This is a genomic window from Calditrichia bacterium (assembly GCA_020634975.1).
GTDB lineage: Bacteria > Calditrichota > Calditrichia > RBG-13-44-9 > J075 > JACKAQ01.
In genome coordinates this window covers 1,118,015-1,175,685 of record JACKAQ010000001.1, presented here as the reverse complement: position 1 = coordinate 1,175,685, position 57,671 = coordinate 1,118,015, and the positions used below count along the sequence as shown (strand labels likewise).

Sequence of the window (57,671 nt, the reverse complement as noted above, 5' to 3'; positions counted from 1 at the left end):
CGATATTCAGGCGAAAAAAGGTGCAGAAGTGCGCTGCGTTTTTTCCGGCGTTGTGAGCACAATTACCTACATCAGCGGTTTTGGCAATACGATCATTGTTGATCACAACAACGGGTATTACACGGTTTACGCACATTTGGATGAGGTGCTGGTCAACAAATTTCAGGTGGTGGATGCCGGAACAATTCTCGGTACTGTGGGCGACACCGGCTCGCTGGAAGGCGCCAAACTACACTTTGAGATTTACGGAAACAACCAGCCGCAAAACCCCACGCTTTGGCTTAACAAATAAATAAACATTACGGATTTACAGCAATTCCCCAATAATTGAATGTTGCGGGTTTCCAACCGGGTAAATACATTGTATCCATTTTAGCTATGGTAAATCCTGCATTTTCAATAATTTGTGGCACCTGGCGATTGAGGTTGCATCCCCCGCTGAAAATTTTCCAAACCGGATTCAACCTGTTTTGCCAACGTCGGACGCTCGCATCCGGAGCGATGCCGTGCTCGCAAAACAGCAGTTTGCCGCCGGATTTCAGCACACGGCGGGCTTCTGCCAACGCTGTGTCAACCGCAGGAATGGTGCACAACGAGAAGGTGACAACGATGGTATCGACGCTACGATTCCCCAACGGCACATCTTCCGCACCGTTTTCGAGATAGTCCAATTTTGCCGGAAATTCCCGAACCGCATTTTCAGCAAGCGACCACATTTCGCGGGATGGCTCCAGCGCCCACAACCGTTTGATTTTGGCGGGATCGTAAAACGCCAGATTCCTGCCGGAGCCGAAACCGATTTCCAGCACATTACCTTCGGCAAGCGGTACAATTTTTTTGCGCTGTTTCATCACCGGACCGATGCCGCAAGTGTGATGAACAACTTTCGGTAAAATGTATTTTTCGTAAAGATTCATGATCTTTTTTGACTGTTTTTTGTGGTGACCAAGCTGGATTTTAACGACTTATCAAATGTTGCAGAAAAGGTTTTTATTCATTTTGTCACTCCCGCGAAGGCGGGAATCTCCTGCCCGAAAATAAAATCATCCTCAAAACCGGTCAATCACCGTGATGCCGGTGCCGCTGAACGAATCCATTTGGGTGAGTGCAATTGCTGCTTCGGTGAGCGAGATGGTTTTGCCGATCAACCGTTCCGGCTGCAATTTTCCGGCGGCGATCATCGCCAGCAACGTCGGGTATTTGTGCGCCTGCAACCCGTGGCTGCCCACAATTTCCAACTCGTTGGCAATCACTGTGTCCATCGGGATTTTTGGATGACGGTGATCGCCGGTCATCAATCCAACCTGCACATGTTTGCCGCGCTTTCGCAAATTGGCGATAGAATTGAAACAGGTTGTCGCGCTGCCCAGCGCATCGATGGACACATGCGTCCCGCCATCGCTGATTTCCCGAATTTGCCCGACCACATCCGGCGAAGTTGCTGCGTTCACTGTGGCAATCGCGCCGATGTTTTTCGCGAATTCCAATTTTTCATCGGAAATATCGACTGCGATGACATTCGCGCCGAGTGCGTTGGCAATCATGATCGCCGAAAGCCCGACGCCGCCGCAACCGTGCACTGCCACCCACTCTCCGCCGGAAACCCGACCCTGCGCAACGACTGCGCGAAACGATGTCACAAAACGGCAGCCGAGACTGGCGGCAGTCACGACATTCATCTCATCCGGCAAGCGAACGAGGTTGACATCGGCATAATCGATCGCCACAAATTCCGCAAACGACCCCCAATGGGTGAATCCCGGCTGAAACTGGTGATCGCAAATCTGGTGATTGCCGGAAACGCACTGCGGGCAACTGCCGCATCCACCCACAAAGGGAACGGTTACGCGATCGCCGATGCGCCAGCGCGTCACATTTTTTCCGGTTGCGACGATTTCGCCGGCCAATTCGTGTCCCGGCACATGCGGCAACCGGATGTCCGGATCGTGCCCCATCCAGCCGTGCCAATCGCTGCGGCACAGTCCGCTGGCTTTCACCGAAATAACCACGCCGCTCGGCGATGGCGCTGGATCGGGCAGATTTTGCAGTGAAACCGGCCCGCCAAATGTTTCGTAATATAACGCTTTCATGCGGATTCCTATTGTCAATATTGCCACGAAAAATAGCGGGATTCCCATCCGGAAGCAAGGTGCCTTTTGTCAAAATTGGCGTTGCCATGCGGGATTTTTTGCAAAACAGTTCTTTGCTGACTATATTGAAAGCGGCCAATTTAAACAGGATATAAAATGTCTAAGCTTGTGAATATAATGATTTTAGCCAAAATGATTTTATTGGTGCCAATGTTGACGTTTTCGCAAACGGTGGCGATCGATATCAATGATTTCGCCTGGCTGCGGGGCGACTGGCAGCGCGAATCGTCAAAAAGCATCACCAAAGAATCGTGGCGTCGGGTCAGTGAAACGGCGCTCGAAGGTAGCAGTTCGCGGGTGTCCAAAGCCAGCGGCGAAACGATTTTCGGCGAATCGCTGTTGCTGACGAAAATGGGCGGCGATATTTTTTACATCGCTAAAGTGGCGGAAAATGCGCTGCCGATCCCGTTCAAATTGGTCAATTTTTCGGAAACCGAAGCGGTTTTCGAAAATCCGGCACACGATTTTCCACAACGGATTCGCTATCGCCGCGATGGCGAAAACGCGTTCACGGCAATCGTCGAAAAAATCGAAACATCGGCGGAAATGCAGCAACGCATCGAATTTTCGTTCGAAAAAATCAATCCACAAACTTTTCCCGAAAAGGAGCAATCCATGAAAAAAGCAACCGGCATCGGCGGCATATTTTTTAAATGTGAATCACCCGAAAAAATGCGTGAGTGGTACGCCGAACATCTCGGATTGGTGACCAACGAATACGGCTCGATGTTTGAGTTCCGCACTGCTGAAAATCCCGACAAGATCGCTTATTTGCAGTGGAGCCCGTTTTCGCAAAACACCAAATATTTTGAGCCATCCCAAAAGCAATTTATGATCAATTACCGGGTGGAAAATATCGAAAAATTGGTGGAGGAACTGCGCGCCGCCGGTGTGGAAATTTGCGATGAAATTGAGACATTCGATTACGGCAAATTTGTGCACATTATGGATCCGGAAGGCAATAAACTAGAATTGTGGGAGCCGGTTGATGACGCGTTCACCGAACAGAATGAGAGCGAATCATCGGATTGATTTTTTTGTAATTACGACTGTAGAAATTCCACCATCTGGTGGCCGGAAATTTGCGCCAACCCTATTTGACCAGCGCTTTTTTGATCGACTTGATGAGCGCTGGTCCCTCATAAATAAATCCGGTGTACAGCTGCACCAACGATGCGCCGGCTTCCAGCTTTTCGAGCGCATCTGCGGCGGAGTGGATGCCGCCAACACCGATGATCGGGAACGCGCCGCCGGATTTCCGGTGCAGATAGCGAATTACTTCGGTGGAGCGTTCGCGCAGCGGTTTTCCGCTCAATCCGCCCGCACCGATTTCTGAAATTTTGCCTGCCGGCGTTTGCAGATTTTCTCTGGAAATAGTTGTGTTTGTTGCAATTACACCGTCAATTTTTACGGTTTTCACGATGTCGATGATGTCGTCCAACTGCGAATCGCTCAAATCCGGCGCAATTTTTAGCAGCACCGGTTTTGCCGGCGATTTTTGGTGATTCAACGATTGGATGCGCTGCAACAAAGCGGTTAGCGGCTCTTTATCCTGCAGCGCCCGCAAATTTGGCGTGTTCGGCGAACTGACGTTGACCACAAAATAATCCACACACGGATACAGGATTTCGAAACATTTTTCATAATCCGCAATGGCATCATCGTTGGGCGTAACTTTGTTTTTGCCGATGTTTCCGCCGATCAGCACATGCCGTTTGTTCATTCGCAACCGCAGGGCGATGGCAGACATGCCGTCGTTGTTGAACCCCATTCGATTGATGATGGCGTTATCCGCGCGCACCCGGAACAGGCGTGGCTGCGGATTTCCCGGTTGCGGTTGTGGCGTCACCGTTCCGATCTCCACAAACCCGAATCCCAAATCACCCAATTGGCGATACAGCTCCGCATTTTTGTCGAAACCGGCAGCCAACCCCACCGGATTTTTGAACGTGAGCCCGAACAATTTGCGTTCCAGCGACGGGTGCTCGAATCGATACACCCATTTCAAAATGGTGCTGACAAACGGCAGCCGCAGCAAAATAAACGTAACATTGTGCGCAATTTCCGGCGAGAGTAAAAAAAGCAGTGGTCTGATGAGCGATTTATACATGTTTTTCAAAGGATAAAGGATAACGGATAATTATTTAATGTCGGGGACGCGGCATTGACGCGCCCGAATTTAGCGACTTTCTTTCTGGATATCATTCAGCAAGGCTTGCTGGCTTTCCAGATTTTCTTTTAATTTTTGGCGAATTTTACGGCTGTTTGCCAGCGTGCTGTCAATATTTTGCGAAGCCAGCGAAAATTCCTGCGTTTGCATTTCACCATCCAACGATCGGGTGCGTTGATCGAGAACCTCACCGGTGGTTTGCAGCGCTGCTTCCATCTGCGTCAGCAGCGAATCCGCAGCCATGGTATCTTGTTGCATTTGCTCAATTTGTCGCTTCCATTTGATGAAGCCAAAATCGGCCTCCACAAATCCGGCGCGAGTGAGGATGCTGTTGAATCCTTCCGGAAAAATCAGCAGCAAAATCAGGCAGATGACCAAAATAACTTCCCGCAGCGAAGTGAAGATATCTTTAAGAACGGCGACGTTCTGTTTCAGCCAATCCAGCAAATTTCCCATTTTTTACACCTCTATTTTTTGTGTGGTGATTCAGTTTTCTCAACTTTTTCCAATGCGGAAATGGTGGCAGCAACCGTGCCATATGCCGGCGCCAGAAACCAGCCGATCAGCGGAATTGCCAGCAGCAGCATAAATCCGCTGCCAACGCCCAAAATTCTCCCGCGATGAAGTTTCGCGAAATGGACGCTTTGTTTCACGGAAAAACGTTTGCGTTCCAGCACGCAATCCATCAATCCGAAGCCGCCGTAATAGGCTTGGATCATCAAAATGAGCGCTGTCGAGACCACCGCGCCGATGACCGGAACGAATACCAGCGGCCAAACGATCGCAGTTAAAACGAGCGTAAACAACAAGTTGCGTAGATTTATTGTGATGCCGCGTCCCAAATCCTGCAGCGTTCGGGCAATGGAAAATCCTTCGGCGGATTGATGCCCGAGCAGCACTTCCGTTTTTTCGGAGAGATGCCCCAAAATCGGCGCCAAAAACGCCAGCGTGATGTGTTTATACGTCATAAACGCCAACAGCACCAGCAAAATCCACAGCAGAACCATTGCGATTGCGCGGGTTGCATCGCCGCGAAGCGATTCCGGCAGCGCATATTGAACGAGCGTGTTCGCCCAATTATCAAAATAAACGCCACCAAACCAGATAATCGCAATCACCACCGCGATGCTCAGGATGCCCGGAATAACCAGAAATCGCCACAATCGATGGCGGATGATCACCCGGTGAGCATTGCCGTACGACCGCAATCCGCGAAAAAATTCCGCAATCATGCCGGCCATCCGACGAAATGTTGTGTCATTTGATTCAGCATCACCAAAATTACGGAATTATTTTCAATAAAAAAGGCCGAATCGGTGATTTCAGGGCAGGTAAAGTGAATTGTTCAATATACTTCTGAAAAAAAAGTTCAGGAAAAAAATCCCGTTTTCCGATGATAGTACCATTGAATTGAAAGTAAAAGGGATTGAAATATGGATGCAACCATTCAAAAAAAGGACTCGCTGAACGTTGCTGATTTTATGACGCGCAATGTTTTCCAAATTGAAATGGACACAACGGTTTGGGAAATGAGCCAGATTTTTCAGGAACACAATTTTCATCATTTGGTGGTGATGGAAGAGGAAGCGTTGGTTGGCATCATTTCGGACCGCGATGTGTTGCGTTCGGTCAGTCCGTTTATCCAAACATTTTCCGAACAGCGCCGCGACCGCGACACATTAAACCGGAAAGCGCATCAAATAATGACGCGCCATCCGGTAACAATCGTTGAATCTGAATCGTTGTTTACCGCAGGTCAAACCATGCTCAACCGGCGGGTTTCCTGTTTGCCGGTTGTGGATGCGCACGGAAAACTCTGCGGCATCATCACTTCAAAAGATGTTATTCAAGCCTTTGTGCATCAACACAATCCATAATTAACGCGTACGAACAAACTCGATACGGCGATTCCGGGCGCGCCCGTCTTTGGTATTATTCGGTGCGATCGGGTTTGCGGGACCAAAGCCTTTGGCAACCAAACGTGCCGGATCAATGCCGCGGGAAATCAAATATCGCCGCACGGACTCCGCCCGTTTTTGCGATAAAGTGATGTTTGTATTGTAGTTACCTGTGTTGTCCGTATAGCCGTGAATTTCCACATCCATATCCGGATACGAAACGAGCGTTTGATACGCTTTTTCGAGAATGACTTCCGATTGCGGCGAAATATTTGCGCTGCCGGTTGCGAACAAAATGCCGTCCAGCACTACTTTATCGCCCACTTTTCCGACCTTCAGCAGATCGTCATCTTCGCCATCCAGCGGATTGGTTTTGCGTTTTACTTCCGTGAAATCGTCAACGCCGCCATTGTCTGTATCCACACTCAACGGATCAGTATTGTGCGAAAGTAACTCGTCGCCGTCTGTCAAACCGTCGCCGTCGGTATCGGGATTTAATGGATCGGTATTGCTATTGTTAACTTCCTCTTTATCGCTCAACCGGTCGTTATCGGTGTCCGGTTTGGTGGGATCGGTGCGGTATTTGGTAATTTCCGTTCCGTCTTCCAATCCGTCTTTGTCCGAATCTTTGTCATTTGGATTGCTGCGATACACCATCACTTCTTCGCGGTCGTTCACGCCGTCGCCATCGCTGTCTGTTTCCAGCGGATTGGTTTTGAACGTGAACACTTCTTCGGCGTCGCTCAGCCCGTCTTTATCGGTATCGCGATCACGCGGATCGGTGGAGTATACACGGACTTCCTGCATATCGTTCAGCCCGTCGTTGTCCGTATCGATGCGCAGCGGATGGGTGCGATATTGCATAAATTCTTCGCCGTCGTTCAGCCCGTCGGTATCGCTGTCCGCGATATTGGGATTTGTGCCGAGTTTTCGCTCTTCGCGATCGCTCAGCCCGTCTTTATCTTTGTCCATCGTTCCGGTTTGCAGTTTGATGGTCAATCCTGCACGGCCGTTGAAATAACCGTCATTTTTGTTGATATTCACCAAATTCAGGTCATCCGTGTTTGTGAAATTATAGCCACCGGCTACATCGATGGAAACGTAATCCGACAGCCCGATCTGAAAACCGCCCCCAACCGGTGCAACGAGTTTCCACTTTTGATTTTCCGCAGTTGCGGAAGCGCTCGGCGGTGCGTCCGTAACATCGTAATACAGTCCGCCAATGCCGCCATAAACATACGGACTGAAAACATTCCCGGAAACCAGCCGCACCAGCAGGCTGTAATCAGCGCTATAAATTGTGGTTTCGTACGGTTCGTTGGCGTCTTTCTTCAATTTCCCCAAAAAATTTCCGGTAACCTGACCTTCAATCCGGTCAAAAATGGCGTGGCGCAAAAACACGCTGCCATAAGGATTGATCCGGTCATCTCGTCCAAATTCTGTATCGCCCAGTAAAACACCCCCACCAAAACCCACGGAAAAACTTTCCGTTTTTAGTTGCGCAGAAATTACGGTTGAAATTACCAGCAATAAGATTCCGGCAATCATTAAATTAAAACGGGGCATAAAATCCTCCTAAGGGTTTAAATGGTGCTAAGTTTAGCATTTACAACAAGTAAATTATTTTCAAGCCCGTAATCAAATAATCTTTTGTCTTAAAAAAGTTGACATTCCTCAATTTTACCCAAAAACCCGCACGTATATTGTATATAAATTAAGCGAAACGCGATATTTTTTAAATTTTTTCGTCTGAAATTAACAGATCTCTACAGATTAAAGTAAGTATTATTTGTATTTAACGAGGCAATTGGCGAAACTTGCCGGGTAAATGTATTGTTGAGTTTTACATGCAGTGTAAACTTTTTGCACAAAATCCCGAATATTATGAACAGCCAAAAAGCACGGTGCCCTAAAAAAAGGACCGGGAACTCGAAAAAACGTTGTGTTGTTGAAGATGATAAAAAACGGATCTCAGAATAATGGCAGAGGTAGCACGGGCTTAGCTTAAGCATTTTGGAGCTGATTCCATCAATTTATCATGAAGACCGGGTTCAGACATTTTGTTGTGGTTATTGCACTGGGATTTGGTGTTGTTTTGACCAACGCTTGCCAAACCAGTCCGGTGCCCGTTGAGTCGCTGGTTGCAGAGCAAGACAGCCTGATGAGCATCATCGAGCAAAAAATCGAGAGTAAACAACAACAACAGGCAGAGCTGGAGAAATTCCGGAAACGCCAGTTGCCCCGCAATTTTTCCGAACAACTCAAAAAATATTTCCCGATAATCCGCAAATATACTGCCCGTTACAAACTGGATTGGCGACTCACCATTGCCCAGATTCTCAAAGAATCCTATTTTAAAGAGAACGCCATGAGCAACGTTGGTGCAATGGGTTTGATGCAAATTATGCCCCGAACCGCGCGGGAAATTACCAGCGAAATAGATATCGCCTACATCACTAAAGACCCGCATGAGAACATTACCGCGGGCATTTATTATATGTATAAGCAGCTCAAAAATTTTCCGCGGGCAGATCCCGACAACCGTATTATGTTGGCGCTTGCCGCATACAACGCCGGTATTGCCAGGGTTTACGATGCACAGGATATTGCCCGTGTGCGCCAGTTAGACCCGAATACATGGGCTGCGGTAAAAGAATGCCTACCGTTACTCACCGATGAACACTGGAAATTGCATCTGGAAGTTTGGGAGCTTGGGCATCCTACTTTTGGCTATTTTTACGGCTACGAAGAAACGATCGATTATGTGGACGACATCATGAAAAAATATGACGCTTTCCGCAAAATGTATCGCAATGACGTTGAACACCTCTCCATTGAAGAGCTTAGCGCATCCATGTAAAATGCTGCGTTTTTGCATTTCCCCCTCCAAAAATGAAATCCATAAAAATTTTGCATAACCCGCATGATTTTGTAAATTTGTGAGCTTTGCCGGAACCTGAGAGCGCATTTTGCGGTTTGCAATCCGGAATAAGTTTAGTGTTATCAAAAAAGGAAAAATGATTGATGAAAAAATGGTTACTGGTGGCAATTTTAGCTGTGGTTATGGTGTGCACAGCGCAGGCGCAAGAAAATTATACGCAATTCAAATCGCAAATTAATGGCTATTACCATAACATCGTTGATTCGGATGTGCAAAACTTCAGTTGCCTGATCACCTCTGCGGCATATATCGATTTTATCGATGATCATGCGGATAGCAGTTTCTACTATCCCCTGAAAATTACCTGGCTATCGGACGGAAGCAGCTATTATGCGTTGCAACCCTTTCCGGCTTTGCCAGATTCCATTCAGCGGAAAATGTTTGCGCAGGCGCAGGCGCTCAAAAATTTGTGGAGCTATATTTTCCCCGATCTCAACAAATTTGTGTTTTACGAACCGCTGCACGAAGTTCCAGACAATGCAACACTCACAACCTTTGGCGATACCATCGGTGTCGCGTTTCGCATCGAGGAAAAAGCGCGCGAAGTTAAATCTAAACAAACCTTTACCAAAGGTGGTATGCTGGGTAGAGTGATCTGGTTTTTCAACGAGCGCAAGGAAGTTTATTACCCCACTTATAAAGAAGTGAACAAAAAATGGCTTTGTCTGGGGTGGGACGGGCAGGTGTTAACCAACAATGAAGTATCCAGCGGATTGCGCACCAAAATTATTTATTTCCGGCAGAATGAGCGATTTTTACCGGAGCAAATTAATTTGTTTGTCCAAACCCGCACCGAAAGCGGTGACATCCAAACAATCCCACGCGTGCTTTTTTTGAAGGATTATGAATTTAACCAGAATGTGCAAGTGATTACCGCAAAGGGCGATTCTGCGGCGGCAGCGCAAGAGCAGCCATAAATTTAGTTTCGTGAGAACGGGTTCAGCCGTGGTTGGTGGTAAACCATCACCTGCGGCGCAGGAAAAAAGCGCGCCCGGTTCCGTTGCCAATGCAGTGGGCTATCGAATTCTCCCCATGACAGTCGTGCAAAAACCCAAAAAGCAGCAAGTTTCAGGCGCATCGCTATTTCCTCTGTTTATTTCCTCAATCTATTTAACAAAGATAATTGCAATTTCGCGGTAACGCAAAAATCGAACAAAAATGATGCAGAAATTACAAAAAATAGCCGTTTTGGGCATTGTTTGGCTGATCATTTTGATTGGCGGCTGTGAAAAACCTGCGCATGATCCACAGATTTTTCAGCGCTGGCAAAGCGTTTTACCCGCACCGGCTGTGCCGATTTCGATCGAATTGAGCATCCGGCAATCCGGCGACGGACAGCTTTCCGCAAACATTAGTATTCCCGAAGAAAATATCGACAATTTACCGGTGACGCAAATTCACCGGGACGGCGATCAGTTGTCGCTGGCAGTGCCGGAACTGGCGCTCTTTTTCAACGGACTTTTAGGCGAAGCCGATGCGTTTATCACCGGCGATGCCGTTCGCGGTCGCCAGCGGTTGCCGTTGGTGCTTAACAAACAATCGGGCGAAACCGGGATGACCGGCGACTGGCGCGGAACGCTGCGTTTTCCGGGAAAATTGTTGCATCTGACTGTCGAGTTGAGCCACAATTGGTCGGGTGAAATAACTGGAAAATTTTTCAGTCCGGAGTTGAATGCCCAAAATGTGCCGTTGGACGAAGTTAAAATGACTGATTCGGAAATTGAATTTTCATCCCGATTGCTGGATGGAGAATTTTCCGGTAAGTTCAATAAAAACAAAAACATGTTTGATGGCAATTGGCGTTGGCAGCGCGCCGAAATTTCAAATAAAATTGTTTTTGAACCGGTGCCGCCGCTCGATTCGCTGACGTGGCAATTGCCCGAATCGTTGAATGACGGTTGGGAAATTGCCGCGCCGGAATCGACCGCATTGAAAATTGCGCTCATCGATTCGCTGCTTTCTGCGCTGCGCCGCAACGAATTTCCTGATGTGAACAGCCTGCTCGTCGCACATCGCGGGAAGCTGGTTGTGGAAATTTACCCTGAAATTTCCCGGCGCGGGATGCTCCGCAATCTCGATAACGCAACACTCGGCATCACTGCGTTGCTGTGCGGCATCGCCATCGAAAAGGGATATTTATTCGGTGTCGACCAGCCGGTTTTTCCACTGCTGCGCGAATATGCGGCCATCGAAAATTCCGATCCCCAAAAATCGCAAATTACGATAAAACAGCTACTTACGATGACCAGTGGATTGGGCTGTAACGATTGGTCGCGTACGGCGCTGGCAACGGAAGATAAATTGCTACGCGGCCGGAATTGGGTAAAATTGATGCTGGATTTACCCACCGCATTTCCACCCGGCGAGGCGTGGTCTTTCTGCGCCGGAAATGGCGCTGTTTTGGGCGCAGTGCTGGAAAACGCAACCCGGACCAGGCTTGAGCATTTTGCCCTGCGGAATTTGTTCGAACCGCTCGGCATCGACGAATTGTCGTGGGGCGTTTCGCCGGAAGGGCGGGCGTATGGCGGCGGCATGCTGATGCTCACCACCCGCGCGATGGGCAAAATCGGGCAGTTGGTGCTGGAAAACGGTCGTCGCAACGAACTGCAAATTGTGCCGGAAAACTGGATTTCCCAAATGTGCGCACCGCAGGCGGAAGCATGGGGCGAAAATGCACCCGCTCCAAATTACGGTTACGGCTGGTGGCAAACAGAAATTGCCGGTGTTCGCACTGTTTTTGCGATGGGAAAAGGTGGGCAATACATTGTTACTGTACCGGATGCGGAACTGGTTGCCGTATTTACCAGTGGCGATGCAAAACCGGTGTTCGATCCCAAACCGTTGGAAATTCTGGAAAAATATTTGATTCCTGCGTGTCCGTAATCGGACAGGTGCTGTTTCCCGCCGAACATTTTTGATAAAAAAACTCCTCCAAAAATCATTTAAATTCAATAAAAACAACGATGGCACGTTTGTTGATTAAGTCGTGGTTGAACTAATGTGTAAATCGCGCATCTTTCAAAAACGGTTTTTCTGAGAGGTTGTATCATGTTGAAGAATTATCTCAAAATTGCATTTCGCAGTTTGCTGAAACAAAAAATATACACATTTATTAACGTGTTGGGATTGTCCATCGGGATTGCTTGCTGCATTTTCATTTTTTTATTTGTGCAGGAGGAGTGGTCGCACGATGCCTTTCACGCGAATGCGGACAATTTGTACCGGCTGGTGATCGCTCAAAAAGACGACAGCGGCGAAATCTATCGGAACACGCTTTTCCCGCACACGTTTCCCCAAACGATACATGAATCGGTGCCTGGGGTTGTTGCTGCCAGCGGTTTTGTCAAATCGCGAACGTGGATTTCGTATGGAGCCGATTTGTCATTTCAGCAGCATTTTGGGCAGGTTGAAAAAGATTTTCTGAACATGTTCAGTTTTCCGCTGATCGCCGGTGATCCCGCAACTGCATTGTCGCAACCGGATGCGGTTGTGATTTCAAAAGAGGTCGCGGATAAATTTTTCCCGGAAATTAACGGCGATTATCCGGGTTTGCTCGGCCATGTATTGCGTTTTCATGGCAGTGAGGCAAAAGATTACACCGTTACCGGCGTGATGGAAAATGTGACGTCGTTATCATCACTGCAATTTGATATGCTGACGCCGTTGGACAATGTGAAGCTGTATGGCAAAAATAACAACGATATGGGCGAAACCACGATTTATCTGCAATTGAAACCCGGCACAAATCTTGAAAATATGGAAACATCGCTATCCGCGTTGATTGATGCGAACCTCGGTGCCCGGATTGCGGAAACCAACGATGAACTGGAACCGGCACGCTACCGGGAATTTTTCTCGCTACATTTGCAACCGCTCACGGATGTTTATCTCGATCAATCGGTCAACAGCAATTACACGGAATTCAGCAAACCGATCTATTCCTACATTTTATCGGCGATTGCATTTCTGGTGCTGTTTATCGCCTGCATCAATTTTACGACGTTGTCGATCGGGCGTTCCACTACCCGCGCGATGGAAGTTGGCGTTCGCAAAGCGTTGGGCGCGTATCGCCAACAGTTGATGCTCCAGTTTTGGGGCGAAGCCCTGTTGCTCACTGCGCTGGCATTGGTTTTGGGAATCGGCGTTGCCGAATTGCTGCTGCCCGTTTTCAACGCAATGTCGCAGAAGTCTTTGTCTTTATTCAATTTAGAAAACCTGAATTCGATTGGAATATTGTTCGGTATTTTGATTGTCACCGGATTAATGGCCGGCAGCTATCCGGCAATTATTTTATCGCGATTTTCACCGGTTGCTGTATTCAAAGGGGATTTGAGCGTTGGCGGTCGCAACCGTTTCACCCGGGGAATGGTGCTGGTTCAATACGTGCTGTCGGTTAGCCTGATCATCATTACACTGGTGATTGTTCAGCAACTGGATTTTATGCGCCATAAAGATACCGGTTTCGCGACGGATGCCGTTGTGGTTGTCGATATGCCGCACGAAAATACGGATAATGTGTACGAACTCTACAAACAGCAAATTTTAAAAAATGATAACATCGTGACCGCAACCGGCAGCGATCGTGCGTTCACTTCCGGCAAATCCATGCGCGGAACAAAAAACGACAAGGGCGAGTGGGTGGTTGTCCGGCTTATCCGGGTGGATGAAGATTATCTCAAAACGCTGGATATCGATCTGCTGGCAGGGCGCAATATTTCTTCGGAAATGGCAACCGATGCCACACTGGCGGTGCTCGTAAACGAAGCATATGTGAAAAAACTTAACTGGACAAACGAACAGGCGCTCGGTCAGCAACTGCTCGATTTGGATGACAATCAGGAACCGCCGGTGATTGTGGGTGTGGTGCGCGATTTTCACATCGATTCGATGCATCGCGAAATTGAGCCGCTGGTGTTGCACAACAACCCGGATTATCACCGAATGTACCGGGTGCTGGCGCGCATACGCCCATCAGAGATGCCCCAAACTGTTGATTTTCTGAAAGATACGTGGGAAACGTTGGTGCCGGATCAGCCCTTCAAATACGCTTTTTTGGATGAAGAATTAGACAAACAATACAAAAGTGAAGAGCAATGGAGCCAGATTATCGGCTACGCTTCCTTTTTTGCGATTCTCATTTCCTGTTTGGGATTGCTCGGATTGGCTGCGCTGGCCGTTACCCGTCGCACCAAAGAAATCGGGATTCGCAAAGTGCTCGGCGCATCTGCACCGAATATAATTTCGCTGATTGCCCGCGAATTTTTGATTTTGGTAGCCATCGCCAATCTGATCGCATGGCCGCTGTCGTACGGTATTGCCAGCCAATGGTTGCAAAATTTTGCCTACCGGATCGATCTTTCGGTTTGGGTGTTTGTTGCCGCAGGCGTACTGGTGGTTTTGGTTGCGTTGTTCACGGTCAGTTCGCAGGCGATTCGCGCGGCGTTCACCAATCCGGTAAAATCGCTGCGATACGAATAATCCAATCGGGTGAAACCGAAACACACACATTTTAAATACTGGAAATCCGGCATGTTAAAAAATTATCTGAAAATTGCGTTGCGCAATTTGAGCAAACAGAAATTGTATTCGCTGATAAATGTGATCGGGCTGGCGGTGGGGTTGGCGTGCTGCCTGCTGATCATGTTGTTCATTCGCAACGAGCTGAATTTCGACAAATTCCACGAAAATGCAGACCGGATTTACCGTGTGATAATCCGCACCGAAGAAAGCGAAGGCATCGAAACTGTGGTGCTCAACCCGTTTCCGCTGGCTGAGGCGCTAAAAACCGATCACCCGGAAATCGGCGATATTTGCAGCATTTTGTATCCCGGCAATTTTCTGGTAACCCACGGTGAAAACAAGTTTTTCGAAGAACGGATAATGTTTGCTAAGCCCAATGTTTTCAAAGTGTTCACATTCCCCTTGTTACAGGGTGATCCGCAAACTGCGTTGCAGGAACCGAACACAATGGTTTTGACGCAACAGATGGCCACCAAATATTTCGGCGCTGAAAATCCTATCGGAAAAACGCTGCGGCTGGATAATGCGGTCGATTTTTTGATCACCGGCATCGTATCCGAAGCGCCGTTGCAATCGCATATTCAATACGATTTCATCGCTTCGCACCATTCCGATATCCAGTCGCTGCTGGGTTGGGACCCGACCTATCAGTGGGGCGCATATATCGGGAATTACAATTATGTGCTGATTCCCGAAGGCACAAATGTGACGCAGCTTTCCGCGAACATCGCCGGATTGATGGACAAATACACCGACGATTCCCAATTGCGCAAACGCGAAGTTTTGCTGCAGCCAATGCTGGATATTCATTTGAAATCGAATTTCGATGGCGAAATGGATGGCAGCACGCCGATGTATTTGTTGTGGCTGCTCGGCGGCATCGGGTTGTTGATTTTGGGCATCGCCTGCATCAATTTTATGAATCTGGCGACCGCTCGTTCCGCCGGACGCGCCAAAGAAGTGGGGATGCGCAAAACCCTCGGCGCGATGCGCGGACAGCTTATTACGCAATTTATCGGCGAAGCCCTGCTGTTGACAACCCTGGCGTTGATTATCGCGTTCGGGCTGACAGAATTATTTTTACCGCTGTTTGAGAAACTGGCCGGAAAAGAAATTCCGTTCGACTGGTTGGCAAATTGGGATGTGCTCGGCGGATTTTTGCTGCTCAGCCTGTTCACGGGGTTGGTTGCCGGTGCGTATCCGGCGTTTTATTTATCCGCATTTCAGCCGGTGCTGGTGCTGAAAGGGTTGAAAAAAATCCAGAATAAGGCTGGCGGAGCGTTGTTTTTGCGGAAAATTTTGGTGGTGCTGCAATTTTCGCTGACGATCGTGTTGATTATCGCAACGATGGTGATCAACGGGCAACTTCGCTACATGCAAAATGCCGAGCTCGGTTTCAAAAAATCTGCGAAAATTGTATTGCCCATCCAAACCGACGAAGCCCGGAAAGATTACCAATCGCTGAAAGCCGAAGTGATGCAATATTCCGGAATCACCGGCGTTACTGCCGCGTTCAAACCGCCGTTGGGCGGGTTTAATTTTGGCACCAGCGCATACCCCGAAGGGCGGGAATCGTCAAAACGATTTAACATCAGCCTCTATTTGATTGATGAAGATTATCTCGAACAGTTCGGTTTGCAACTGGTTGCCGGACGTGCGCTTGATGGAAATTTACCCATCGAAGAACGCGCAGAAATTCTAATCAACGAAACAACGCTTCACAAATGGGGAATTTTTGATCCGCAGGAAGCGCTTGGTAAAATGTTACCCATCGGGATGAACAGCATTACCGGCGAAGTGGTTGGCGTGGTGAAGGATTTTCACAATCAATCGCTTCAACAGCCGATTTCACCGATTCTTTTTGGCTATTGGCCAAACCATTTTTACCGGGTTACCGTTGCGGTTCAGCCGGATAAAATTGACGAATCGCTGGCGCACCTCAAAAAAGTGTGGGCGGAGTTTATGCCGGCATTTCCATTCGAATACAAATTTCTGGATGATGAAATTGCCAAATTTTATGAAAAAGAACAGCAAGCGCGGGAAATGATGGGCGTATTTTCCGGGCTGGCAATATTTATCGCATGCCTCGGTTTGTTTGGTTTAGCAGCGTTTACCGCAGAGCAGCGCACCAAAGAAATCGGGATTCGCAAGGTGCTTGGGGCTTCGGTTGGAAGTATTATTTCGTTATTGTCGCAGGATTTTCTTAAGCTGGTGATTGTGGCTTTTCTTTTCGCAACGCCGGTCGCATGGTTTACGATGAACAACTGGCTGCAGGATTTTGCATATCGGTTCAATTTGTCGCTGTGGATTTTTGTTGGTGCCGGGCTTTTGGTGTTGCTCATCGCACTGTTCACGGTCAGTTTCCAGTCTGTTCGGGCGGCAATTGCCAATCCGGTAAAATCGTTGCGATACGAATAATTTTTTGCTGATCCCCCGTATTTTGCGGAATCCCGGACAGCGGTGTTTTTTTTCGCACGGGATTCCGCAATTTTGTTGCAAAAATTACCTTTTTTTCGATCGATTTCCCGGGCACTCCCTCAAAATATTGATCGACAGACCCAAATCCTTCCCGACAGTTTTCCTTTATTAGAAATGCCGGAATGTTTATTCAGGTTTTACATTGCGGTTCAAAATCTTTATATTCATCTGATTCTGAGAGTTCTATATTTTTCGTAATCGCAAGAAACAATCGTTTGTTGCAGGTGTTAAACATATCGAAAAAATAGAATGAGGTTTTTGAACGATGTTTTATTTATTGTGCCGGAATCGCGTTGCTGATTTTGCGAAATGGAAAAAGGTTTTTGATTCCAATCAGGGTGAGCACCGTGGTGCAGGGCTTTATTTGGTCCATTTTTGGCGGGAATTGGATGACCCGAACAATATTTTTTACGTGTTTCAGGTTAGCAACATCAGCGCTGCGAAAGCATTTATCAACGCCCCGGAAGGGAAAAAAGCTGACAAAACCGCGGGTGTCATCGATAGTGAAGTTCATTTTCTTGAAAATAATATCAGCAATTTTTAAAAGATATTTTTCCCTCCCGGATAGCCTGTCGCTCGCAATCGTTGGGTTTTTTTGAGATCTGTGAATTGCCGTTCATCCGTTGAAAAAATAAATTTTATGAATCCCGGAAACGAATGTTACGTAAAGAAAAATCTTGATATTTTTATAAAAATAGTGCGGGCGAATGTCCGTCATCGTATCAACATCGAATGGAGGCGTTATGAATTTCAGACAAAATGCTGCATCGCTAATTGTTCTGGCGATGCTAATGCTGTTGGGTGCAACGGCCGTTGCACAGGATACAGCATTGAAAATTGATTACCAGAAATACAAGCTGGACAATGGTTTGGAGGTGATTTTACACGAAGATCGCTCCGACCCGATTACCGCTGTGGCAATCCTTTTCCACGTTGGCTCCAACCGCGAAGAAGTGGGACGCACCGGTTTTGCCCACCTGTTTGAACACATGTTATTTCAGGAATCGCAACACGTTGGGCAGGATCAGTTCTTCCGCAAAATTCAGGGTGCCGGTGGTACGCTGAACGGCGGAACATGGGAAGACGGCACCATTTATTACGAAGTAGTGCCCAAAAATGCGCTGGAAATGGTGCTCTGGCTGGAATCTGACCGGATGGGTTTTCTGCTGCCGACGGTAACGATGGAAGCATTTCAAAATCAGCAGAACGTTGTTCAAAACGAAAAACGCCAGCGGGTGGATAACGTGCCATATGGCCACACCAATTATGTGATCCACAAATTGATGTATCCCGAACAGCATCCGTATAACTGGCAGGTGATCGGTTCGTTCGAAGATTTGCAGAACGCAACCATTGAAGACATCCACAATTTTTACAAAAATGGTATGGGCTGAACAACGCTACGCTGGTTATCGCCGGAGATTTTGACGAAGCCCAAACCAAAGCATGGGTGCAAAAATATTTTGGTGAGCTGAAAGCCAGCCCGGCAGTTGCCGAACCAAAGGCAATGCCGGTATCGCTGACGGAAACCAAACGCGCGTTTCATGAAGATAATTTTGCACAATCGCCGGAAATGAACATGGTTTTCCCGACGGCGCCGCAATTCAAAAAAGATTCGTACGCGCTGGATTTATTGGGCGATCTGCTGTCTCAGGGCAAAAAAGCGCCGCTCTACAAAGTGCTGGTCGAAGAAAAACAGCTTGCGCCGGATGTTTCCGCACGGCAAAACAGCAGCGAAATTGCCGGTGATTTCCGCATCCGCGTTCGCGCGTTCCCCACTTCCGATCTGGATGATGTGGAAAAAGCCGTGAAAGAAGCGTTCACGCGTTTCGAAACGGAAAAATTCACCGAAGATGATCTCGCCCGTATCAAAGCCCGCACCGAAACCAATTTTTACAACGGCATCAACAGCGTGTTTACAAAAGCGTTTCAGTTGGCATATTATAACGAATACGCCGGTTCACCGGATTTCATTACCAACGATATCCAAAATACGCTGGATGTAACCTCCGCTGATATTTGGGCGGTTTACAACAAATATCTGAAAGATAAACCGTACGTGATCACCAGTTTTGTGCCGGCAGGAAAACCGGAACTTACTGCGGAAAATTCCGAGCGTTTTCCGGTTGTAGAGGAAAAAATTGAGGAAGAATCCGCCGATGCGACGACCGAAACTGCATCGATGGCATCCGATTTTGTGGTGGAAAAAATGCCCACCGCATTTGATCGCACCGTTGAACCTGCCAAAGGTCCCGCACCGGAAATTACCATTCCGGCAGTTTGGGAGCACAGCTACAAAAACGGGCTGAAAGTGTATGGCATCGAAAACAGCGAGTTGCCATTGGTAGAATTTTCGATGACGCTGAAAGGCGGCACATTGCTGGATGATTTGAACAAAATGGGTGTTGCCAACCTCGTTAGCGATGTGATGATGGAAGGCACCAAAAACAAAACCCCGCAGGAACTGGAAGAAGCCATCGAAAAACTGGGTGCGAGCATCCGCATCAGCACCGGTCGCGAATCGATTACGTTTACCGTCAATTCGCTGGCATCCAAATTTGACCAGGTTTTTGCGCTATTTCAGGAAATGTTGCTGGAACCGCGTTGGGATGAAAAAGAATTTGCCCGCATCAAACAGGAAACCATCGAAGGCATTCAGCGCAACAGCGTTAACCCATCGGCAGTTGCCGGACGGGTGTTCCGCCGGTTGGTTTACGGCAACGATAATGTGCTGGGTCGCCCGGTCACCGGCGATGTCGAAGATGTCGAAAACATTACCATCGCCGATCTGAAAGCCTATTACAGCAATTATTTCTCGCCGTCCGTTGCCAATGTTTGCATCGCCGGAGCGCTCGGCCAAAAAGATGCGGTTAAACATTTCGAAAAACTGGCTAAAAAATGGCAGAAAAAAGAAGTGAAATTCCCGGAATTCCCGGCACCGCAAATGACGGAAAAAACACAGCTGTATTTTGTGGATATTCCCAACGCAAAACAATCGCAGGTTTTTGCCGGACATTTGGGTTTGGCGGAAACCGATGCCGATTATCATGCGGCAAGCGTGATGAATTATCGTCTCGGCGGCAGCTTTAACGGCATATTAAACATGATTTTACGTGAAGAAAAAGGCTACACTTACGGTGCGCGTTCCTTCTTCACCGGATCAATAAATCCGGGATTTTTCCTGGCATCATCGGGTGTAAAATCCAACGTGACGCTGGAATCTGCCCAAATCGTGAAAGAAGAAATCGGGAAATATCTCGACGGCATTTCTGAAGAAGACCTGATGTTTACCAAAGATGCGTTGATCCAATCCAACACCCGCCGTTTGGAAACGCTGGATGCACAGCGCAGCATGCTGGAAGATATCGCCATGTATGGTAAACCGGTAGATTTTATCAAAAAAGAAGCACAGGTTACCCGAAACATGACCACCGAGCAGCATCAGATGTTGGCGAAAAAATACATTCACCCGGACAAAATGGTTTACCTGATTGTCGGCGATGCCGCAACACAGGCACCCCGGATGACGGAGCTTGGTATCGGTGAACCAGTTATGCTGGACACAAAAGGCAATACTATTGAATCTGAATAACCTAACCGATTGGGGTATTGCGCTCCGCAAAATCGAACAATTGCTGAACGAGTATTTGCTGAAAACAGAAGATTGGCGCCGGAATTTCCGGCGCCTTTTTTTTGCCCGTCAGTATTGCATCAACCGGAAATTCTTATTGATTTTGCCACAATCTAATAGTTATATAGCAGTTGCAGGTAATTCCAAGAATGATGGATTTTATTTTGGATTATCATTATATTCAAATTGATTCACGGAACATTTTCATATTGGACAGAGGGTGTGATTGTTTTATTCTCGCATGTTTAATTGTAAAATTTACATTCAGTTATCCAATTAATTTGCCGACTTTAGCCAAATGAAATAAACATCAGAAGTACCAACATTCACTGCAACTTAGCGAGGGCAATTAAATGAGCAACGATTATTTTGACAAACTTTCGGAGAAGATTATTGCCAACAATACTGTTGACAAAAATCTGTTTACGGAGCTGGATGTAAAACGGGGGCTGCGAAATGCGGACGGTTCCGGAGTTCTTGCCGGTTTGACAAAGCTTTCGAGTGTGGTCGGCTCAAAAAAGATTGATGGCAAACTACAGCCGGTTGAAGGCAGTTTGTCTTACAGGGGCATTAATATTGTAGATATCGTAAAAGGATTACAGGCAGAAAAACGCCACGGCTTTAGCGAAATTACCTACCTGATGTTGTTGGGCGAGCTACCTACACCGGATCAATTAAAAGAATTCGAAAGCCATCTGTATAGCGAAATGGCTTTATCCCGAAGGTTTATTTCCACCAACATTTTGCAATTCACCAGCGCCAGTGTCATGAATATGCTGCAGAAAGGCGTGCTCACGCTGTATGCGCTGGATGAAAATCCGGATGATACCTCTGTATCGAATATTTTGCGCCAGAGCATCAGCCTCACTGCAAAATTCCCGGCGCTGATTGCATATTCCTATGTGGCGATGCGCAACAAATTCCACAACGATCCGCTGTTCATCAACATGCCGAAAGAAGGCTATGATATTGCCCAAAACTTTTTGCACATGCTGCGCCCGGATGGCCATTTCACCGATCTGGAAGCAGAATTGCTGGACCTGGCTTTAATTCTCCACGCTGAACACGGCGGAGGAAACAACTCCTCGTTCACCAGTCACGTTGTTTCCTCAAGCCAGTCAGACAGCTATTCCACCATTGCTGCGGCAATCGGTTCGCTGAAAGGCCCGTTGCATGGCGCTGCCAACTCCCAGGTTATGTCTATGATGGACAACATTAAAGAAAACGTGAAAAACTGGGCAGATAAAGATGAAGTTTCGGCATATGTGACCAAAATTATCCGCAAAGAAGCCTACAATAAAACAGGGCTGATTTACGGAATGGGGCACGCCGTTTACACCAAATCCGATCCGCGCGCAATCGTATTAAAAGAAAAAGCCCGCGAATTGGCAAAAGTGAAAAACCGCGAAGACGAATTGCAAATGTATTTGCACATCGAAGAAGTAACGCCGCAGATTTTCGCAGACGTAAAAGGCTCAACCAAAGTCATTTCGCCAAACGTCGATTTCTTCTCCGGATTTGTGTATGACATGCTCGGTTTCGATCCTGCAATTTATACGCCGATGTTCGCAATGGCCCGGGTTGTTGGCTGGTCTGCTCACCGAATCGATGAACTCATCAATGGCGGACGCATCATTCGCCCGGGCTACCGGAGTGTTGCCGAAGCTAAAGACTACATCTCAATAACGAAGCGATAAACTGTTTAATAACAATGTTTTGGCGGTGGTGAAAAATGTTTCGCCACCGCCGTTTTTTCGGTTGTAATATCGGCAATTGGAGTGTATTTTTTGCATTGACGCGAAAAAGACAAAGCCATGGAAATTCAGAAAATACTTGTCCCGGTCGATTTTAGCGAATTTTCCCGGAAGTCCGTCGAAGCTGCCCGGAAAATAGCGCGCCGGTTCGGCGCGTCAGTCACACTGATCCATATCATTGTCACCCCGCATGGTACCATTGGCGACAACCGAAAAAAAAATGTGCTGGAAAAGCAAAATGCTTTTATTCGCCAGCAATTTCAGGTACAATACGGCGATAAGTTAGAAAAAGAAATACAGGACGTTTCCTTTATTCTGATAACCGGTGTTTCGCCTGTCGATTCCCTACAGGAATATTTGCAGGATCACCCGCACGATCTTGTGGTGATGGGCACTCACGGTCAAACCGGATTCCGGTTTTTTGTGCAGGGCAGCGTTGTCGAAAAAATGATACGTTTTTCTTCAGTGCCGATTTTAACCATCCCACATGCCTTGCATAACATTCGTTTCAAACGGATTTTAGCGCCGCTGGATTTTTCGGTACATTCCCAAAAAGCGCTGGAATACACGGTTTCATTCGCAAAACATCACAACGCAAAAATTGTTTTTATGCATGTCATCGAGCAGGAAAATTATCCTTCATTCAGTTCTGCCGAAGAAGAATCTATATTTGAAATCGAACCTTCACTTCAACAATCCATTGTTGAAAATCTTCGCGAATTTGTTGCAGACACCGTCGATGAAAGCTACATTGAAGACTTTGTTGTAACCGAAGGCGTGGTTCATAGAGAAATTGTAAATTACTGCAAATCTTTCGATGTGATGATTATTTCCACTCACGGATTAACCGGACTGGAATATATTCAGATTGGCGGAACTGCGGAAAAAGTGGTTCGTTGGGCAAGTTGCCCGGTTTTGGTTGTCAAACGCGACGAACATTGATGTCACGCGACGTAATTGTATAATTACCTGTAATTATTGATTTTCGCCCTCAAATTATTCGGTTTCGGCAGCGAAAAACCGTCCGGAACCCATGCGCAATGCATACAGTAAAAGGACTTCATAAACCCAATACAATTGGCAACAAATGGAAAACGCTAACGAGAACATTGGCTCACAATCGAGCGCACGTAACAAAATTGTAGACATTCTGACCCGGGTTGATACCCGCCAATCTTACACCGACAAACTGTTGGATCGCGAAATTAACAGCTACAGCGATGAAGATCGTGCGTTGATTACCGAAGTGGTGAACGGCGTGTTGCGCTGGCGATTCCGGCTGGACTGGAATTTGAACCAGCTGTATGTCGGCGAATACGACAACCTGATTCCCGATGTAAAAAACAACCTGCGGGCTTCGATTTACCAACTGATTTATCTGGATCGCATTCCGGCGTACGCCATTTTGAATGAAGCGGTGGAAATTGCCAAAAGCAAATACAACCAGAAAACCGCCAATCTGGTGAACGCTATTTTGCGCAATTTTTTGCGTCAGCAGAAAAAACTGGAATATCAGGAAATGCAGCTTGGCTATATCGAACGGCTTTGCGTAACGCTGTCGCATCCGGCCTGGCTTATCCAGCGTTGGGTTGAACAATGGGGCGTGGATGATACGATGGCGCTCTGCGAAGCGAATAACGCCCGCCCGCGAATTGCCATCCGCATCAACCATTTGCTGCTAACCGATGAAAATGCGCTGTTTGCGGAGATGGAAGAAAAGGGTGTGACATACGAGCGCAATACCGATTTCCCGGAGTTTATCTGGATCGATGATTTTTCGGAATTCCGTAAACTGGATTATTTGCGCAATGGACAGGTTGCTGTGCAGGATGTGAGCACCGGCATTCCCGTTCGGCTGCTCCGCCCGCAACCAGGCGAACGGGTTTTGGATATGTGCGCCGCACCCGGCGGCAAAAGTGCGTATATCAGCGAGTTCATGCAAAATCAGGGATTGCTGGTTGATCTGGAAAAACACGCACCGCGCGCCAAAGCATTAAAAGATAATCTGGAGCGGTTGGGCGTAACCGTCGCGGAAGTGATCAACGGGGACGGATTGAGCCTGCCGTTGAACATCAAATTTGATAAAATTTTGCTGGATGCGCCCTGCTCCGGTTTCGGGGTGATCAACAAACGAGTGGATCTGAAATGGAAGCGCGTGCCGGAAGATATTGAAAATATGCACAAATTACAGCTCAGCCTGCTCGCTGCCGCTGCCGCTGCGCTGGCAGATAACGGTGTGATCGTTTACAGCACCTGCACTATCGAAAAGCGCGAAAATGAGGACACAGTGGACGAATTTCTGGCCGCCCACCCGGAATTTGTGAAAGAAGATTTGCGGAAAGATGTGCCGCAACATTATTTGTGGGATCGCTATTCCGTGCGCACGTTTCCGCATCGCCACCAAACGGATGGATCGTTTGCCGTGCGGTTGCGTAAAAAAGGAAATGCTGCAAGCTAAGATTTTATGGGAGTTACATTTTGAGCGATTGGATTTCAATCAACAAAGATGCCGGACACGTTGCCCGGGAAAAGCAAAAAGCGAAGGATTTAAAACGGAGCCAGTGGTGGAAACGCCAAATTGCCGATGGCAAATGCCATTATTGTGGCAATATTGTTCCGCCGGAAGAAATGACGATGGATCACATTGTGCCGGTTTCCCGCGGCGGCCGATCGGTGAAAGGGAATGTGGTCCCCTGCTGTAAATCCTGCAATAATGAAAAAAATCACCTCACACCTGCAGAAATTATCCTCAGGAAATTGGCAGAAGAGAAAAAAAATACGGATGAAAATCCGGAGTAAATTACTCCGCATCTAACTGCGCGAGCAAGATTTCCAGTTCTTCGTGGGCAACTTCCCACGCTGCCAATGCCTCATCCAATAATTGTTTAACCTCGGCATATCTCTTTTGCAACGCGGCTGTTTTGGCACCGTCTGAGTAGGTGGACGGATCGCCGAGCGCGGTTTCGATATCCGCTTTTTCTTTTTTTTTTTATTCGATATTGCTCTCACATTCATCCACATTTTGCTGCAACTTTTTGCGCTCTTTGCTGATGGCCTGCCGGGCTTCAGCTTCGCGGCGCTTTTGCTCTTTGGATTTGTAAACGCCTGAATCCGCTGCGCTTACCGATTGGGATTGCTTTTGGGGAATCGCCGATGGTAGTGTGTGACTTTTGCGCTTTTCCAGATAATCCGAATATTTCCCCTCAAATTGGCGCAACCCGCCATCCTTCAATTCGATCACTTTGGTAACCATGCTATCCAGAAAATAACGGTCGTGGGAAATGAGCAGCAATGTGCCGTCGTACGCGCTGAGCGCCTTTTCCAGCGCTGCCTGCGATGCGATATCGAGGTGGTTGGTCGGTTCGTCCATGATTAAAAAATTGACCGGCGAGAGCAGGATTTTCGCCAGCGAAACCCGCGCTTTTTCACCGCCGGAAAGCACGTGAATCGGTTTGTCCACTGTGTCGCCGCTGAACTGGAAAACGCCGAGTATGTCGCGCAATTTCGGGCGATGTGCATCCGCAACCGTTGCCTCAACTTCCTCAAAAACAGTGGCGTTCAGATTGAGCGTGTCCACCTGATGCTGGGCGTAATAACCCATTTGCACCCTTTCGCCGATGTGCACTTTTCCTTTTTGCGGTTGGAATTGCTGAAAAATCAGCCGGGTAAGGGTGGTTTTTCCCGCGCCGTTAACGCCCACCAGCGCCACTTTTTCGCCGCGATACAGGCTGAGATTTACATCCCGCAACACCCAGTCATCAGTATATTTGAACCACAAATTGTTCATATGCAGCACATCTTTATAGCTGTGGGTTTCCACCCGGATGTTGAACGAAATGGTCGACGGCGGCTCCGGCAGCTCGATGGTTTCCATTTTTTCGAGCATTTTTACTCGGCTTTGCACCTGTGCCGCTTTTGTGGCTTTGTATCGGAAACGGTCAACAAATCGCTGGATGCGCTCCCGTTCTTCTTTTTGTTCCTCATATTTTTTGATCAGCAGCGCTTCGCGTTCGGCTTTTTTTGTCTCATATTGTTGATAATTTCCGGGATAAATCACCAGTTTTCCCTGCTCCAGCGAGGCAATTTCATCCGCGATGCGATCGATAAAAAAGCGATCGTGCGAAACCGTGATGATGCTGCCGGGAAATTGTTTGAGATAGCCTTCCAGCCATTCCAGCGATTCGAGATCGAGGTGGTTGGTCGGTTCGTCCAGCAGCAGCAAATCCGGCTGTTGCAGCAGCAATCGCGCGAGATACACCCGCATCCGCCAGCCACCGCTGAAATCTCCCAACGGGCGATGAAAATCGCTTTCGGCAAAACCCAATCCTGCCAAAATCGATTTGGCGTCCGACTCCAGCCGGTAACCGCCCAAATGCCGGAATTGCTCTTCGATGATGCTCAGTTTGTTCATCACCTGTTCGGTATTTTTGGGATTTGCCGCCAGTTCGCTGTGCAGCCGGTCGATTTCCGTTTGCATTGCCAGCAATTTTTGATGCCCTTTGATGACGCCTTCGAGAATGTCGTTCATCGCCAGCGAAATTTCTTCCTGCGGTAAATAACCGATCTGGTATTCGTTTGGCTTGACCATCTCGCCGTCATCTGCGCGGAGCACACCGCTGATGATACGCAATAACGTGGTTTTGCCGGTGCCGTTCGGTCCGATCAGCGCAATATGCCGCCCCGGATTGATAATCCAGTTAATGTCCCGCAGCAGTTCGCGCCCGCCAATAATGTATTTCAGAGATTTTATTTGTAACATTTTTTCATTTGGAAAAAGGATAATAGATAAAGATAAATCCAATTAATATTGCGAAACAGCCGGTAAAAATAAGCCCAAAACGGTCAAAATGCAACAGCCAGCAAACGATGCCGGCTGATAAATCCGGCGTTTTCAATTGCTTTTCGGGATGCGAAATTATCGGTTTCGGTTGAACAAATTGGGATACGCTTTCGTTGATAACACTTTGATTTTAATAATGTTAACACATATCGCCCGACGCCGCGATTGCGATATTCCGGATCGACAATCATCCCCAAATCTGCATATTTTGGCTGCGACGCGCTTTTGCGCAATTCGCCGGTGGCGATGAGTTTTTCATTATCGAACAAAAAATAGAGCTGTTTTTTGCGGATCAGATTATCCACAAACGCCCGGAACGAGGTTTTTACGGACAGGCTTTTCTGGAAAAACCGCTCGGTTTTTATCTCCTCTCCCGGAACTGCCTGCCGGAATTCCAGCTTCCCAAATCCGTTGATTTCCGGTTTAATTTTCTGGTAATCTTCAAATAAATAGGCAATCACGCTGACGTGGTGCTGGCGTTCCATACTCAACGATAACAACAGCGAATCGCCGGTGCTGACCACGGCGCTATCGAACAAATTCATTGCCAGCAAATGATCGAAAATGGCATTCGCATGTGCCCAAAATCGTTTAAACAGGTTGAACACCAGCAGGCTGCGGTTCGCATCCACACAAAAATATCCGGCGATTTCCGTTCCGAAATTCATTTGCCATTGGTTGGCATTGGAAATATACGCGGTTTCCCACATGCCGTCCAGCGGTGTGGTCAACTGGCGATAATATTCCTTTGCCAAACCTTTGAAAAATTTGGATTTATCGATTGCTGTTATTGTAATCATCGATGGTGACAGATTTATTTGTGGTTTAATATTTCATCCAGATTATCGGGAATGCTGATGGTAAAAACGGTGCCTTTGCCAACCTCGCTTTCAACGCGAATGCTGCCCCGGTGGTCTTCTGTGATGATGCGATAAACAATGGATAAGCCCAATCCGGTGCCGACGCCCACCCCTTTGGTGGTGAAGCCGGGATCAAAAATTTTGGGTAAATTTTTAGCGGGAATACCGCTGCCCGAATCGCTGATTTTGATGAACACTTGCCCGTTTTCGTGCCAGGTTTTGATGGTCACCGTGCCGTCGCCGGAAATGGCTTGTTTCGCGTTCATCACCAGATTCAAAACCACCTGGTTGAGTTTGCTCGGGTAAAATGAAATTGGTGGAACATCGCCAAATTCTTTCACAACGGTGATGTGGTGTTTTATCTCATGCCGGATCAGTTGCAGCGTGTCTTCGATACCTTCGTGAATATCGGCTTCTTTTAGTTCCGCTTCATCCAACCGGGCAAAGCGCCGCAGTTGTTTCACGATATTTGTGACGCGATCCGTGCCGTTCCCGATGATTTTCTGTGCATCATCAATCAATTTTACGATGCGGCTTATCGCGCTGTTTTCAAACAAGTTAGGTGATTCCTTTTCGATCAGCACTTTCAGCTTTTCCATCGCACGGGTTTGGGTGTCGTGCATGCTGCTGATCGCCCCGACGGGCGTGTTAATTTCGTGAGCCACGCCCGCAGCCAGCATGCCCAGCGTTGCCATTTTTTCGGTTTGGATCAATTGTGTCTGGGTTTCCCGCAGATGACGATTGGCGGTTTCCAGCTCCGCCGTGCGTTCTTTTACCCGTTGCTCCAATTGCTCGTGGGCGCGTTTGAGCGCTTTTTCCGATTGCTTTCGTTCGGTGATATCCCGCACGATCGAAATCACCTCATCTTCGCCGCTTTTGACAATCCGCGCCTCAAAATAATGGGTGTGGTCGCCGTGTGGCATATCGTATTCCAATAATTGCCATTCGTTGCTGGCGATGGTTTCGTGAATTTTGCGAAACGCCAATTCCAGATGTTTCGGCGGCATCGTGTCCCGCAGGTTTTTGCCGATGACCGCTTCCGGGGGAATCGCCAAATCGCTGTCCTTCGGCGCATGATAGTCCAGATATGTGCCATCTTTTTGCATCCGGAACATCAGATCGGGAATGGCATTCAGCAATGCGCTGTTGCGCTCCTCGCTTTTTTGCAGGCTGTGGTTGGCGGCTTCGAGCGCTGCGGTGCGTTCTTTTACGCGAAGTTCCAATATATCATGCGCATGTTGCAGCGCCTCTTGTGCCCGTTTTCTTTCGGTAATATCCCGCGAAATACCTACCCTGTAAATCAGTTTGCCATCATCGTTATAAATCGGGAATCCGCTTAATTCTATGATAACTTCTTTACCAGATTTGTTGATAAATCGAATCTCTTTCCGGATGCCCGGTGTCTCCGTCGGGCGACTGTGGAGGATGCTGGCTACCACGTCTTCGCCAATAAAAATGCCCGGGCTTTTGCCCTGCATTTCCTCCGGCGTGAAGCCAAACAAATTTGTAACTGCCGGGTTAACGTGCGCAATGGTATTGTTTGCACTGATGATCGAAATCGGGTCGTTGGAGTTGTCAAAAATTTTGCGGTAAAGCAGCAGGTTTTCTTCAGCCCTTTTGCGAGCAGTGATATCGCGGATATTCGCGAGAATTACCTGCCGGTTGTTGTACGGGATTTTTTGCAGAAAAACTTCCACTGTGAAAGTTGTTTGATCTCCCGGACGCCGCGCAATCCATTCGAAAAATTGCGGTTTTCCGTCCATTACTTCCTTCCACAGCTCGTACAGCTTTTCCTGTGTGGTTTCTTTTTGGGAATTAAATGAGGGAACGGACATTTGCAGCGCTTCTTCCCGGCTGACGCCGTAAAGCCACAACATTTTGTCGTTTACGTCGATCACTTTGCCAAATTCATCGTGAATAATAATCGCATCGTACGATGCGTTGAAAATCGTTCGCAGCGCTTCTTCGGATTGGCGCAACGCATTTTCGACAGATTTCCGTTCGGTAAAATCTTCCGATACGCCGCAAATTCGCACCACTTCGCCATCTTCATTGTGGATGGGAAACGCACGTTCACGAATCCAGCGCACTTCTCCATTCGGTTTGATGATGCGGTATTCCTCATCAAATTCACCGGTAATTTGCTTTAGCATTGCTGTGTTAATTCGCTGGCGATCATCCGGGTGAATAATGTTCAATAGTGCGCCGAGGTGCTCCATCATCGCGTTGCGATCCAATCCGGTGATGCTCTCATACGCCGGGCTCAAATATAGCGGTTTGCCGCTTTTTACATCGTAAATCCAGAAAACTTCGCGGATGTTTTCGGTAAGTTGCCGGAATCGCTCCTCACTTTCAATCAACGCTTCTTCCGCGCGTCGCCGAACGTCAATGTCATACAATCCACCGATAATAACTTCTTCGCCATCCAGTTCGGTAACCACCAGCGAAAAACTCATCCACGCACTGCTGCCATCGGCTTTGCGAATCAATACTTCGTGATTTTGCAACTGTTTGTTTTCTTGTATTTTACGAACCACATCGATACGATCCGATTCGTTGGCGTAAAAGTTCAGCGTTTTCATGCCAATTGCCTCGTGCGGCTCCCTGCCCACCAGATCGGCGAGCGGTTTATTGGCATACAAAATTTCACCATCACTCAATCGACTCACGATAAATGGCAATGGAGAGGCATCCACAATGGCATGTAACATGGCGTTTGCCTGCCGTAATTCGGTGACATCCATAAACGTGTAAATACGGCAGCGCTTCCCTTCGCCAAATGGTTCGGGATAGGTCAAAAATGGCACAATCATTCGGGTAACCGGGTGCGACAGGCTGAAAACATGTCGCTGAAAATCAGAAAGCCGCGCCAGTTGGGCAAACTCCTCCGGTTTGAGCATCTGGTCCGGCTGCTCAATTGTTTTTTTGAATGCATCGAAATGGTTAAACGTTGGGGCAATTGTGTTCAGAAAATCATCAAACCGGCAATTGTCGACAGACTCATTTTTGATGCCGAAATATTGCAACACGCGTTTGTTGTATGCGATGATTTTGTCCGATTCATTGACCATAATTATCGCCGTTGGCGAGATGTCCAAAATCGCTTGAAGATTTTCACGGCTTCGGGAATAATCGCGGAGTACGCTGTTCAACTCTGCATTTTTGGCTTCCAGTTTTTCCTGCATCTCGAGCATGGCAATATTGCCCATCGCCAGCGAATACGTTTTGCGCTCCAGCTCCCGGATTACCTCATTCTCCGTCGTATTACCGTCTTCATTTTCTGATTTGGATATTTTGAGTGCATTTTTCAAAACCGCCGGCAATCGGTCGGGCAATTCAGCAGATAAAATTACATCACTGGCGCCGGCTTTCATTGCTGCGACTGTTTGGGGAATATCGGGTTCATCCATAAAGACAACAATTGGTACCGGACGATTCAATTTTCGAAACATGCGAATAAAACTTACGCCGTCGATGCGCGGTAAGTTCAGTTTTATCAATATGATATCTGTTAGGCTGTTTTCGAGATGAGCCAATGCATCGCGGCTGGATTCTATCAACAGCGGATCGAAATTTGAGCCATCCAATAATTGTCGCCAATCGTATTCACGGCTGGCGGTGTCATCAATGATAAGCAGTTGTATTCGATATTCCATTTAAATGACCCGGCGTTGGTTTTTTTTCTGACATATGAATGTACGGTACTTGAGGATTTTAATCAACGGTCGCCATAAGTAGCTCCCAAAAACACCGCGCATCAGCAGGTTTTACGGAAAGTTTAGCGTCGGGTTCACAATAATCCAGAGAAAGTGATTCCCCAACTTATTGAAAATAATGGGGTTGGAAACACCAAAAAAATAGTATACGAAAAATCACTATTTTTGCATTTTTTGCTTGACAAAGTAGGTTGGAAATAGTATTATACGAGTGAACGAAAATACACTAAAAAATTGGTTCGTTGATCAATGTAAGAATGCTCGCATTTAAATCCAACTCAAATTTTGGCAAATTTGAGTTGGATACACAATACATATTCATTTCAAATAAGTAAGGAGTACAAGTTATGAACGCCATTCAAATTATCGATACGCGCGAATTAGCCAACAGCGCGCTGTGCAGGGCAGAACAAACCGATCGCCCGGTTTCGCCGGATGATATCAAGGTTGTTTTAACCGGAAAGCAGTATTTGCGCTATTACACAGTCCGGTATCAGGGCGTGAATTTTTTACCTGCGAAAAACCAGTTACGGCGGGAAAACCCGGATGGTTTGGAAGGTTGACAAATGGAATAATTGTACGGTGCCGGAAGCACTCCCCACCGTTGTAGCACACTTTTATGATTGGAGGTTTTTTGTATGGATAAAAGATCAAAATTCAGGGACCTGATTAAATATCGGGCCGGTGCACTCTGTCTGATCGGGATTTTGACGGCGACATTTATGCACACCACAACGTTTATGAGCCAGTTTTTTTATGGCAGCTTAATTTTGGGCGGCATCGCCGCATTGGCAATTGATTCGGGTGTCGTCGCGATGTCCATTTTTAAAGATGAACTTATCCGCGACGGCGAATTAGCCTGGATGGTTCGTATCGTGACCAGCATGGTTTTGTTCGCATCCGGCGTTGCAAATATGTCGGAAGGATTCAAATCCGCTTATGGGATTCAGTTGACCTGGGATTCGCTAATGAGCCTCGATCCGCTGACATGGACCCAATGGGTTGCCGGAACCATCGTTTTCCCGATTTTGGCGTATGTGATGACCGATACCATCGGCACACGAAATTTGATGGAATTGCACCAGCAACAGCAAAATTCGCAACGGCGCGTCGAAAACGCCAGCGGAATTGTGCGATACGAACCGATGCCGCTTAACACCGGTGACAATCGCGCATTGCAAAAAGCGCGGCAGCAACGCAAACTTACCAAAAGCCAGCGCAAACAGATGGTGTTTGATCTCCACAAAAAAGAGCCGGAAATGAGCGTATCCGAAGTCGCGCAACGGGTTGGCGTTTCGCCGCAAACGGTGAAAGGCTATTACAAAGAAATGGGCGTCGATACGGAAAAAGAAACGCTGTTGAACAATTACAGCTCTAATTGATCAAGTTTGTAAATCGTTGTAAATCAGGAGATTGAGTGATGTTTGGCGTTATTCGCGGATTTAAAACGTATCTGGAAAAACAGCTGAGGTTGCCGGAGCCGGAAGTGGTTGAATATTTGGGATATGTGCCGATTTTTGTGGACCATCTCGAAGTGACGGATGTTCGGCAAATTACCGGCAACCGGGTGCAAAACGCATGGAAAAACCGTCGATGGGAATTAACCGAAGACGGTATAAAAGTTAACGAAGTTGCGGAAAACGGCTATCTCAAATCGTTCAAATCATTTTTGGAATATCTGGAAATGAACGAATTAATTTCGGAAACGGGGCTTTCGGAGATCATCCGGCTGACGGAAAAAAGAACCAACGGCATGCGCAAATTGTCTGCAACCGAGCTTCGCCAACTGAGAGAATACCTGGTATTTAATGTGAGTAACGATACCCAACGGCGGGAAACAGCCCTGGTGTTCTTTCTGTTGGCAACCGGTTGTTCGGCAACGGCTGCGCTATCGTTGAATGTTCATGAAAGCGGAAAAATTTTGCCGGTGATCGATGCCGGAAAATCGGGACATTTTTGTTGGGTTGAGGATGTCTGCCGGCTGAATTTTACGGATGCCTCGGGTGATGTGCAGGATATCGAAATTCCTCAGGAAGTATTGCATTTTCTCAATTTTTATCTGGAAAACCGCAAATATCAAAACCGGATTTTGTTTTTGAGCGATGCCCGCCGGAAAGGTCCTGGGCGGTTATCCGAACGCGCAGCCGAAACCATTGTTCACCGGGTACTGTCGGCTGCGGGCATTTCCTGCGAAAAAGGCAATGCCATCGAATTGCTGCGGATCAGCGCGGCACGACAGTCAGCCGTTGCTCCTGCCCGGAATCGTCGAATTTTAGTTTTGAGTGATAATCGAAGTGAAAAAACAGATCGCAGCGCGCAGCTAAAATTGCGCGTCGCCTGAAACAACTTACCCCATATCCCTTCCTAACTCCCTGAAGCAGCAGAAGGCAATCGCACGGAACGCGGTTGCCTTTTGTCTTTTTTTATTTATACAGCTCAATTTTGGCGAGCCGCCCGTCGAGCGGACCGTTGGCCAACGGCTTTTTCCAACTGGGTCGCAACCCCAAAGATTTGAGGTGCTCGCGTTCGCCAAAATACACAAATGCCGTTGATCCGGCGCAGCGCTGTTTCAGAAAATCACCAAATGTTTTGAAGAAATATTGCATGTCAGTATTCATTTCCAATCGTAAGCCGTACGGCGGATTGGTGACGATGGTTTTGCCGGATAACTCCGGAATATCCAGATAGTTACGCTGGGCAATTCTGATCCGTTCGCCGAAAGGCAGAACCGCCAAATTGGTTCGCGTGGCTTTCACGGCTTTGGCGGATTCATCGCTACCGGCGATGCAATTTTCTGCCGGTTCGCGCATTTGCGCATCTGCTTCTTTTTTGACGCGATCCCAAACTTCCTGCGAAAATTCCGGCAATATTTCAAATCCGAAACGCTTCCGGAAATAGCCCGCGGGCGTTCGAGAAATGTGCATCAGCGCTTCCGAAAGCAATGTTCCGCTGCCGCACATCGGATCGAACAGCTGGCGTTCGCCGTTCCATTCGCTCAACCGGATGATGGCTGCAGCCAAGGTTTCCTGCATTGGCGCCAAAATACTTTCGCGACGATAACCGCGTTTGTGCAGCGGTCCGTTGGATGTATCGATGCCAATGGTTCCCTGATCCTGATCGATGTGCAAATTGATCCAAACGGTCGGATTTTTGGTGTCCACATTCGGGCGTTTGCCCAATTTATTGGTAAATCGATCGGCGATGCCATCTTTCACCCGCAGCGCAGCGAACAGCGAATGGTTGATCGGCGAGTTGGAAACGTTCGCGTAAACCGCAAAAGTATCATCCACCGAGAAAAAATCTTCCCACGCCATGGATTTCGCTTTTTTGTAAATCTGGTCGGTGTGGCGGCACTGAAATCCTTCCAGCGGCGCAATCACCCGGCTGAGCAGTCGCGAGCAATAGTTGATCCGGTAAAGCGTTTCAAAATCCGCTGTAAAAAATAATCCGCGATAGCGTTCGGAAATATCCGACGCGCCGAGCTCCGCCAATTCTTCGGCAGCCAGCGCTTCAATTCCGCCGGCAACTTGTGCAAAAAACCGTTGATTTTGTTGATACGAATAATCCATTACATTTTCTACTTTTGTGAGATGAACTGTTGAATTGCGGCAAAAACGGCATCGAACATCGGTTCGGTGAGCTTGCCGGTAAAGGTGTTTTGCTGGCTGGGATGATACGAGCTGAACAGCCGCAATCTGGCGGATAAATCCGTGATTTCGCCGTGCCCGAATGCGGGACGCGGTTTGGGAATCTCGATGCCGGTATCGGATAATTGCTGCAATGTGTATCGCTGCGACAGTTGCCCGAGACACAGTATCGCACCGGGTTTGGCGGTTTCCTGCCATAATTTTATAAAATGGGAAATCTCTGCTTTTAAAAACCGGCTGCAATTGTTGAATTCTTCAGGTGTCGGTTTGTTTGCCGGCGGTGCACAGCGGCACAATGCGGAAATGTAACAATTGCGCAAATTCAATCCGTCATTACGGGAAACAGATTCAGGTTGACTGGCAAAACCGGTTTTATGCAACGCGCGATACAGCCAGTCTCCACTGCGGTCGCCGGTGAACATCCGCCCGGTACGATTCGCACCGTGGGCAGCGGGAGCAAGCCCGACAATCAGCAATTGTGCCTGCGGATCACCAAATCCGGGAACGGGTTTTCCCCAATAATCCGAATCGGCAAATCGCCGGGTTTTCTCGCGGGCAACCTGTTCACGCCATGCCACCAACCGTTGGCAATTACGGCAGCCAATTACTTCATTATTAGTAGATTCGATGGTCATTTTCAATCAAAAGGGTTTCGGATTCGGTAGTTCTGTCGAATCCATTTAGTTTTTTGTCGGCAAAAAATGTCGAACAATATCAATGATGCACAGGAAAAGCCATATTTCCAAACGGAAAATGTGTCTGTTCCGTTGGCATTATAATTGAAGTTTAGCAATCAACCACCGTTGTGAAAGGAAGTATTAATTGTTAATACGGCTAATGATTTTTCTGACCTTGTGTAATCTGTCTTCCGGGTGCTCGGTTATTTTGTCGCTTGCTGCGCATACTCAAAATCGGTTGAATGCCATTCCACAAGATGCAAACAGCAACCTGCTCAATCGTTATCTCGAAGATGGCAAAGCTGTGGAAGTTGAAACCCAAACCAGAGAACATTTTTACGGTAAATTTGTCGGTACATATGAAATGACACCTGCTGAATATCGAAATTATTGCCGCTCTTTTTTTTCGAAAACCGGATTGCGCAACCTCCCTCTGCCCGGCGATACCGTCGAAATATTTACCCGAAAGCAACATTTGATCGGGGTGATCGATCGCTTTACCAGTAACCGGGTGTTTATAAATGAATTGGCCCGATCGGATGAAACATCAATTCCGATTAACGATATCGTGAATGTGTTTCAAACGAATGGACGGCGATACGAATTTTCAGGAATTTTGGCATTTGACAGAAAATATATGTTACCACAAACCGAAGTCTGGATTGTTGCTTGTGAATCTAAAAATAATGAAGTTGATCGTCGTTCTCTGCCGATCAACGAGATACGTTCAGTTCATTTAACCCATCAAACAAATGTCCAAAAATTATTCTTCTTAGGTTTAGTATTTGATATTCCTATTGGTTTAATAGTGTTAACATTTAGGAACTCATCGAATTGGGATTAATTGTTCGAATTTCAATGTGGGATTAAAGTGAAATATTGTGCGGCACATTTCAGCATTATGTTATGTGGATTGATATTCTTTTCCGGCTGCGCGTTGCGGATAAATATTCCACGAGATAATTTTAAACCGGAGCGAATTAATCCGCAGATCAACCACTGTCCTGATGTCGTTTTTGTTACCGAATCGTTCGATACAATTCGAACATCCGACGCGCTTGCGGTTGAAAGAACGATCTATTTCAACATCGCAACGGATGAGCAACAGCAAATATCCATTGATAGTTTGCGCGAAATTCATCTGTCCGATCGCAAAGTAGGGCGAAATTCAGGTATTGCTTTGGGAATATTGGTTGGCGGATTGACAGGCGTGCTGATGGTTTCATCCGGTGCTGATAATGCCACAGCATCTGACGTTGCGACTTTGCCGGATTTTACTCCAGCTTTTGCTGCCTTTGGGGGAATGATCGTGGGCGGAGTGATTGGCGCCGGATTCGGACAGAATCAACACACGAAAATAATATTTCAATTTTCGGATGATAAATTTATTGAATCCAAAGTATTGAAAGCCATAAAACAATTCTTCAGCGATCCCCATAAATAAATAGAGTGAAGCAGCTACAATACGCGCACATTTATCGCGCGGTCGCCCTTCATTTCCCGTTTTAAATCAAACCCGACATCAAGTCCCTCACGTAAATGTGTATTCCGCGATTTGGGATGGATATCGCGAACGGAGAAATAAACCTCATCATCTTCCTCTGTCGTTATAAAGCCGAATCCCTTCACCAAATCGACCATTTTAATGGTTCCTTTTTCCATTTTTGCCTCCATTTTATCGTCTAATTTATTTTTTGAGATGAATAATTGTAATTTTGTCGTAATGCATTTGCAACTGAAAAATTTTCTTTCTATATTTGGAGTCGCATTAAAACCCGAGTTAAACAGCTTTTTGAAGATAAAAACAGACGCTTTTTCGATCCGGAAAAAATTTTTTTGCTATTGCATTTGGATTTTGGCTGATTATATTTAGCGGCTGTTTGAAATGCTGGTGTAGCTCAGTTGGTAGAGCAGCTGATTTGTAATCAGCCGGTCGGGGGTTCGAGTCCCTTCACCAGCTCACAGCGGCTCCGATATTGTTGTAATTAATACTCGGGGAGGTAGCGAAGCGGTCAAACGCAACAGACTGTAAATCTGTCGGCTCAGGCCTTCGGTGGTTCGAATCCGCCCCTCCCCACGCTAAAAGCTTTAGCTCGGCTTTATAGAAAAATGAGTTATGGGCGAGGAGTTGTTTTTTTAGAGGAAAGGTTTTTACATACGCGGGAGTAGCTCAGTTGGTAGAGCATCAGCCTTCCAAGCTGAGGGTCGCGGGTTCGAGTCTCGTCTCCCGCTCAGCGGGAAGCGCCTTGTTTTGAAGTTGCAAGGAGCTTCCTCTCTTTTTTCAAGCCCACGTAGCTCAGTAGGTAGAGCACATCCTTGGTAAGGATGAGGTCACCGGTTCAAATCCGGTCGTGGGCTCTACTTATTTATCCGGAAAAATATTTAGTTTAATTATTGAGAATAAATTCATTGATCAGTTTCTACAATTTCTAACAGTCGGAGGATTCTCTAATGGCTAAAGAAAAATTTAACAGAAGTAAACCCCACGTTAACGTGGGAACAATCGGGCACGTTGACCATGGTAAAACAACGTTGACCGCAGCAATCACTCAGCACCTTTCCAATAAAGGTCTGGCTAAAGCGCGTTCGTTCGATTCGATTGATAATGCTCCCGAAGAACGCGAGCGCGGTATTACGATTGCAACAGCTCACGTAGAATATGAGTCTGACAATCGTCACTATGCACACGTGGATTGCCCTGGTCACGCGGACTACATTAAAAATATGATTACTGGTGCCGCTCAGATGGACGGTGCGATTTTGGTAGTTAGTGCTGCTGATGGCCCGATGCCGCAAACTCGTGAGCACATCTTGTTGGCTCGTCAGGTAAACGTGCCATATATCGTTGTGTTTCTTAACAAAGTCGATCAGGTTGATGATGAAGAATTGCTCGACCTCGTTGAGTTGGAAGTTCGTGAGCTACTGAGTAGCTATGAATTCCCCGGCGATGATATACCGGTAGTTCGTGGAAGCGCTTTGAATGCTCTTAGTAATCCTGGGGATCAGGCTGCAAACGCGTGTATCCAAGAGCTGGTTGAAGCTGTTGACAGCTATATTCCGACACCGGAACGCGATATTGATAAGCCTTTCCTGATGCCAATCGAAGATGTTTTCAGTATTACCGGTCGTGGCACCGTGGGTACTGGTCGTATCGAACGTGGTATTGTTAAGGTTGGCGATGAAATTGCGTTGATCGGTTTGGATCGCGATCGCAAAACCACCATCACTGGCGTTGAAATGTTCCGGAAGCTTCTCGATCAGGGTCAGGCTGGCGACAACGTAGGTTTGTTGATGCGTGGTGTTTCGAAAGAAGAACTTGAGCGAGGAATGGTTGCTGCAAAGCCGGGCTCCATTACGCCGCATACAAAATTTAAAGCTGAAGTTTATGTGTTGAAAAAAGAAGAAGGTGGTCGTCACACACCGTTCTTTGCTAACTATCGTCCGCAATTTTACTTCCGTACAACGGACGTAACCGGTGCAGTTGAGTTGGCTGAAGGCACTGAAATGATTATGCCTGGTGACAATACCCAAATGACGGTTGAGCTGCAAAAGCCCATCGCAATGGAAAAAGAATTGCGTTTTGCAATTCGTGAAGGCGGTCGGACCGTTGGTGCTGGCGTTGTAACCGAAATTATTAAGTAATCAGGTTTTCCGATGCCTGTATAGCAGAATTTGAGGCATGTTTAATGCGTGTTAAAATTACACTTGAGTGTACGGTTTGTAAAAGCCGTAATTATGTGGAAGATAAAAACAAGCAAAAACATCCCAATCGTGTTGAGCGAAAAAAATTCTGCAAAGTTTGCAATATGCAAACCATGCATAAGGAAACACGCTAAGTTTCAGACAGGCTTGTAGCTCAATTGGCTAGAGCACCGGTCTCCAAAACCGGGGGTTGGGGGTTCGAGTCCCTCCAGGCCTGCATAGTTTGTCATGGTTTTGTGATTTTAGTTTTTACAAGATGAAGTCTGTTAAACTGAAATAAACAGTAAAGTTTACGAGTGAAGTATGAGCGAAAAAATAAAGCAGTTTTACGAAGATGTCATTCGAGAATTGAAGAAAGTAAGCTGGCCTGACAAAGACCAAATTATCAGTTCTTCTTTTGTTGTAGTTGTAATAACGGTCGTTTTTACAACCTTTATCTACGCTGCAGATATGCTGATATCTTCGCTGGTAAATTTACTTTATTAGGTAAAGAAGGAAATATAAGCTGTGGAAAAGAAGTGGTACACACTGCGCGTAATTTCCGGACAGGAAAGCAAAGTTAAGGCGCATTTGGAAAATGCAATCCAATTTCAGGCTATGGAAGAGCAATTTGGAAAAGTTGTTGTACCATCTGAACCAGTGTTGGAAATGCGAAATGGTAAAAAGCGCCTGAAAAACAAAGTTTTCTTTCCGGGTTATATTCTGATCGAATTAAATTACAACACTCGTACCGCTCACCTTGTACAGGAAACGCCGGGAGTCATCGGTTTTGTTGGTCCTAAAAACAATCCGGAAGTCGTTCGCGAGTCTGAAATTGAAGCTGTGCTCCGGAAAGTTGAACGTCAGGAAAGCGAAGTAGAAAAGGTGGAAGTGCCATTTCGTGTGGGAGATCTCATTCGTGTAATGGATGGTCCATTTGCTGATTTTACCGGTGTGGTCGAAGAAATCAACGAAGAGAAGAAAAAGCTCAAGGTTTCGGTTAGTATTTTCGGACGCCCGACCCCTGTTGAGCTGGATTTCCTGCAAGTGCATTTGGAACAATAATATAGTGAGATAATTCGATGGCAAAGAAAATTGTTGGTCAAATCAAACTCCAGATTCCTGCCGGAAAGGCGAATCCGTCGCCGCCAGTAGGTCCTGCCTTGGGTCAGCAGGGTGTAAATATTATGGAGTTCTGTAAGCAGTTTAATGCAAAAACCCAAGATAGTTTGGGATATATCATCCCGGTTGTGATAACCGTATACGCTGACCGTTCATTCAGCTATATTACGAAAACACCGCCGGCTGCAACGCTACTGCTCAAAGCTTTGAAAATTGAAAAAGGCTCTGCTGTGCCGAATCGGGATAAAGTTGCGAAAATCAAGTATAGTCAGTTAAAAGAAATTGCAGAATTGAAAATGCCTGACTTGAATGCGATGACTGTTGATGCCGCAATAAATATCATTGCAGGAACAGCGCGGAGCATGGGAATCGACGTTGTTGATTAAGCTGGTAGAGGAATTCCATGAAGAAAAGAAGTAGACGTTATAACGAACTTTTTAAGTTCATTGAAAAAAGAGAATACAGTCTGAACGAGGCGATAGAGCTGATCAAAAAAACAGCAAATGCCAAGTTTGATGAAACTGTAGAATTATCCGTTCGCCTGGGTGTTGACCCTCGTCATGCTGATCAAGTTGTGCGGGGAACCGTTTCGCTGCCTCACGGATTAGGTAAAGAGGTTCGCGTATTGGTAATCGCAAAAGGCGAAAAAGAGGATGATGCTAAAAACGCAGGTGCAGACTACGTTGGGTATGATGAGTATCTCGAAAAGATCCAACAAGGATGGGTTGATTTCGATGTGCTGATTGCAACGCCGGATGCCATGCGCGATTTAGGAAAACTGGGTAAGGTTCTTGGTCCGCGCGGATTAATGCCTAACCCAAAAAGTGGAACGGTTACAATGGATATCGGAACCACTGTTAAAGAGGTGAAAGCCGGTAAGATCGACTTTCGGGTTGATAAAAAAGGCACCGTGCACACAGGTATTGGCAAAGCATCTTTTGACGCCGATAAATTGCGAGATAATGTGAAAATGTTGATGCAAACGATTATCCGGTTGCGTCCTTCAACGGCAAAAGGCGCCTATCTCAAAAGTATTTGCATTTCAAATACGATGGGACCTGGTATCCGGTTGATTACAAATCCCGTAGAATTTCAGGACTAATCTGAATCGGGAGTTTTAATTCTGACCCTGCGGGGTAATTGTTTAAACAGTTTTGAATTTCAAGCGTAAAAAGGTATTGTAAAATGCCCACACCACAAAAAGAAACGATCGTACAGGACATGGCCGACAAGTTTGGTCGGGCAAGTTCTTTTATTATGACAGATTTTACAGGTGTAGACGCAAATACAATTGTTGAAATCCGCAAAAAGTTTTTTGAGTCGGATATTGACTATCGTGTTGTAAAAAATACCCTGGCAAAAATCTCACTCGAAAAATCCGGAATCGAAGGTTTGGAAGATTACCTGAAAGGCGTGAACGCATACGCCATCAGCTATGATGATCCAACCCTCCCCATCAAAGTGATGGATGGATTTAAAAAGCAGTTGGGCGATAAAATGCCGATTAAAGCTGCTTATTTTGAAGGACAGGTCATCGAAAGCTCAAGAGTTGCTTCGTTGTCCAGTCTACCGAGCAAACAGGAATTGATCGGTAAATTTGCCGGAATGATCATCTCGCCGATGGGCAAACTGGCTTCAACATTGAACGCAAATATGCAAAATGTCGTTGGCGTTTTAAACGCTTTGAAAGAAAAGAAAGAAAATTAATAAAGCGTATCATCGATATTTGTTAACGTATCCATAACGGAGGTATCCTCGAAATGGCTGATATTACTCGTGCCGATGTAATTGAGTATCTTAAAAGCGCTACCATGCTGGAAATATCCGACTTGGTGAAGGAAGTGGAAGAAACCTTTGGTGTTACTGCTGCTGCCGCACCGATGATGATGCCGGGCATGCCTGTTGCAGGTGCTGCTGCGGAAGCTGCTGAAGAAAAAACCGAATTTGATGTGGTGCTGAAAGAAATCGGTTCCCAGAAAATTCAGGTGATTAAAGTGGTTCGCGCGATCACCGGTTTAGGCTTGAAAGAAGCCAAAGACCTGGTTGAAGGTGCTCCCAAAGCAGTAAAGGAAGCTGTGCCACAAGCCGAAGCTGACGACCTGAAAAAACAACTGGAAGAAGTAGGCGCTACTGTGGAAGTTAAATAGTGGTTTACCGCTATTCTCTTCCAAACTGTTTAAAATACCCGGATGCAAAGTGGTTTTAACTACTTTGCTATCCGTGTTTGTAGTGAAATTGCCTGTAAGAACCCTGTAACATAGTCAAGAGGTGTCTCTTTGAAGAACGGAAGCTTGATCGAGCGTCATACTTTCTCAAAAATTCCCTCTATTGCTACCTATCCTGACCTTTTGGACGTGCAAACACGTTCCTTTAAAGAATTTTTGCAGGAAGATAAAGCGCCCGACGAAAGAGCAAACAAGGGCTTGCAAGAGGTATTCCTCAACATCTTTCCCGTTGTTGACAGTCGAGAGAATTTCATTCTTGATTTCGTGGAATATTATATTGACAAGCCGAAGTACTCCGTAAAGGAGTGTCGGGAGAGAGGATTGACGTACGCAGCTCCACTTAAAGCGAAGTTGCGGCTATCAATAAAAGACCCAACCGGTGAAACCGAAGATTATACAGATACCATCGAGCAAGATGTGTATTTGGGTAATATGCCCTACATGACCGGGCGGGGGACCTTCATCATAAATGGTGCAGAGCGGGTTATTGTTAACCAGTTACATCGTGCACCAGGTGTGTTTTTTGATGAAAGTATTCACCCGAACGGTACTAAAATATTCTCTGCCCGGATCATCCCGTTTCGGGGCAGCTGGGTAGAATTCATGACCGACGTAAACGATTGTTTACACGTTTATATCGATCGTAAAAAGAAATTTTATGTAACAGCATTTCTGCGTGCGCTGGGTTTTCAGGGCGATGATGATTTGCTGAGCCTGTTTGAATTGGTTGAAGAAGTAACCCTTGCCGATACAGATACGCTATCATTGGTTGGACGAAAAATTGTTGGTGATGTTGTTAACGAAAAATCCGGTGAAGTGCTGCTGGAAACAGGTGCATTGCTGGATGAAGAAAACGTTGAAGCATTGAAAGCTGCCAAAATAAAAAAACTTATTTTGCAAACGCCCAACGATCCCTCGATGCCGAACATCATTCTCAATACTTTAGCGAAAGATCCGGCAAAAAATGAAGAGCAAGCGCTGCGGTTAATTTATGAATTGTTGCGATCCGGTGAACCGCCAGATCTCGATACCGCCCGCGATTTGTTGAAAAAAATGTTCTTCAATCCCAAGCGATATGAACTTGGCGCAGTTGGACGATATCGATTAAACAAAAAACTGGGACTGGATATCGATTACGATAATACGGTTCTCTTCCCGGAAGATTTTGTTGAAATCGTTAAATACCTGATTGATTTGCGGGAAGGCAAGCGCAGCACAGACGATATTGACCACCTTGGCAATCGCCGGGTAAAAACCGTCGGTGAGCAGCTGGCAGCCCAGTTTAATCTGGGTTTAACCCGTATGGCCAGAACGATAAAAGAACGGATGAACCTTGGCGATGCGGAAACGATTACGCCACAGGAACTGGTGAACGCACGTGCCATTACCTCTGTGATCAATACATTTTTCGGTACATCACAGCTTTCCCAGTTCATGGATCAAACCAACCCCTTAGCAGAACTGACCCACAAACGCCGGATGAGTGCGTTAGGACCGGGCGGGTTAACCCGCGAAAGAGCTGGTTTTGAGGTTCGCGATATTCACTATACGCACTACGGACGCCTGTGTCCGATTGAAACGCCGGAAGGACCGAATATCGGTTTGATTTCGTCGTTAAGTGTGCTTGCGCGTGTTAACGATTTCGGATTTATCGAAACGCCGTATCGCAAAGTGAAGGGTGGAAAAGTTGCCGATGAGATCGAATACCTTTCTGCTGATGACGAAGAACGCGTAACGATCGCTCAGTTCAATGCACCGATTGATGTTAAAACCGGTAATTTTGAAAATGATCTGGTGAAAGTACGTAAACGCGGTGACTTTGTGATGACATCGCCGGATGATGTGCAATATATTGACGTTGCATCGAACCAGATTCTATCCGCATCTGCATCACTTGTGCCATTTGTGGAGCACGATGATGCTAACCGTGCGTTGATGGGCTCGAACATGCAGCGTCAGGCTGTTCCGATTATTCGACCGGAAACGCCGATTGTTGGAACCGGTGTTGAGGAGCAAATCGCCAAAGATTCCGGTGCAATGATTCTTGCAGATGTTGACGGTGTTGTGGAGAAGGTTGATTCTAACAAAATCATCATCCGGGTGGATGTTGGAGCCGTGGATGAACCTCGCCAAATTCTTACCGGTGAAGCACAACGGGTTGAATACGAACTAATGAAATTTGTTCGTACAAACCAAAGCACCTGTATTAATCAGAACGTGTTGGTTTCCGAAGGGCAGCCCGTTAAAAAAGGCGATGTGCTGGCAGATGGTCCGGCAACAGACCGCGGTCAGCTTGCTTTGGGACGAAACGTTTTGGTCGCGTTTATGCCGTGGAATGGTTACAACTTTGAAGATGCGATTGTGATTTCCGAACGAATGGTTTCGGAAGATTTATACACATCCATTCATGTTGAAGAGCTGGAAATCCAGGTTCGCGATACCAAACGCGGTGAAGAAGAACTGACGCGGGAAATTCCCAATGTCAGTGAAGAAGCAACCAAAAATCTTGACGAAAACGGCATCATCCGCACCGGCGCAGAAGTTAAAGCCGGTGATATTCTGGTTGGTAAAGTAACGCCCAAAGGCGAAACCGAACCGACGCCAGAAGAAAAACTGCTGAAGGCAATCTTTGGTAGTAAAGCGGGGGATGTAAAAGATGCATCGCTGAAAATGCCGGCAGGCGCAGAAGGCGTTGTTATCGATACCAAACTGTTTTCGCGAAAGAAAAAAGACCCCAAAACCAAAAAAGATGACAAGAAAAAGCTCGAGATTCTCGAAAACGAAACAGACGAGAAAATTGATGCTATTCGTAATCGTCTAATCGACTATTTAGTGAATACTTTCGGGAGTACCCCTTCCAAAGGGATAATGACCCGTCCGGGTAAAACGTTGGTTAAACCCGGTAGTAAAATAACAGCCGGAACATTCGATACAATCGAACTGGATCTGGTTGACTATCTTACGCCGTGGTTCGATGACGACGAGAAAAATACCCGCATTCGCCAGATGTTTACTGAATACAAAAACCTGATGCGCGATATCGATAACGATTTGCGTACCGAAAAACACAAAATCATGGTCGGCGATGAATTGCCGCCCGGAATTGTGCAATTGGCAAAGGTTTATGTCGCTCAGAAACGGAAATTAAAAGTAGGCGATAAAATGGCTGGTCGACACGGGAACAAGGGTGTTATTGCACGTATTGTACCTGCTGAAGATATGCCGTTTTTACCCGATGGACAACCAGTTGATATTGTTTTAAATCCGCTGGGCGTACCATCACGGATGAACCTTGGACAGATATTTGAAACTACCCTTGGATGGGCCGGACGTTTGCTGGACAAATTTTATGCAACACCAGTGTTCGACGGTGCAACATACGACGAAGTGCTCGGCGAGTTGCGCAAAGCGGGACTACCCGAAAGCGGGAAAACAACCCTGTTCGACGGACAATCTGGCGAAAAATTCCAGCAGCAAGTTACCGTGGGTCAGATTTACATGATCAAACTTTCCCACATGGTGGATGATAAAATCCACGCCCGGTCTATCGGACCCTACTCGCTCATTACCCAGCAGCCGCTGGGTGGTAAAGCTCAGTTCGGTGGGCAGCGTTTTGGTGAAATGGAAGTGTGGGCATTGGAAGCATACGGCGCCGCGCACACGCTTCAGGAAGTCCTCACTTACAAGAGTGATGATGTTCACGGACGCACAAAGGTGTATGAATCAATTGTCAAAGGCGACAACCTGCCGGAACCGGGCAGACCCGAATCTTTCAACGTTTTGGTGAAAGAATTGCAAGGGCTCGGTTTAGATGTAAAAGCAGAATAACGGTACGATGTAGGCACCCGTCATTGCGGGTGCCGCTTTTGCTTTGTCAAAACGTCGAAACCTACAAAATGGTAAAGGAGTGAGTTTGGAAACCTATCCCAACAAAGGCCATATATCGAAAATCTCCATTGGATTGGCATCACCCAATTCTATTTTGGAAAAAAGTTTTGGGGAAGTCACCAAACCGGAGACGATTAACTACCGCTCGTTCAAGCCGGAAAAAGACGGTTTGTTCTGTGAAAAAATCTTCGGACCGGTAAAAGATTGGGAATGCCATTGCGGGAAATACAAACGCATACGTTACAAAGGCATCATTTGTGATCGATGCGGCGTTGAAGTAACCACAAAAAGTGTTCGCCGGGAACGGATGGGGCATATCAGCCTCGCGGTACCAATCGTGCATATCTGGTATTTTCGTTCAACACCGACCAAAATTGGTTATTTGTTGAACATTGCACCAAAACATTTGGAAAAAATCATTTATTATGAAGCATATGTTGTTGTTCAGCCGGGAAATTCCGGGTTGAAAACCGGCGACATATTGCTCGAAGAAGATTACAACAAGGTTCTGGATAACTTGACTTCAGATGATTTGAGTTTGCCGGATGATCATCCGGACAAATTTATCGCGAAAATGGGCGGTGACGCAATTCGCGAAATGCTCAAACGTCTCGAAGTCGACCCGCTTTCCGATGAACTGCGCCATATCCTCAAAACGGAAAAATCGCAGCAAAAGAAACAGGACGCACTCAAGCGTCTAAAAGTTGTGGAAGCGTTCCGTACCCGTGAAAACGGTGAATTCAAAAATAAACCGGAATGGATGGTGCTCGATGTTGTGCCGGTCATTCCGCCGGAACTGCGTCCGCTGGTGCCGTTGGAAGGCGGTCGTTTCGCAACTAGCGACTTGAACGATTTATATCGCCGGGTAATTATCCGGAACAATCGATTGAAAAAATTAATGGATATCAAAGCGCCGGAAGTGATTTTGCGTAACGAAAAACGCATGCTTCAGGAAGCTGTGGATGCATTGTTCGACAATACCAAACGCACTACCGCTGTTCGCAGCGACGGCAACCGCCCGCTCAAATCACTTTCCGATATGTTGCGCGGCAAGCAAGGCCGTTTCCGGTTGAACCTGCTCGGTAAACGGGTAGATTATTCCGGTCGTTCGGTTGTGGTGGTCGGACCGAAATTGCATTTATACGAATGCGGTTTACCGAAAGAAATGGCGGTTGAATTATTCAAACCGTTTATCATTCGTAAATTGCAGGATCGAAAAATTGTTAAAACGGTGAAAAGTGCCAAACGATTTGTGGACAAACGTGATGCCGTGGTGTTCGAAATTCTGGAAGATATTGTGAAAGACCACCCGGTGTTGCTGAACCGCGCACCTACGCTTCACCGACTCGGTATTCAGGCTTTCCAGCCTGTGTTGATCGAAGGTAAAGCGTTGCAAATTCACCCGCTGGTATGTTCCGCATTTAACGCCGACTTTGACGGTGACCAGATGGCAGTTCACTTGCCGCTGAGCTACGAAGCACAGATGGAAGCACGATTACTGATGCTTGCATCCCACAATATTCTGTCGCCGGCAAGTGGTCGTCCGTTGGCTACTCCTTCGCAGGATATGGTGCTGGGTTGCTACTTTATCACCAAAGAACGTGACGGAGTGGCGGGAGAAGGAATGGTCTTCTCCAATCCGAACGAAGTGATGATCGCGTTCGATTCCGGAAAAGCACATTTGCATGCCAAAATCAAGGTTCGCTGGCATGGAGAAATTGTTTCCACAACCGTGGGACGCGTTATCTTCAACAGCATCGTTCCCGACGAAGTTGGTTTTGTAAATGAAGTGATGACCAAAAAAGCGCTCGAAAAGCTGGTTGGTAAAGTGATGCTGAGTATTGGTAATCTGGGAACTGTAGAGTTCTTGGACAACCTGAAAGGTCTCGGATTCCGTTATTCAACAATGGCGGGAACGAGTATCGGTCTGGATGACGTTGTTATCCCCGATAGCAAGCCGGCATTTATCGATAAAGCGTATGAAGAAGTTCGCATGTTGGAAGAACAATACCATATGGGGTTCATTACCGACGGCGAACGTTACAACAAAGTAATTGACATTTGGACCCGTGTAACCGACCAGGTTTCCAGTGATTTGTTCAAATTATTGCAGGATCACCGGGACGGTTTCAACTCGTTGTATATGATGTCGCACTCCGGTGCACGCGGTAGTCGCGAACAAATTCGCCAGCTTGCCGGTATGCGGGGATTGATGGCTAAGCCACAAAAAACATTGACCGGTCAAACGGGTGAAATTATTGAAAACCCGATTACGGCAAACTTCTTCGAAGGTTTGTCTGTGCAGGAATACTTTATTTCTACCCACGGTGCGCGAAAAGGTTTGGCAGATACAGCGCTAAAAACAGCAGATGCCGGTTATCTGACCCGTCGATTGGTCGACGTTGCGCAGGATGTAATGATCAGCGAAATCGACTGCGGAACCATTCTCGGAATCGAAACCAGCCCGATCAAAGAAGGTGAAAAAATCATTGAGCCGTTATCTGACCGTGTGTTGGGACGATTCGCGACAGACGATGTTTACGATCCGATTAGTGGTGAACTGTTGGTTGAAGCCGGGCAGGTAATTGATGAAGAAATCGCCTTAAAAATCGATAACTCTGCAATTGAAAAAATTACCATCCGTTCAGTACTAACCTGTGAAACTGCTCGCGGTGTTTGCACAATGTGCTACGGACGAAACCTGGCTAGTGGTCGTATGGTAGATATCGGTGAGGCAGTAGGTGTTATGGCTGCTCAAAGTATCGGCGAGCCGGGAACGCAGTTAACCTTGCGTACTTTCCACATCGGTGGTACTGCCGGTCGTATTGCGGCGCAGTCCGAAGTGGTATCCCGTTTCGAAGGCAAGATCAAATACGAAGAGCTTCGGACACTTGTGACAACAGAAGAAGTTGACGGTGAAATTGAAACCTACGATATCTGCGTTGGTCGTAACGGAAAAATCCATATCGTGGACAGCAAAGATCGCTCGTTGACAAACTTTACCGTGCCATATGGCGCCAAAGTGATGGTCAAAGATGAACAGGTTGTGAAACGTGGCAGCACTTTGTTTGAGTGGGATCCATATTCATCTGTAATCTTGACCGAACGTGGTGGCCGTTTGCGCTATGTTGACCTTGTGGATAATGTAACAACACGCGAAGAATTGGATGAGCAAACCCTGCAGAAACAACGGGTTGTTATCGAATCTCGAAACAAAAACCTCAGCCCGCACATCTCTGTTGTGGATGAGGATGGTAAAGAGATCGCCAACTATATTCTCCCGGTAAAAGCCCACATTCTCGGTAACGATGGCATCGAAGTGAAACCCGGCCAAATTCTGGCAAAAATTCCGCGAGAAATTGGAAAAACCCGGGACATTACCGGTGGTTTGCCCAGGGTTGCAGAGTTGTTCGAAGCCCGGAAACCCAAAGAGCAGGCGGTGGTTAGCGAAATTGATGGTGTCATTCGTTTTGGACCAATCAAACGTGGTATTCGCGAAATTATCGTCGAAGGTCAGCTGGAAAAGAAAAAGTATAATGTTTCTTACAGTATGCACGTGTTGGTTCACAACGGTGATTATGTTCGCGCCGGTGAAATGTTGACCGACGGTGCCATATCGCCGCAGGACATTCTTCAAATTCTTGGACCCAATAAAGTTCAGGAATATTTGGTGAATGAAATTCAGGAAGTGTATCGATTGCAGGGTGTAGGCATCAATGACAAACATATTGAAATCATTGTGCGTCAAATGATGCAGCGCGTACGCGTTATCGACTCTGGCGATACCCGCTTTCTCGAAGGCGATAGTGTCAATAAATTTGTATTCAAGGAAGAAAACGAAAAAATTCGTAACAAAGTCATTATTACTGAACCCGGTGATTCACGTTTCAAACTCCGCCAACGCGTAGATCGTGTAAAATTTGAATACACCAATCGCCAACTGGAAAAAAGCGAGAAAAAACTTGCCGAATGCCGTCCTGCTGAGCCTGCAACCGGTGAACCGGTGTTGTTGGGCATCACTCAGGCATCGTTAACAACGGATAGCTTTATCTCCGCAGCATCGTTCCAGGAAACAACCCGTGTGTTGACCGATGCAGCAATTTCCGGAAAAGTGGATTATCTCTATGGCTTGAAGGAAAACGTGATTGTTGGTAATCTGGTACCTGCCGGAACCGGATTGAAGAAGTTCAAACACTTGCACGTGGAATACAAGGAAGAAACCGACCAGGAAGAAACCGTACCCGAGGAACTGCCGGCTGAATAGCGGTAAGCCTTTTTCTCCTGGTGAACCATTTGAATGGATGTAACGCTGCTTTCCTCCATTTGAGAGGCTTGCAGCGTTACCGTGTAATTGGTGACGTAAAATATTGAAGAATCGTATTTTACAAATACGAAAAACATTGCTGGTGTTTTTAATCTATCGGCGAAACGAGACATAACGCGATAAAGTATTTTCGAACTGTCGAAATCACTTTGTTTAGATGTTACTCTCCGAATTATTCCTGCCAATAGTGTAAAAAACCACCATCAATCGTTGTAAAGCCTGGGCACTTTGATGTCTTGCATCGGGCTGAATATTGTTTAGATATAACAAAAGTAATCAACAAAATTATTTTTTGTTATTGACAATTCAGGGCCCCGGATATAAATTGTGAGTCTGTGTCTTTTAAGGAACCTTTAGGAGGAAATTGTGCCGACAATTAATCAGTTAATTCGGTCTGGACGCGAAAAAGTTGAAAAGAAAAACAAAGCTCCGGCGTTAAGTAGTTGCCCGCAAAGACGTGGCGTATGTACACGTGTTTATACAACAACACCTAAAAAGCCAAACTCGGCGCTGCGTAAAGTTGCCCGTGTTCGCCTGACCAATAGCATTGAAGTAACTGCCTATATTCCAGGTGAAGGTCATAACTTGCAAGAGCACTCCATTGTGTTAATCCGCGGTGGTCGTGTAAAGGACTTGCCGGGTGTTCGTTACCACATTATTCGTGGAACATTGGATACAGGTGGTGTAAAAGATCGTAGGCAAAGCCGTTCCAAATACGGTGCTAAACGACCCAAAAGTTAAGAAACTGATTGAGGACAAATAATGAGACGTAGAAAGGCGCCAGAGCGTCAGGTATTGCCCGACCCGAAATATCATAGTGAGCTTGTAAGCAAATTTATCAACGGCCTGATGTTGGACGGTGGGCGAAGCAAAGCCGAAAAAATATTTTACGGTGCCATGGATATTGTTGAGCAGAAGTTGAAAAAAGATCCTCTGGAAGTTTTTCGCAAAGCCATGGATAATGTTATGCCAATGTTGGAAGTTCGCTCACGACGTGTCGGTGGTGCAACCTATCAGGTTCCCGTTGAAGTTCGTGACAAACGCCGACGCTCTTTAGCTATTCGCTGGTTGGTCGGGTTTTCCCGTAAGCGCTCCGAAAGCACAATGGCGCAGCGCTTGGCAAATGAATTTATGGCTGCATATCGTGGGGAAGGCTCTTCTGTGAAAAAACGCGAAGACACCCACAAGATGGCTGAAGCAAACAAGGCTTTTGCTCACTTCCGCTGGTAGAAGAATCATTATCGACAGCATGGATTGCGAGTAGTGCAAGCAGGTTTACCACCGGTTGCATTAGATTTTTTCGGCCTTTTTATTGAGCCTTTTATTATGTATAGTGTGCACGATTTATTATGACCGTCAAGTTTTTAACATCTTAAGGATTAGAATTTTAAAAATGGCTATTAAGTACTCTTTAGAAAATACGCGAAATATTGGCATTATGGCTCACATAGATGCCGGTAAAACAACCACAACAGAACGTATCCTGTACTATACCGGTGTTTTGCACCGCATGGGCGAAGTTCATGAAGGTTCAGCAACAATGGACTGGATGGAGCAGGAAAAAGAACGTGGCATTACCATTACATCAGCTGCAACAACTTGCTTTTGGAAAGAAACCCGCATCAATATTATAGACACGCCCGGTCACGTTGACTTTACAGCAGAAGTTGAGCGATCGCTTCGTGTTTTGGATGGTGCCGTTGCTTTGTTTTGTGCTGTTGGTGGTGTTGAGCCGCAATCAGAAACGGTTTGGCGCCAGGCGGATAAATATGGTGTTCCGCGTATTGCATTTGTAAATAAAATGGACCGCGTAGGTGCAGATTTTTATAATGTGCTTGAAATGATGAAATTGCGTCTGGGTGCAAATCCGCTTCCGTTACACATTCCGATTGGCGATGGTGACATGTTCACCGGACTGATTGATCTTGTTGGTATGAAAGCGGTATTGTTTGATGAAAGCTCGCTCGGTATGCAAATTATCGAACAAGAAATCCCACGTGATTTGTTAGATAAAGCCAATGAATATCGTACAAAGTTGCTTGAAAACGCAGCTGAAGTTGATGAAGAATTGATGATCAAATATCTGGACGGTGAAGAGCTGACCGATGTTGAGGTTCGTCGAGCCATTCGCAAAGGTGTATTGGAAAATCATTTTATTCCGGTGCTTCTGGGCTCTGCGTTCAAAAACAAAGGTGTTCAGCGACTGCTGGATGCTGTTGTCGAATATTTACCATCCCCAAATGACGTACCTGCCATCAAAGGATATGAGCCCCGTACAGAAGAAGTAATTGAACGCCATCCGTCAGAAAATGAACCTTTTTCTGCGTTGGCATTTAAGATCATGACCGATCCGTATGTCGGTAAATTAACCTATTTTAGAGTTTATAGCGGATCTGCAAAAGCCGGTGATACGGTTTACAATACAACGTCGGACAATAAAGAACGTCTGGGGCGTTTGTTGAGAATGCACGCCAACACTCGCGAAGATATAACTGAATTAAAAGCAGGCGATATTGTTGCAGCCGTAGGATTGAAAAATACCCGTACTGGAAATACGCTTTGCGATGTCAACAAGCAAATTGTACTCGAATCGATGGTTTTTCCTGAGCCGGTTATTCAAGTGTCAATCGAGCCCAAAACAAAAGCGGATTCCGATAAATTATCTCAAGCGCTAGCTAAACTTTCTGACGAAGATCCAACATTCCGAGTTTCTACAGATGAAGAAACAGGTCAAACGTTGATTAGCGGCATGGGTGAATTGCACCTGGAAATTATTGTAGACCGCTTACTTCGTGAATTTAAAGTTGATGCACGTGTTGGCCAGCCGCAGGTTGCATACCGTGAAACCATTCTTCAGGCAGCGAAAGCTGAAGGCAAATTTGTCCGGCAGAGTGGTGGGCGTGGTCAGTATGGTCATGTTAATATTGAAGTATTCCCGAATGAAAAAGGTAAGGGCTTTGAGTTCGAAGATAACATTGTCGGTGGTGCAATTCCGCGTGAATTTATTAACCCCGTCAAACAAGGTATTGAAGAAGCCCTTAAAAATGGTATATTAGCCGGCTATCCTGTTGTAGATGTAAAGGTAAGCCTTTATGATGGTTCTTATCACGATGTGGATTCCAGTGAAATGGCGTTTAAAATTGCCGGATCAATGGGGATTAAAAATGCACTTCGTGTTGCCAAATCTGTGTTGTTGGAACCCATTATGGAAGTAGAAGTTGTCGTTCCGGAAGAATATCTCGGCGATGTAATCGGCGATTTAAACTCCCGGCGTGGCAAAGTCAGCGGTATTCTGCCTCGCAAAGATGCTCAGGTTGTTGAAGCTTTTGTTCCGCTTTCCGAAATGTTCGGATATGCAACCCGGCTTCGTTCTTTAACGCAAGGACGTGCAGTATATTCAATGCAGTTTGATCACTATGAACAACTGCCGCAGAGTTTCGCTGAGAAAATTATGGAAAAACGTGTTGGAACCAAGTAAGTAAAGAAAGGATTTGCAGTGCCAGGTCAAAGCATTCGAATCAAACTGAAAGCCTACGATCATCATCTGATTGATAAGTCGGCAGACAAAATTATCACGACGGCAAAAACAACCGGCGCCTTGATTTCCGGCCCGATTCCATTGCCGACGAGACGCAGTTTGTTTACGGTATTGCGTTCGCCACACGTGGATAAAAAATCGCGCGAGCAGTTTGAAGTGCGTGTCCACAAACGGTTGATCGACATTCACAATGCCACTAACAAAACCATCGATCAGTTAATGAAGTTGGAACTGCCAGCTGGTGTTGATATAGAAATTAAAACCTGAGCGACGCTGCAAGTCGTGTGGTTCTGTTTCGTTTCAGCGAGATACTGTTCAGCGGTATCATTAACAGCGAATTGAATAGCGCTTTGCGCAAATAACCATGAGTGTATTAGTGGAGATTAAAATGAACGCTTTACTTGGAAAAAAAATAGGCATGTCCAGAATTTTCGACGCCAGCGGAAATGCAATTCCCGTTACCGTTGTAAAGGCTGGTCCTTGCTATGTTACCCAGGTGAAAACGGTTGAAAATGACGGCTATCGGGCGGTACAATTGGGTTTTGGCGAGAAAAAAGAAAAAAATACTGCCAAGCCTCAAATGGGTGTGTTCAATAAAGCAGGTGTGCCGGCTTTGAGCAAACTCAAAGAATTTAAACTGTTGACCGATACGGAATTGAAAGCCGGAGACCAGTTAAACGTCGACCTTTTTAAAGAAGGTGATAAAATTACTGTTGTTGGCAAAAGTAAAGGACGTGGATTTGCCGGTGTTATGCGCCGCCACAATTTTTCCGGTGCGCAAATTACCCACGGTCAATCGGACCGTCAGCGTGCGCCCGGTTCATTGGGACAAAGTTCTTACCCTTCCAAAGTTTTTAAAGGAATTCGTATGGGCGGCAGAATGGGTAATGATAATGTAAAAGTCGCCGGTTTAAGAATTGTGAAAGTGGATGCGGAAAACAATTTGTTGTTCATTTCAGGTGCTGTTCCCGGATCCCGTAATAGCTATGTAGAAATTCATAAAAAAAACTGATATAAACGAGTGTTGCTATGGAACTGACAGTATATCGCATCGATGGTACCAAAACAAGTGAGACGGTCACGCTCAATCCGGAGATATTCGAAATTGAGCCGAACGATCATGTGGTCTATCTTGATGTAAAAGCTTATCTGGCAAATCAACGTCAGGGAACGCACCAGTCCAAAGGTCGTTCATTTGTGAGCGGCGGTGGAAAAAAACCTTTTAAACAAAAAGGTACCGGTCGTGCCCGTCAGGGAACGATTCGTGCACCACACATGGTTGGCGGTGGTCGCGCGCATGGCCCTCAGCCCCGTGATTATAGCCAAACCCTACCTAAAAAAGTAAAAAAATTGGCACGTCGTTCAGTATTGGCTTACAAAGCTAAAGAATCTAAGATCGTTGTGGTTGAAGATTTTGAATTTGACGGACCGAAGACAAAAAAAGTAATTGAGATGTTGAATAAACTGGGTGTTACTGATCGCAAAGTGTTGATTTTGACCGGAAATTACGATCAAAATTTCTATCGATCTGCCAGAAATATTCCTTACAAATCGGTTTTAACTGCACCCCAGTTTTCCACTTATGACGTGCTGAATGCGAATACTCTGGTATTGCAAAAAGGTGCAGTCAACATTATCAATGAGGTATTGGGCTAATGAAAGATAACAGAACTATCATCATCGAGCCGGTGTTGACCGAAAAAGCAGTACGGATTCGCGAAGATAAAAATCAGTATGTTTTCCGGGTCGATTCGTCGGCAAACAAAATTGAGCTTAAAAAAGCCATCGCAAAGCGCTTTAATGTTACTGTTGAAAGCTTGCGTGTGGTTAACGTAAAAGGGAAAATGCGCCAGCGGATGGTTCGTGGCGGACGGGTCACCGGATTCACTTCCAAATACAAAAAAGCATATGTGACATTGGCTGAAGGTGATCACCTGGATTTTCTGGATAACGTATAAACGGGCAGTTGGAGAATTGATATGGCTTTAAAAAAATACAAACCCATGACCTCTGCGTTGCGTTTTCGCATCGATTTGACAAAAGATGTTATTACTAAAGATAAGCCGGAGCGTTCGCTAACTGAAACATTGCACAAAACCGGTGGGCGTAATAATCTTGGACGCGTAACAGCATGGCAGCGTGGTGGTGGTCACAAAAGACTTTACAGGATCATCGATTTTAAGCGCAACAAACGCGATATTGAAGCAAAAGTAGCTGCAATTGAATACGATCCAAATCGTAGTGCCAATATTGCATTGTTGCATTATGTGGACGGCGAAAAACGTTACATCATTGCACCGGACGGTTTAACAGTTGGTGATACGGTGATGGCTGGAGCTTCTGCAGATGTCAAAGTTGGTAATGCACTACCACTGGAAAAAATTCCTTTGGGTATGACCATTCACAACATCGAAATGATCCCCGGAAAAGGTGGGCAAATTGCTCGTAGCGCCGGTGCAGGTGTTCAGTTGATGGCAAAAGAAGGTAACTACGCGTTGCTGAAAATGCCCTCTGGCGAAATTCGTAAAGTCCGTAAAGAATGTTATGCAACCTTAGGTACAGTAGGAAATACGGATCACTTTAACGTTTCTTTAGGAAAAGCCGGACGTAC

The 57,671-nt window shown here is 46.5% G+C and carries 50 protein-coding genes, 5 tRNA genes and 1 pseudogene (2 of these 56 running past the window's edge); 43 read left to right on the top strand and 13 right to left on the bottom strand.

From position 1 onward, the window contains the following. Positions 1–292, top strand: partial view of a peptidoglycan DD-metalloendopeptidase family protein gene (locus tag H6629_04690; protein ID MCB9067087.1) — the 3' portion only. 896 nt of this gene lie to the left of the window's left edge; only the last 292 of its 1,188 coding nucleotides appear in the window; its start codon lies off the left edge, out of view; its stop codon occupies positions 290–292. Positions 293–299: 7 nt separating this feature from the next. Here the strand turns inward: H6629_04690 and H6629_04685 are convergent, their stop codons facing one another. Continuing rightward, positions 300–917, bottom strand: coding sequence for a class I SAM-dependent methyltransferase (locus H6629_04685; protein ID MCB9067086.1), 618 nt, complete (start codon positions 915–917; stop codon positions 300–302). A 132-nt stretch (positions 918–1,049) separates the two neighbouring features. Then, positions 1,050–2,090, bottom strand: coding sequence for a zinc-dependent alcohol dehydrogenase family protein (locus H6629_04680; GenBank protein MCB9067085.1), 1,041 nt, complete (start codon positions 2,088–2,090; stop codon positions 1,050–1,052). Between the two features lie 675 nt (positions 2,091–2,765). On the opposite strand from H6629_04680, the gene H6629_04675 reads away from it, so the two are divergent. After that, positions 2,766–3,182 carry a VOC family protein gene (locus H6629_04675; GenBank protein MCB9067084.1) on the top strand — a complete coding sequence of 139 codons (417 nt, stop codon included), beginning with the start codon at positions 2,766–2,768 and terminating at the stop codon, positions 3,180–3,182. A gap of 61 nt (positions 3,183–3,243) precedes the next feature. Here the strand turns inward: H6629_04675 and H6629_04670 are convergent, their stop codons facing one another. The 3 genes from H6629_04670 to H6629_04660 all read right to left on the bottom strand — a co-directional run bounded on the left by H6629_04670 (position 3,244) and on the right by H6629_04660 (position 5,552). Then, the gene (locus tag H6629_04670; protein MCB9067083.1) at positions 3,244–4,260 is read right to left on the bottom strand and encodes a quinone-dependent dihydroorotate dehydrogenase; all 1,017 of its coding nucleotides are present in this window, start codon (positions 4,258–4,260) and stop codon (positions 3,244–3,246) included. A gap of 69 nt (positions 4,261–4,329) precedes the next feature. Further along, positions 4,330–4,776: a hypothetical protein gene (locus tag H6629_04665; protein MCB9067082.1), complete on the bottom strand. Its 447-nt coding sequence runs from the start codon at positions 4,774–4,776 to the stop codon at positions 4,330–4,332. Positions 4,777–4,787: 11 nt separating this feature from the next. Then, entirely contained in the window at positions 4,788–5,552 is a 765-nt protein-coding gene (locus tag H6629_04660; protein MCB9067081.1) for an EI24 domain-containing protein, read from the bottom strand. A gap of 249 nt (positions 5,553–5,801) precedes the next feature. Between H6629_04660 and H6629_04655 the strand changes: the two genes are divergently transcribed. Then, positions 5,802–6,197 (top strand): CBS domain-containing protein, encoded by a 396-nt coding sequence (locus H6629_04655; GenBank protein MCB9067080.1) that lies wholly within the window; start codon positions 5,802–5,804, stop codon positions 6,195–6,197. On the opposite strand, the gene H6629_04650 is transcribed toward H6629_04655, so the two are convergent. Further along, entirely contained in the window at positions 6,198–7,784 is a 1,587-nt protein-coding gene (locus H6629_04650; protein MCB9067079.1) for an OmpA family protein, read from the bottom strand. A 472-nt stretch (positions 7,785–8,256) separates the two neighbouring features. Between H6629_04650 and H6629_04645 the strand changes: the two genes are divergently transcribed. Both H6629_04645 and H6629_04640 read left to right on the top strand, forming a co-directional pair. After that, a complete protein-coding gene (locus H6629_04645) occupies positions 8,257–9,078 on the top strand; it encodes a transglycosylase SLT domain-containing protein (GenBank protein MCB9067078.1) in 822 nt (273 codons plus the stop codon). A 164-nt stretch (positions 9,079–9,242) separates the two neighbouring features. Beyond that, a complete protein-coding gene (locus tag H6629_04640) occupies positions 9,243–10,076 on the top strand; it encodes a hypothetical protein (protein MCB9067077.1) in 834 nt (277 codons plus the stop codon). A gap of 2 nt (positions 10,077–10,078) precedes the next feature. Here the strand turns inward: H6629_04640 and H6629_04635 are convergent, their stop codons facing one another. Next, positions 10,079–10,237: a hypothetical protein gene (locus H6629_04635; protein ID MCB9067076.1), complete on the bottom strand. Its 159-nt coding sequence runs from the start codon at positions 10,235–10,237 to the stop codon at positions 10,079–10,081. A gap of 80 nt (positions 10,238–10,317) precedes the next feature. On the opposite strand from H6629_04635, the gene H6629_04630 reads away from it, so the two are divergent. The 10 genes from H6629_04630 (at position 10,318) to H6629_04585 (ending at position 25,341) form a co-directional block, all read left to right on the top strand. Next, positions 10,318–12,042: a serine hydrolase gene (locus tag H6629_04630; GenBank protein ID MCB9067075.1), complete on the top strand. Its 1,725-nt coding sequence runs from the start codon at positions 10,318–10,320 to the stop codon at positions 12,040–12,042. Between the two features lie 165 nt (positions 12,043–12,207). Next, a complete protein-coding gene (locus H6629_04625; protein MCB9067074.1) occupies positions 12,208–14,637 on the top strand; it encodes an ABC transporter permease in 2,430 nt (809 codons plus the stop codon). A gap of 51 nt (positions 14,638–14,688) precedes the next feature. Further along, entirely contained in the window at positions 14,689–17,097 is a 2,409-nt protein-coding gene (locus H6629_04620; GenBank protein ID MCB9067073.1) for an ABC transporter permease, read from the top strand. Positions 17,098–17,422: 325 nt separating this feature from the next. Further along, positions 17,423–17,701 carry a hypothetical protein gene (locus H6629_04615; protein ID MCB9067072.1) on the top strand — a complete coding sequence of 93 codons (279 nt, stop codon included), beginning with the start codon at positions 17,423–17,425 and terminating at the stop codon, positions 17,699–17,701. A 199-nt stretch (positions 17,702–17,900) separates the two neighbouring features. Next, a complete protein-coding gene (locus H6629_04610; protein ID MCB9067071.1) occupies positions 17,901–18,551 on the top strand; it encodes an insulinase family protein in 651 nt (216 codons plus the stop codon). Between the two features lie 56 nt (positions 18,552–18,607). After that, positions 18,608–20,749, top strand: a complete 2,142-nt coding sequence (locus tag H6629_04605; protein ID MCB9067070.1) for an insulinase family protein — start codon at positions 18,608–18,610, stop codon at positions 20,747–20,749. A 392-nt stretch (positions 20,750–21,141) separates the two neighbouring features. Further along, the gene (locus H6629_04600) at positions 21,142–22,485 is read left to right on the top strand and encodes a citrate synthase (protein MCB9067069.1); all 1,344 of its coding nucleotides are present in this window, start codon (positions 21,142–21,144) and stop codon (positions 22,483–22,485) included. 117 nt (positions 22,486–22,602) lie between these two features. Further along, positions 22,603–23,484 carry a universal stress protein gene (locus H6629_04595; GenBank protein ID MCB9067068.1) on the top strand — a complete coding sequence of 294 codons (882 nt, stop codon included), beginning with the start codon at positions 22,603–22,605 and terminating at the stop codon, positions 23,482–23,484. Between the two features lie 145 nt (positions 23,485–23,629). Beyond that, complete coding sequence (gene rsmB / locus H6629_04590) at positions 23,630–25,000, top strand: 16S rRNA (cytosine(967)-C(5))-methyltransferase RsmB (protein ID MCB9067067.1); 1,371 nt, start codon at positions 23,630–23,632, stop codon at positions 24,998–25,000. 32 nt (positions 25,001–25,032) lie between these two features. Then, positions 25,033–25,341 (top strand): HNH endonuclease, encoded by a 309-nt coding sequence (locus H6629_04585; GenBank protein ID MCB9067066.1) that lies wholly within the window; start codon positions 25,033–25,035, stop codon positions 25,339–25,341. A gap of 1 nt (position 25,342) precedes the next feature. On the opposite strand, the pseudogene H6629_04580 reads toward H6629_04585, so the two are convergent. The 3 genes and pseudogenes from H6629_04580 to H6629_04570 all read right to left on the bottom strand — a co-directional run bounded on the left by H6629_04580 (position 25,343) and on the right by H6629_04570 (position 31,898). Further along, positions 25,343–27,301: pseudogene (locus H6629_04580) on the bottom strand (ABC-F family ATP-binding cassette domain-containing protein). Between the two features lie 83 nt (positions 27,302–27,384). After that, entirely contained in the window at positions 27,385–28,182 is a 798-nt protein-coding gene (locus H6629_04575) for a GNAT family N-acetyltransferase (protein ID MCB9067065.1), read from the bottom strand. Between the two features lie 14 nt (positions 28,183–28,196). Further along, complete coding sequence (locus H6629_04570; protein ID MCB9067064.1) at positions 28,197–31,898, bottom strand: PAS domain S-box protein; 3,702 nt, start codon at positions 31,896–31,898, stop codon at positions 28,197–28,199. A gap of 407 nt (positions 31,899–32,305) precedes the next feature. Here H6629_04570 and H6629_04565 point away from each other — a divergent pair, with 407 nt between their 5' ends. From H6629_04565 to H6629_04555, 3 genes are all read left to right on the top strand, one after another. Further along, the gene (locus tag H6629_04565) at positions 32,306–32,521 is read left to right on the top strand and encodes a hypothetical protein (GenBank protein ID MCB9067063.1); all 216 of its coding nucleotides are present in this window, start codon (positions 32,306–32,308) and stop codon (positions 32,519–32,521) included. A 75-nt stretch (positions 32,522–32,596) separates the two neighbouring features. Further along, positions 32,597–33,340, top strand: a complete 744-nt coding sequence (locus H6629_04560; GenBank protein MCB9067062.1) for a hypothetical protein — start codon at positions 32,597–32,599, stop codon at positions 33,338–33,340. A gap of 38 nt (positions 33,341–33,378) precedes the next feature. After that, complete coding sequence (locus H6629_04555) at positions 33,379–34,299, top strand: site-specific integrase (GenBank protein MCB9067061.1); 921 nt, start codon at positions 33,379–33,381, stop codon at positions 34,297–34,299. 82 nt (positions 34,300–34,381) lie between these two features. Here H6629_04555 and H6629_04550 read toward each other — a convergent pair whose 3' ends face one another. Continuing rightward, complete coding sequence (locus H6629_04550) at positions 34,382–35,527, bottom strand: class I SAM-dependent RNA methyltransferase (GenBank protein MCB9067060.1); 1,146 nt, start codon at positions 35,525–35,527, stop codon at positions 34,382–34,384. 8 nt (positions 35,528–35,535) lie between these two features. Beyond that, entirely contained in the window at positions 35,536–36,240 is a 705-nt protein-coding gene (locus H6629_04545) for a uracil-DNA glycosylase (protein MCB9067059.1), read from the bottom strand. Positions 36,241–36,427: 187 nt separating this feature from the next. Here H6629_04545 and H6629_04540 point away from each other — a divergent pair, with 187 nt between their 5' ends. Next, complete coding sequence (locus H6629_04540; GenBank protein MCB9067058.1) at positions 36,428–37,126, top strand: hypothetical protein; 699 nt, start codon at positions 36,428–36,430, stop codon at positions 37,124–37,126. A gap of 69 nt (positions 37,127–37,195) precedes the next feature. Continuing rightward, positions 37,196–37,726 (top strand): hypothetical protein, encoded by a 531-nt coding sequence (locus tag H6629_04535; protein ID MCB9067057.1) that lies wholly within the window; start codon positions 37,196–37,198, stop codon positions 37,724–37,726. A gap of 14 nt (positions 37,727–37,740) precedes the next feature. Here H6629_04535 and H6629_04530 read toward each other — a convergent pair whose 3' ends face one another. Further along, positions 37,741–37,944 carry a cold shock domain-containing protein gene (locus H6629_04530; GenBank protein ID MCB9067056.1) on the bottom strand — a complete coding sequence of 68 codons (204 nt, stop codon included), beginning with the start codon at positions 37,942–37,944 and terminating at the stop codon, positions 37,741–37,743. Between the two features lie 225 nt (positions 37,945–38,169). Here H6629_04530 and H6629_04525 point away from each other — a divergent pair. The 23 genes from H6629_04525 to rplB form a co-directional block, all read left to right on the top strand. After that, positions 38,170–38,242: transfer RNA gene (locus tag H6629_04525), tRNA-Thr, on the top strand. A gap of 34 nt (positions 38,243–38,276) precedes the next feature. After that, positions 38,277–38,359 (top strand) — tRNA-Tyr (locus H6629_04520). Between the two features lie 82 nt (positions 38,360–38,441). Next, positions 38,442–38,514, top strand: a tRNA-Gly gene (locus tag H6629_04515). A gap of 53 nt (positions 38,515–38,567) precedes the next feature. Continuing rightward, a tRNA-Thr gene (locus tag H6629_04510) sits at positions 38,568–38,640 on the top strand. Positions 38,641–38,733: 93 nt separating this feature from the next. Further along, the gene (tuf, locus tag H6629_04505; protein ID MCB9067055.1) at positions 38,734–39,924 is read left to right on the top strand and encodes an elongation factor Tu; all 1,191 of its coding nucleotides are present in this window, start codon (positions 38,734–38,736) and stop codon (positions 39,922–39,924) included. A gap of 44 nt (positions 39,925–39,968) precedes the next feature. After that, positions 39,969–40,118, top strand: a complete 150-nt coding sequence (gene rpmG / locus H6629_04500; GenBank protein MCB9067054.1) for a 50S ribosomal protein L33 — start codon at positions 39,969–39,971, stop codon at positions 40,116–40,118. Positions 40,119–40,127: 9 nt separating this feature from the next. Then, a tRNA-Trp gene (locus H6629_04495) sits at positions 40,128–40,201 on the top strand. Positions 40,202–40,287: 86 nt separating this feature from the next. Beyond that, positions 40,288–40,470: a preprotein translocase subunit SecE gene (gene secE / locus H6629_04490; GenBank protein ID MCB9067053.1), complete on the top strand. Its 183-nt coding sequence runs from the start codon at positions 40,288–40,290 to the stop codon at positions 40,468–40,470. Positions 40,471–40,491: 21 nt separating this feature from the next. Continuing rightward, positions 40,492–41,028 (top strand): transcription termination/antitermination protein NusG, encoded by a 537-nt coding sequence (gene nusG, locus H6629_04485; protein ID MCB9067052.1) that lies wholly within the window; start codon positions 40,492–40,494, stop codon positions 41,026–41,028. Between the two features lie 17 nt (positions 41,029–41,045). Next, positions 41,046–41,471, top strand: a complete 426-nt coding sequence (rplK, locus tag H6629_04480; GenBank protein ID MCB9067051.1) for a 50S ribosomal protein L11 — start codon at positions 41,046–41,048, stop codon at positions 41,469–41,471. Positions 41,472–41,488: 17 nt separating this feature from the next. Beyond that, positions 41,489–42,187 carry a 50S ribosomal protein L1 gene (locus H6629_04475; GenBank protein MCB9067050.1) on the top strand — a complete coding sequence of 233 codons (699 nt, stop codon included), beginning with the start codon at positions 41,489–41,491 and terminating at the stop codon, positions 42,185–42,187. An 83-nt stretch (positions 42,188–42,270) separates the two neighbouring features. Further along, the gene (locus tag H6629_04470) at positions 42,271–42,792 is read left to right on the top strand and encodes a 50S ribosomal protein L10 (protein ID MCB9067049.1); all 522 of its coding nucleotides are present in this window, start codon (positions 42,271–42,273) and stop codon (positions 42,790–42,792) included. 53 nt (positions 42,793–42,845) lie between these two features. After that, the gene (rplL, locus tag H6629_04465; protein ID MCB9067048.1) at positions 42,846–43,232 is read left to right on the top strand and encodes a 50S ribosomal protein L7/L12; all 387 of its coding nucleotides are present in this window, start codon (positions 42,846–42,848) and stop codon (positions 43,230–43,232) included. Positions 43,233–43,361: 129 nt separating this feature from the next. Beyond that, positions 43,362–47,138 carry a DNA-directed RNA polymerase subunit beta gene (rpoB, locus tag H6629_04460; protein ID MCB9067047.1) on the top strand — a complete coding sequence of 1,259 codons (3,777 nt, stop codon included), beginning with the start codon at positions 43,362–43,364 and terminating at the stop codon, positions 47,136–47,138. A gap of 79 nt (positions 47,139–47,217) precedes the next feature. Beyond that, positions 47,218–51,462, top strand: a complete 4,245-nt coding sequence (gene rpoC, locus H6629_04455) for a DNA-directed RNA polymerase subunit beta' (GenBank protein MCB9067046.1) — start codon at positions 47,218–47,220, stop codon at positions 51,460–51,462. Positions 51,463–51,888: 426 nt separating this feature from the next. Continuing rightward, positions 51,889–52,263, top strand: a complete 375-nt coding sequence (locus tag H6629_04450) for a 30S ribosomal protein S12 (GenBank protein ID MCB9067045.1) — start codon at positions 51,889–51,891, stop codon at positions 52,261–52,263. Positions 52,264–52,281: 18 nt separating this feature from the next. Continuing rightward, positions 52,282–52,752: a 30S ribosomal protein S7 gene (gene rpsG, locus H6629_04445; protein ID MCB9067044.1), complete on the top strand. Its 471-nt coding sequence runs from the start codon at positions 52,282–52,284 to the stop codon at positions 52,750–52,752. A gap of 163 nt (positions 52,753–52,915) precedes the next feature. Next, positions 52,916–55,000, top strand: coding sequence for an elongation factor G (gene fusA / locus H6629_04440; protein ID MCB9067043.1), 2,085 nt, complete (start codon positions 52,916–52,918; stop codon positions 54,998–55,000). A gap of 18 nt (positions 55,001–55,018) precedes the next feature. Continuing rightward, on the top strand, positions 55,019–55,327 hold the full coding sequence (rpsJ, locus tag H6629_04435; protein ID MCB9067042.1) for a 30S ribosomal protein S10: 309 nt from the start codon (positions 55,019–55,021) through the stop codon (positions 55,325–55,327). A 121-nt stretch (positions 55,328–55,448) separates the two neighbouring features. Continuing rightward, on the top strand, positions 55,449–56,072 hold the full coding sequence (rplC, locus tag H6629_04430; protein ID MCB9067041.1) for a 50S ribosomal protein L3: 624 nt from the start codon (positions 55,449–55,451) through the stop codon (positions 56,070–56,072). A 17-nt stretch (positions 56,073–56,089) separates the two neighbouring features. After that, positions 56,090–56,716, top strand: coding sequence for a 50S ribosomal protein L4 (rplD, locus tag H6629_04425; GenBank protein ID MCB9067040.1), 627 nt, complete (start codon positions 56,090–56,092; stop codon positions 56,714–56,716). After that, positions 56,716–57,018 (top strand): 50S ribosomal protein L23, encoded by a 303-nt coding sequence (rplW, locus tag H6629_04420; protein ID MCB9067039.1) that lies wholly within the window; start codon positions 56,716–56,718, stop codon positions 57,016–57,018. The genes rplD and rplW overlap by 1 nt, the downstream gene beginning before the upstream one ends. Before the next feature lie 21 nt (positions 57,019–57,039). Next, positions 57,040–57,671 carry the 5' portion of a 50S ribosomal protein L2 gene (gene rplB, locus H6629_04415; GenBank protein MCB9067038.1) on the top strand. It continues 193 nt past the right edge of the window, so the window shows 632 of its 825 coding nt (coding positions 1–632); its start codon is at positions 57,040–57,042; its stop codon lies off the right edge, out of view.

Excerpts from the sequence above, each read along its gene's own strand:
- H6629_04685 (MCB9067086.1), bottom strand. The coding sequence starts at position 917 with ATGAATCTTTACGAAAAATACATTTTACCGAAAGTTGTTCATCACACT.
- H6629_04680 (MCB9067085.1), bottom strand. The coding sequence starts at position 2,090 with ATGAAAGCGTTATATTACGAAACATTTGGCGGGCCGGTTTCACTGCAA.
- H6629_04675 (MCB9067084.1), top strand. The coding sequence starts at position 2,766 with ATGAAAAAAGCAACCGGCATCGGCGGCATATTTTTTAAATGTGAATCA.
- H6629_04670 (MCB9067083.1), bottom strand. The coding sequence starts at position 4,260 with ATGTATAAATCGCTCATCAGACCACTGCTTTTTTTACTCTCGCCGGAA.
- H6629_04665 (MCB9067082.1), bottom strand. The coding sequence starts at position 4,776 with ATGGGAAATTTGCTGGATTGGCTGAAACAGAACGTCGCCGTTCTTAAA.
- H6629_04660 (MCB9067081.1), bottom strand. The coding sequence starts at position 5,552 with ATGATTGCGGAATTTTTTCGCGGATTGCGGTCGTACGGCAATGCTCAC.
- H6629_04655 (MCB9067080.1), top strand. The coding sequence starts at position 5,802 with ATGACGCGCAATGTTTTCCAAATTGAAATGGACACAACGGTTTGGGAA.
- H6629_04650 (MCB9067079.1), bottom strand. The coding sequence starts at position 7,784 with ATGCCCCGTTTTAATTTAATGATTGCCGGAATCTTATTGCTGGTAATT.
- H6629_04645 (MCB9067078.1), top strand. The coding sequence starts at position 8,257 with ATGAAGACCGGGTTCAGACATTTTGTTGTGGTTATTGCACTGGGATTT.
- H6629_04640 (MCB9067077.1), top strand. The coding sequence starts at position 9,243 with ATGAAAAAATGGTTACTGGTGGCAATTTTAGCTGTGGTTATGGTGTGC.
- H6629_04635 (MCB9067076.1), bottom strand. The coding sequence starts at position 10,237 with ATGCGCCTGAAACTTGCTGCTTTTTGGGTTTTTGCACGACTGTCATGG.
- H6629_04630 (MCB9067075.1), top strand. The coding sequence starts at position 10,318 with ATGATGCAGAAATTACAAAAAATAGCCGTTTTGGGCATTGTTTGGCTG.
- H6629_04625 (MCB9067074.1), top strand. The coding sequence starts at position 12,208 with ATGTTGAAGAATTATCTCAAAATTGCATTTCGCAGTTTGCTGAAACAA.
- H6629_04620 (MCB9067073.1), top strand. The coding sequence starts at position 14,689 with ATGTTAAAAAATTATCTGAAAATTGCGTTGCGCAATTTGAGCAAACAG.
- H6629_04615 (MCB9067072.1), top strand. The coding sequence starts at position 17,423 with ATGTTTTATTTATTGTGCCGGAATCGCGTTGCTGATTTTGCGAAATGG.
- H6629_04610 (MCB9067071.1), top strand. The coding sequence starts at position 17,901 with ATGAATTTCAGACAAAATGCTGCATCGCTAATTGTTCTGGCGATGCTA.
- H6629_04600 (MCB9067069.1), top strand. The coding sequence starts at position 21,142 with ATGAGCAACGATTATTTTGACAAACTTTCGGAGAAGATTATTGCCAAC.
- H6629_04595 (MCB9067068.1), top strand. The coding sequence starts at position 22,603 with ATGGAAATTCAGAAAATACTTGTCCCGGTCGATTTTAGCGAATTTTCC.
- rsmB (MCB9067067.1), top strand. The coding sequence starts at position 23,630 with ATGGAAAACGCTAACGAGAACATTGGCTCACAATCGAGCGCACGTAAC.
- H6629_04575 (MCB9067065.1), bottom strand. The coding sequence starts at position 28,182 with ATGATTACAATAACAGCAATCGATAAATCCAAATTTTTCAAAGGTTTG.
- H6629_04570 (MCB9067064.1), bottom strand. The coding sequence starts at position 31,898 with ATGGAATATCGAATACAACTGCTTATCATTGATGACACCGCCAGCCGT.
- H6629_04565 (MCB9067063.1), top strand. The coding sequence starts at position 32,306 with ATGAACGCCATTCAAATTATCGATACGCGCGAATTAGCCAACAGCGCG.
- H6629_04560 (MCB9067062.1), top strand. The coding sequence starts at position 32,597 with ATGGATAAAAGATCAAAATTCAGGGACCTGATTAAATATCGGGCCGGT.
- H6629_04555 (MCB9067061.1), top strand. The coding sequence starts at position 33,379 with ATGTTTGGCGTTATTCGCGGATTTAAAACGTATCTGGAAAAACAGCTG.
- H6629_04550 (MCB9067060.1), bottom strand. The coding sequence starts at position 35,527 with ATGGATTATTCGTATCAACAAAATCAACGGTTTTTTGCACAAGTTGCC.
- H6629_04545 (MCB9067059.1), bottom strand. The coding sequence starts at position 36,240 with ATGACCATCGAATCTACTAATAATGAAGTAATTGGCTGCCGTAATTGC.
- H6629_04530 (MCB9067056.1), bottom strand. The coding sequence starts at position 37,944 with ATGGAAAAAGGAACCATTAAAATGGTCGATTTGGTGAAGGGATTCGGC.
- tuf (MCB9067055.1), top strand. The coding sequence starts at position 38,734 with ATGGCTAAAGAAAAATTTAACAGAAGTAAACCCCACGTTAACGTGGGA.
- rpmG (MCB9067054.1), top strand. The coding sequence starts at position 39,969 with ATGCGTGTTAAAATTACACTTGAGTGTACGGTTTGTAAAAGCCGTAAT.
- secE (MCB9067053.1), top strand. The coding sequence starts at position 40,288 with ATGAGCGAAAAAATAAAGCAGTTTTACGAAGATGTCATTCGAGAATTG.
- rplK (MCB9067051.1), top strand. The coding sequence starts at position 41,046 with ATGGCAAAGAAAATTGTTGGTCAAATCAAACTCCAGATTCCTGCCGGA.
- H6629_04475 (MCB9067050.1), top strand. The coding sequence starts at position 41,489 with ATGAAGAAAAGAAGTAGACGTTATAACGAACTTTTTAAGTTCATTGAA.
- H6629_04470 (MCB9067049.1), top strand. The coding sequence starts at position 42,271 with ATGCCCACACCACAAAAAGAAACGATCGTACAGGACATGGCCGACAAG.
- rplL (MCB9067048.1), top strand. The coding sequence starts at position 42,846 with ATGGCTGATATTACTCGTGCCGATGTAATTGAGTATCTTAAAAGCGCT.
- fusA (MCB9067043.1), top strand. The coding sequence starts at position 52,916 with ATGGCTATTAAGTACTCTTTAGAAAATACGCGAAATATTGGCATTATG.
- rplC (MCB9067041.1), top strand. The coding sequence starts at position 55,449 with ATGAACGCTTTACTTGGAAAAAAAATAGGCATGTCCAGAATTTTCGAC.
- rplD (MCB9067040.1), top strand. The coding sequence starts at position 56,090 with ATGGAACTGACAGTATATCGCATCGATGGTACCAAAACAAGTGAGACG.
- rplW (MCB9067039.1), top strand. The coding sequence starts at position 56,716 with ATGAAAGATAACAGAACTATCATCATCGAGCCGGTGTTGACCGAAAAA.